The sequence below is a fragment of the Chryseobacterium culicis genome (genome assembly GCF_900108365.1).
Lineage (GTDB): Bacteria > Bacteroidota > Bacteroidia > Flavobacteriales > Weeksellaceae > Chryseobacterium > Chryseobacterium culicis.
Genome location: NZ_FNWQ01000003.1, coordinates 690,833 through 747,560, shown reverse-complemented (window position 1 = coordinate 747,560; position 56,728 = coordinate 690,833). Strand labels below are relative to the sequence as shown.

46 protein-coding genes (1 of these 46 only partly in view) are annotated in these 56,728 nt (G+C 37.9%); 31 read left to right on the top strand and 15 right to left on the bottom strand.

Annotated features, from left to right (window positions below):
* Window positions 1–710: 710 nt before the first annotated feature.
* Window positions 711–1,757 carry a PA0069 family radical SAM protein gene (locus BLW74_RS15100; RefSeq protein ID WP_089693544.1) on the bottom strand — a complete coding sequence of 349 codons (1,047 nt, stop codon included), beginning with the start codon at window positions 1,755–1,757 and terminating at the stop codon, window positions 711–713.
* Between the two features lie 123 nt (window positions 1,758–1,880).
* Window positions 1,881–2,075: a hypothetical protein gene (locus BLW74_RS15095; RefSeq protein WP_089693543.1), complete on the bottom strand. Its 195-nt coding sequence runs from the start codon at window positions 2,073–2,075 to the stop codon at window positions 1,881–1,883.
* A gap of 175 nt (window positions 2,076–2,250) precedes the next feature.
* On the opposite strand from BLW74_RS15095, the gene BLW74_RS15090 reads away from it, so the two are divergent.
* Window positions 2,251–2,601, top strand: a complete 351-nt coding sequence (locus BLW74_RS15090; RefSeq protein WP_089693541.1) for a hypothetical protein — start codon at window positions 2,251–2,253, stop codon at window positions 2,599–2,601.
* 106 nt (window positions 2,602–2,707) lie between these two features.
* On the opposite strand, the gene BLW74_RS15085 is transcribed toward BLW74_RS15090, so the two are convergent.
* Both BLW74_RS15085 and BLW74_RS15080 read right to left on the bottom strand, forming a co-directional pair.
* Complete coding sequence (locus BLW74_RS15085; RefSeq protein WP_089693539.1) at window positions 2,708–5,353, bottom strand: AsmA family protein; 2,646 nt, start codon at window positions 5,351–5,353, stop codon at window positions 2,708–2,710.
* Window positions 5,354–5,385: 32 nt separating this feature from the next.
* A complete protein-coding gene (locus tag BLW74_RS15080; RefSeq protein WP_089693536.1) occupies window positions 5,386–6,183 on the bottom strand; it encodes a DUF2797 domain-containing protein in 798 nt (265 codons plus the stop codon).
* 88 nt (window positions 6,184–6,271) lie between these two features.
* Here BLW74_RS15080 and BLW74_RS15075 point away from each other — a divergent pair, with 88 nt between their 5' ends.
* From BLW74_RS15075 to msrA, 9 genes are all read left to right on the top strand, one after another.
* Window positions 6,272–7,300, top strand: a complete 1,029-nt coding sequence (locus BLW74_RS15075) for a GDP-mannose 4,6-dehydratase (RefSeq protein WP_089693534.1) — start codon at window positions 6,272–6,274, stop codon at window positions 7,298–7,300.
* 136 nt (window positions 7,301–7,436) lie between these two features.
* Entirely contained in the window at window positions 7,437–7,658 is a 222-nt protein-coding gene (locus BLW74_RS15070) for a DUF2795 domain-containing protein (RefSeq protein ID WP_002662059.1), read from the top strand.
* A gap of 123 nt (window positions 7,659–7,781) precedes the next feature.
* A complete protein-coding gene (gene secA, locus BLW74_RS15065) occupies window positions 7,782–10,856 on the top strand; it encodes a preprotein translocase subunit SecA (RefSeq protein ID WP_089693533.1) in 3,075 nt (1,024 codons plus the stop codon).
* Between the two features lie 150 nt (window positions 10,857–11,006).
* A complete protein-coding gene (locus BLW74_RS15060) occupies window positions 11,007–13,163 on the top strand; it encodes a TonB-dependent siderophore receptor (RefSeq protein ID WP_089693531.1) in 2,157 nt (718 codons plus the stop codon).
* 39 nt (window positions 13,164–13,202) lie between these two features.
* Window positions 13,203–14,402 carry a PepSY-associated TM helix domain-containing protein gene (locus BLW74_RS15055; RefSeq protein ID WP_089693529.1) on the top strand — a complete coding sequence of 400 codons (1,200 nt, stop codon included), beginning with the start codon at window positions 13,203–13,205 and terminating at the stop codon, window positions 14,400–14,402.
* Window positions 14,402–16,516 (top strand): TonB-dependent receptor, encoded by a 2,115-nt coding sequence (locus BLW74_RS15050; protein ID WP_089693616.1) that lies wholly within the window; start codon window positions 14,402–14,404, stop codon window positions 16,514–16,516. The genes BLW74_RS15055 and BLW74_RS15050 overlap by 1 nt, the downstream gene beginning before the upstream one ends.
* A gap of 50 nt (window positions 16,517–16,566) precedes the next feature.
* A complete protein-coding gene (locus tag BLW74_RS15045) occupies window positions 16,567–17,778 on the top strand; it encodes a PepSY-associated TM helix domain-containing protein (RefSeq protein WP_089693527.1) in 1,212 nt (403 codons plus the stop codon).
* 79 nt (window positions 17,779–17,857) lie between these two features.
* On the top strand, window positions 17,858–18,826 hold the full coding sequence (locus BLW74_RS15040; protein WP_089693525.1) for an ROK family protein: 969 nt from the start codon (window positions 17,858–17,860) through the stop codon (window positions 18,824–18,826).
* Between the two features lie 427 nt (window positions 18,827–19,253).
* On the top strand, window positions 19,254–19,808 hold the full coding sequence (gene msrA / locus BLW74_RS15035; RefSeq protein WP_089693524.1) for a peptide-methionine (S)-S-oxide reductase MsrA: 555 nt from the start codon (window positions 19,254–19,256) through the stop codon (window positions 19,806–19,808).
* A gap of 118 nt (window positions 19,809–19,926) precedes the next feature.
* On the opposite strand, the gene BLW74_RS15030 is transcribed toward msrA, so the two are convergent.
* A complete protein-coding gene (locus BLW74_RS15030; RefSeq protein ID WP_089693522.1) occupies window positions 19,927–21,687 on the bottom strand; it encodes a RagB/SusD family nutrient uptake outer membrane protein in 1,761 nt (586 codons plus the stop codon).
* Between the two features lie 11 nt (window positions 21,688–21,698).
* Entirely contained in the window at window positions 21,699–24,743 is a 3,045-nt protein-coding gene (locus BLW74_RS15025; protein WP_089693520.1) for a SusC/RagA family TonB-linked outer membrane protein, read from the bottom strand.
* A 331-nt stretch (window positions 24,744–25,074) separates the two neighbouring features.
* On the opposite strand from BLW74_RS15025, the gene BLW74_RS15020 reads away from it, so the two are divergent.
* Window positions 25,075–26,151 carry a phosphatidylinositol-specific phospholipase C1-like protein gene (locus BLW74_RS15020; protein ID WP_089693519.1) on the top strand — a complete coding sequence of 359 codons (1,077 nt, stop codon included), beginning with the start codon at window positions 25,075–25,077 and terminating at the stop codon, window positions 26,149–26,151.
* A gap of 141 nt (window positions 26,152–26,292) precedes the next feature.
* Here the strand turns inward: BLW74_RS15020 and BLW74_RS15015 are convergent, their stop codons facing one another.
* Together BLW74_RS15015 and BLW74_RS15010 are read right to left on the bottom strand one after the other, a co-directional pair.
* On the bottom strand, window positions 26,293–28,080 hold the full coding sequence (locus BLW74_RS15015; protein ID WP_089693517.1) for a metallophosphoesterase family protein: 1,788 nt from the start codon (window positions 28,078–28,080) through the stop codon (window positions 26,293–26,295).
* A 74-nt stretch (window positions 28,081–28,154) separates the two neighbouring features.
* Window positions 28,155–29,006: a hypothetical protein gene (locus BLW74_RS15010; protein ID WP_089693515.1), complete on the bottom strand. Its 852-nt coding sequence runs from the start codon at window positions 29,004–29,006 to the stop codon at window positions 28,155–28,157.
* 383 nt (window positions 29,007–29,389) lie between these two features.
* Between BLW74_RS15010 and BLW74_RS22470 the strand changes: the two genes are divergently transcribed.
* From BLW74_RS22470 to BLW74_RS14990, 4 genes are all read left to right on the top strand, one after another.
* Window positions 29,390–29,548 carry a hypothetical protein gene (locus tag BLW74_RS22470; protein ID WP_167358432.1) on the top strand — a complete coding sequence of 53 codons (159 nt, stop codon included), beginning with the start codon at window positions 29,390–29,392 and terminating at the stop codon, window positions 29,546–29,548.
* A gap of 47 nt (window positions 29,549–29,595) precedes the next feature.
* A complete protein-coding gene (locus BLW74_RS15000) occupies window positions 29,596–31,242 on the top strand; it encodes a tetratricopeptide repeat-containing sensor histidine kinase (protein WP_089693511.1) in 1,647 nt (548 codons plus the stop codon).
* 12 nt (window positions 31,243–31,254) lie between these two features.
* The gene (locus BLW74_RS14995; protein WP_089693509.1) at window positions 31,255–31,920 is read left to right on the top strand and encodes a response regulator; all 666 of its coding nucleotides are present in this window, start codon (window positions 31,255–31,257) and stop codon (window positions 31,918–31,920) included.
* Between the two features lie 192 nt (window positions 31,921–32,112).
* Complete coding sequence (locus BLW74_RS14990) at window positions 32,113–32,412, top strand: hypothetical protein (RefSeq protein WP_089693507.1); 300 nt, start codon at window positions 32,113–32,115, stop codon at window positions 32,410–32,412.
* A 172-nt stretch (window positions 32,413–32,584) separates the two neighbouring features.
* Here BLW74_RS14990 and BLW74_RS14985 read toward each other — a convergent pair whose 3' ends face one another.
* The 3 genes from BLW74_RS14985 to BLW74_RS14975 all read right to left on the bottom strand — a co-directional run bounded on the left by BLW74_RS14985 (window position 32,585) and on the right by BLW74_RS14975 (window position 34,475).
* Window positions 32,585–33,034: a GNAT family N-acetyltransferase gene (locus BLW74_RS14985; RefSeq protein WP_089693505.1), complete on the bottom strand. Its 450-nt coding sequence runs from the start codon at window positions 33,032–33,034 to the stop codon at window positions 32,585–32,587.
* Entirely contained in the window at window positions 33,027–33,650 is a 624-nt protein-coding gene (gene yihA, locus BLW74_RS14980) for a ribosome biogenesis GTP-binding protein YihA/YsxC (RefSeq protein WP_089693614.1), read from the bottom strand. Before yihA ends, BLW74_RS14985 begins: the two co-directional genes overlap by 8 nt.
* 63 nt (window positions 33,651–33,713) lie before the next feature.
* On the bottom strand, window positions 33,714–34,475 hold the full coding sequence (locus BLW74_RS14975; protein WP_089693503.1) for an alpha/beta fold hydrolase: 762 nt from the start codon (window positions 34,473–34,475) through the stop codon (window positions 33,714–33,716).
* A gap of 272 nt (window positions 34,476–34,747) precedes the next feature.
* Between BLW74_RS14975 and mraZ the strand changes: the two genes are divergently transcribed.
* From mraZ to BLW74_RS14895, 16 genes are all read left to right on the top strand, one after another.
* Window positions 34,748–35,206: a division/cell wall cluster transcriptional repressor MraZ gene (gene mraZ / locus BLW74_RS14970; protein WP_089693501.1), complete on the top strand. Its 459-nt coding sequence runs from the start codon at window positions 34,748–34,750 to the stop codon at window positions 35,204–35,206.
* 48 nt (window positions 35,207–35,254) lie between these two features.
* On the top strand, window positions 35,255–36,148 hold the full coding sequence (gene rsmH / locus BLW74_RS14965) for a 16S rRNA (cytosine(1402)-N(4))-methyltransferase RsmH (protein ID WP_089693500.1): 894 nt from the start codon (window positions 35,255–35,257) through the stop codon (window positions 36,146–36,148).
* Window positions 36,149–36,246: 98 nt separating this feature from the next.
* The gene (locus BLW74_RS14960; RefSeq protein ID WP_002981890.1) at window positions 36,247–36,612 is read left to right on the top strand and encodes an FtsL-like putative cell division protein; all 366 of its coding nucleotides are present in this window, start codon (window positions 36,247–36,249) and stop codon (window positions 36,610–36,612) included.
* Entirely contained in the window at window positions 36,596–38,587 is a 1,992-nt protein-coding gene (locus BLW74_RS14955; RefSeq protein WP_089693498.1) for a penicillin-binding transpeptidase domain-containing protein, read from the top strand. Before BLW74_RS14960 ends, BLW74_RS14955 begins: the two co-directional genes overlap by 17 nt.
* A 56-nt stretch (window positions 38,588–38,643) precedes the next feature.
* Complete coding sequence (locus BLW74_RS14950; RefSeq protein ID WP_089693496.1) at window positions 38,644–40,104, top strand: UDP-N-acetylmuramoyl-L-alanyl-D-glutamate--2,6-diaminopimelate ligase; 1,461 nt, start codon at window positions 38,644–38,646, stop codon at window positions 40,102–40,104.
* Between the two features lie 79 nt (window positions 40,105–40,183).
* A complete protein-coding gene (gene mraY, locus BLW74_RS14945) occupies window positions 40,184–41,425 on the top strand; it encodes a phospho-N-acetylmuramoyl-pentapeptide-transferase (RefSeq protein ID WP_089693495.1) in 1,242 nt (413 codons plus the stop codon).
* Window positions 41,426–41,487: 62 nt separating this feature from the next.
* Window positions 41,488–42,825 carry a UDP-N-acetylmuramoyl-L-alanine--D-glutamate ligase gene (gene murD, locus BLW74_RS14940; RefSeq protein WP_089693493.1) on the top strand — a complete coding sequence of 446 codons (1,338 nt, stop codon included), beginning with the start codon at window positions 41,488–41,490 and terminating at the stop codon, window positions 42,823–42,825.
* A gap of 22 nt (window positions 42,826–42,847) precedes the next feature.
* Window positions 42,848–44,086, top strand: coding sequence for an FtsW/RodA/SpoVE family cell cycle protein (locus BLW74_RS14935; RefSeq protein WP_089693612.1), 1,239 nt, complete (start codon window positions 42,848–42,850; stop codon window positions 44,084–44,086).
* A 1-nt stretch (window position 44,087) separates the two neighbouring features.
* Entirely contained in the window at window positions 44,088–45,182 is a 1,095-nt protein-coding gene (gene murG / locus BLW74_RS14930; protein ID WP_089693490.1) for an undecaprenyldiphospho-muramoylpentapeptide beta-N-acetylglucosaminyltransferase, read from the top strand.
* 144 nt (window positions 45,183–45,326) lie between these two features.
* Entirely contained in the window at window positions 45,327–46,685 is a 1,359-nt protein-coding gene (gene murC / locus BLW74_RS14925; RefSeq protein ID WP_089693488.1) for a UDP-N-acetylmuramate--L-alanine ligase, read from the top strand.
* Window positions 46,686–46,771: 86 nt separating this feature from the next.
* On the top strand, window positions 46,772–47,737 hold the full coding sequence (locus BLW74_RS14920; RefSeq protein ID WP_089693486.1) for a cell division protein FtsQ/DivIB: 966 nt from the start codon (window positions 46,772–46,774) through the stop codon (window positions 47,735–47,737).
* A gap of 85 nt (window positions 47,738–47,822) precedes the next feature.
* Window positions 47,823–49,208, top strand: coding sequence for a cell division protein FtsA (gene ftsA, locus BLW74_RS14915; protein WP_089693484.1), 1,386 nt, complete (start codon window positions 47,823–47,825; stop codon window positions 49,206–49,208).
* 91 nt (window positions 49,209–49,299) lie between these two features.
* Window positions 49,300–51,195, top strand: coding sequence for a cell division protein FtsZ (ftsZ, locus tag BLW74_RS14910; protein WP_089693482.1), 1,896 nt, complete (start codon window positions 49,300–49,302; stop codon window positions 51,193–51,195).
* 164 nt (window positions 51,196–51,359) lie between these two features.
* Complete coding sequence (locus tag BLW74_RS14905) at window positions 51,360–51,806, top strand: GatB/YqeY domain-containing protein (RefSeq protein WP_089693480.1); 447 nt, start codon at window positions 51,360–51,362, stop codon at window positions 51,804–51,806.
* Window positions 51,807–52,262: 456 nt separating this feature from the next.
* On the top strand, window positions 52,263–52,673 hold the full coding sequence (locus BLW74_RS14900; protein WP_027372869.1) for a BrxA/BrxB family bacilliredoxin: 411 nt from the start codon (window positions 52,263–52,265) through the stop codon (window positions 52,671–52,673).
* Window positions 52,674–52,778: 105 nt separating this feature from the next.
* The gene (locus BLW74_RS14895) at window positions 52,779–54,293 is read left to right on the top strand and encodes a GH3 auxin-responsive promoter family protein (RefSeq protein ID WP_089693478.1); all 1,515 of its coding nucleotides are present in this window, start codon (window positions 52,779–52,781) and stop codon (window positions 54,291–54,293) included.
* Between the two features lie 96 nt (window positions 54,294–54,389).
* Here the strand turns inward: BLW74_RS14895 and BLW74_RS14890 are convergent, their stop codons facing one another.
* From BLW74_RS14890 to BLW74_RS14875, 4 genes are all read right to left on the bottom strand, one after another.
* Window positions 54,390–54,833, bottom strand: a complete 444-nt coding sequence (locus tag BLW74_RS14890; protein ID WP_089693476.1) for a hypothetical protein — start codon at window positions 54,831–54,833, stop codon at window positions 54,390–54,392.
* A 28-nt stretch (window positions 54,834–54,861) separates the two neighbouring features.
* Window positions 54,862–55,224, bottom strand: coding sequence for a hypothetical protein (locus BLW74_RS14885; RefSeq protein ID WP_089693474.1), 363 nt, complete (start codon window positions 55,222–55,224; stop codon window positions 54,862–54,864).
* A gap of 4 nt (window positions 55,225–55,228) precedes the next feature.
* Window positions 55,229–56,200 (bottom strand): endonuclease/exonuclease/phosphatase family protein, encoded by a 972-nt coding sequence (locus BLW74_RS14880; protein WP_089693471.1) that lies wholly within the window; start codon window positions 56,198–56,200, stop codon window positions 55,229–55,231.
* A 73-nt stretch (window positions 56,201–56,273) separates the two neighbouring features.
* Window positions 56,274–56,728 carry the 3' portion of an endonuclease/exonuclease/phosphatase family protein gene (locus BLW74_RS14875; RefSeq protein ID WP_089693469.1) on the bottom strand. The gene runs 538 nt beyond the window's last position, so the window shows 455 of its 993 coding nt (coding positions 539–993); its start codon lies beyond the right edge, outside the window; the stop codon is at window positions 56,274–56,276.

Genomic DNA, 56,728 nt, shown 5'->3' with positions numbered 1-56,728 from the left:
TTGAAATGACCAAATGTTTCTGAAAGAAATTTTAAAGTTTTTTAAGTAACCTTAACCCTTTCCTAAACCTTCAATCCTATACTCCTGCGCTCCCTCTAATTGGGACTGCAAAGATAATAACTATTTTTAAAACCACAACTCTTTTCTCAAAAAATTTAAAAGTTTTTTTTAGCCCTCTCTTATGAAGTATCATCATGTTTATGCTTATCTAAAAGCTCTCCTGCGCTTACTGATCAACTCTCGTTTTCAGTGGGGCAAAGATAACAACTTATTAACACGCAAAACAAGTTTATTGAACATAAATATTACCTTTTGTTCATATTCAACCCTAAGAACCTGATTCAAAGGAAGAAAAATTTTAACATTTGTTTGGAATATTGAACACAGCGGAAGTTTGACCCTTTTTATGAGTAATAAGTATCAGTAATAAGTAATGAAAGGTATCCTTATATTATACAGTAGATATCTTTCTATGTGATTTGACTGAAGCCAACAAGGAGAGTCTCTTTGATTAACAGGGTTAAAAGAGTTTCTATTGAAATAGCCCGGTACAATCAATCGCAGGCAGCACGGATTTGTACAATAAGGTATGTGTATTTATATAAGAGTAAAAGGAAAAAGAAACCGAAAAATAATCTGCCCCAGCACAACAGAAGCTTTTTCACTTTATACTATATATTATAAAAAGGAGTACTTGATCAATCGTAAGGCTAATCAAATAACTTTAGTTGTTGATCCCGGGTTCCGGTGAAGTTGTCAGTTGAAAGCTTTGGAAATTCTTTACCTTCAAAAAACTTCTTTCTACCAATTTTAAAAGTAGTATGGATCATTTCCGCAATGTTACCCTCCCCTTTTTGTCTTTCAAAATATCTCTTGTCCCCCAATTTTCCTCCCCGCATGGATCTGATTAGGTTTAAGACTTTCTGTGCTCTGTCCGGAAAATGGGTTTCAATCCAATTTACAAAAACAGGCTCTACTGTGTCATTCAATCTGACTAAGGTATATCCGAATCCCAATGCTCCCGCATCAGAAATGGACTTTACTATATTCAATGGTTCATCGCTATTGAGTCCGGGAATAACAGGAGCAACCATTACATGGACCGGAATATTGTTTTCAGACAGAATTTCAACGGCTTTTAACTTGTTTTTTGCCGAACTTGTTCTTGGCTCCATCTTTCGTCTAAGTTCTTCATTGATTGTTGGGATGCTTAAAGAAACGGAGACAAGGTTCTGTTCTGCCATCGGCTTTAAAATATCCAGATCTCTCAAGACCATTGCATTTTTCGTCAGAATATTGACAGGATGCCTGTAATCCAGACAAACCTGCAGTAATTTTCTGGTAATTTCAAATTGTCTTTCTGCGGGCTGATAGCAGTCTGTATTTCCAGATAACAGAATCGGGGCTGGTTTATAGCCTCTCTTTTGAAAAAATTTTTCCAGAAGTTCGGGTGCGTTTTTCTTTACCATGATTTTTCTTTCAAAATCAATCCCGGCGCTATATCCCCAATATTCGTGGGTAGGTCTTGCAAAGCAATACGAGCAGCCATGTTCACACCCCTGATAAGGGTTCATGGAATATTCCATCGGGAGGTCTTCGCTTTTGACCTGATTGACAATGGTTTTGGGAAAAACCTCCGTGAAAGAAGTTTTTACGGTTTCGAAATCTTCATCTTCAGGCTCATAGGTATACCTGTCGAAACGATTGACAACGTTCCGCTGAGCTCCCTGACCTTTGATGAAATTTTCGTTCTGCATGATAATGTAAAATTAAAGTGGAATTTTTATAAAATAATGAGTTTTAACATTAAAGTTTTCCACAAAAAAAATCCAACACCTTCAAAAGTGTTGGATTTAAACATAATTAAATATATTTTTTTACTACTTCAGCGCATAAAATTCCACTCCGTGTGTCTCATCGTCATGGTTCTTTTCATCAAAGTGTCTGTGATAATCCGAATAGGAATCACTATATTTTTTATCTTTTTTCGTCAAAATTTTTTTTATACTGATTAAGCCTAATACTGCCAAAAGACCAACTCCTCCTGCCAGTAAAACTCCAACTTCTTTTTTCATATTTTCTCTGATTTATTATTGATACCATTGCAAAAAGCATACCTCTTTTATTTTTTCAAATTATAAATTTTGTTAACATTAAACTTTATTATTAGGAAAATTACAATCTCCTATTTTTCTTATGTTTAGAAATTGCAATGGTTTAATTATTGTACTTAATATCAAAAATAATATTATGGAAAATCCAGAAAACATTGACAGAATGACGACCCTAAGCCAAGTGATGAAAACGCTTTCTGAAAGAGGAATACACAGAGAATTCAGAATGAATGAAAATTGCGAAATGAAGTTTGAAAATTCTGATATCGTTTATCAGCCGACTGATTTGGTGATTTTAAAAACTTACCGTTTTGAAGGAGACAGCAATCCAGATGACAGCGCAGTGCTTTATGTGGTAAAAGATAATGCCGGAAACCGCGGAATGATTATAGATTCCTACGGTGCAGACAGCAATTATCCCGGAGAAGAGTTTGACAAGTTTCTAAGGGATATTCCTATTCTGGAAAGTGATGAATTCAATTTTTAATCAAATGTACCTTATGTTGATTTTTTAAACCATTAAGATCATTTTAGTTGAAATCATTTATTTTTAAACAAGTACAATGATGACTCTCTCTTAATGGTTTAAAAAATTATTCTTCAGATTTTTCTTTTTTCTTGAATATATTGTTCAGAAAACCTTTCTTTTCTTTTTTCTCTTCTGAGGGTTGAGATGTTTTATTCCTGATCTCCTGTTTTATTTCGTTTACAGATTGTTTCATCTCCTTCACAGATGACACGGCATTTTTCACTTTCTTTTCTGTTTTTTCTACATTGGCTCCAATCAGTGTTTTCTTCAGCCCCTGCTCAATTCCTTTCCAGAAAAGGTTAAAAAAAGATTTTGTGGGATCACGCTCTACGTTTTCTACAGCAACGGATTCAGGATAGCTTCCTGAATCTGACTTTATGAAAATATTGGCTACTGCCGTCAGAAAGCCTTTTTTCTCATGATTATTTTTATTTAAAACTGCAATTTTAAGATCTTTATGCTTGAGATTAAATGTTCCGTGTAATCCTGCCGGATTTCCTTTAAAGTTAAAACGCATTTCCTGGATAGTCCCGGCAGTAGCCGTTACATGAAGGTAAGGTCTTATAAAGGGATTGATTCCGCTGGCGGGAAGACCGGTTGTCTTACCTGAAATTGCAAATCCGTCATTCTGATCTGCTACATCAAAGTTCCAGTTTACGGAAAGCGGTGATAGGTTCATGAATGAACAGTTGATTTTAATATCCACCTTGGTTGGTCTACCTTTTACTTTGGCAGAATTCAGGTTTTTGACATTCATATTAAAGTTGCTGAATGTCAATTTTCCGGGACCCATGCTTTCTGGTGTATCTTCTTCATATACCAGCACGGAGTTTTTCAGATCGAGATTATTAATCGTCATCGGAATTTTAACAGAACGCAGCATTTTTGAATACAAAGCCTTGATTTTTGGATCATCTTTCGGGATTTTACTTCTGAAAATATTAGCGTTTGCAGACTCAATGCCTACATGGGAAGCGCTTACTGTTTTATTGTGGGAAAACAGTTCCCACTCTCCTTCTGCAGTTATTTGCGTGGCCTTCAGATCATATAAATCTCTCTCAACAGGTATCATTTTGATAAACTGTGCTCTTGAAACGAGAGGCTTCATGGCAAAATTATTGATCTGGATCTTATTTTTATTCAGTTTCAGAAGCCCAAGGCTCATGTTGTAGAATTGCGTTTTGTAAGCAAGATTTCTGGTGGTTATATAATAGTCTTTTACTTTAAAAGAAAGTCCTGGCTGGTTAGATTTTGGTGATAATTCAATATTATTTGCTGTGGCATTCAGATCATGAAAAGCCAATGGCTCTTTTCCATTGTCATAAGTGATATTAGAGTTTTTTAGGGAAACCTTCCTTACAATAATGGATTGAATAATCCCAGGACCGGAAATTGTATTCTGCTTTTTCTGTTCTGCTTTAAAGGTTCCGTTTACTTTATCTACGAGAACATCTTTGATATCGAGATTGAGTTTTTTATCTGTGAATTCCAGCTTATTGATGTTAAACGCAATATGATCTGTTTTCAAACTCACTGCCGTTTTTTCTTCTGCCGAAGAACCAGACGTAAGAACCATATCCAGAATTTCACCATTTGTAGGTTTAAGCGCAACACTTCTAATGGCAATATTCCGGTGATCAGAATATACGATATCTCTTCCTGAAAGTAAAAAATCCTTATACCCGACCGGAATCACCTGTTCTGAGCTTTCTTTATCAAACTTAAGCTGATTAATATTTAAATTAAGCTTTCCGACCGACAAGAGTTTATTGCCATCAGGCTTATTGATCTGCACTACAGCATTATTCAGCTGAATATTTTGTAGATCAACCTCAAAATTTGTTTTTTTCTCCTTGTTTTTAGCTTTTACTCCTGTTTGATACACCGTAAAAATAGGGTTTCGGAAATCAGCATTAGCTAGTGAAACCTTATTTTTATTCAAAATCACATCTTTGAATTCCATTTTCGGAACAGCAAATTCGAATAGCTGAGTTTTTTTGGGATAAAACTTTTTAAACTGGGCAAAGGAAAGGAGGGGAGTCAGCCTGAAATTTTCCACGGACATCTGCCCGTCACTTGTATTGATCTTATTGATTGTAATAGCATATGTTTGGTCCGGGCGGAAAAAAAACTTTTGTCCTTTTATGCTGTATCTGTCAAATACAACAGGAAGCTTGTTTTCAACAGATTCTTCGGTCATCTGTAGGTTTTCCACAAAAAGATCAAGCTGCTGTACAGACAAAAATTTCTGTTTTGTATGTCGGAAAACTGCAATTTTACCATTATTAATCCTGATATTTTCGAATAAGACCGGGTTTCTTTTCTTTCCCGTTTTTTGGTCAACGGGCTTTGCAAGGATAACATTTAAGTTGGGGTTTGCCAGCAGCAGATCCGAAGAGCTGATTCTTTTGTTAAAAATGGCATCGTAAATCCCGAAACGGCTTATTTTCAAGGTATCTACAGTTCCCTGTAGCCCGATAACGTCTGTATTTTGCGGATCTTTACTGTTTACCGAAATGCCTGTTGCCAAGATATTCCCTGTTCCCAGATCTACATCCAGTGTTTTATAAGAAACTTTATAAGCCGTATTTTTCTTTATATAGCCAGGCAGCTGGGTTTTCAGCCATATATTCAGTCCGAAATTCGCAGCCAGAAGAATTCCTGCCAGAATCCCGAAACTTATCAATAGTCTTTTCACCCATTTTTTCATATTTGTGATTTGGTTTTTATTTATTAGATCAATCAGTTCTTTATCTCAAGCTCGATCATATACCCTTCGTGTCCCCTGACATTAATGAAATTTCCTCCTTCGAATCCGAGATACTGTCCTTTGATACCTGTAAGCCTTCCTGTAAATTCAGGTTTTTTGTCCAAAGTAAAAGAAGTGACTTTCTCAGGTTTTGCAAAAGGATAATCGAACATCCACAGATCTTCACCATCACTGTAGAATTTCTGAAAATCTTCAGGGAAATATTCTTTTATCTTCTGTCTGAAATCGGCAAGGTCTACTTCTCCTTCAAAATCATCCTGCAGCATTTTCCGCCAATTGGTCTTATCCGGCAGATGATCTTTTAACGCAACTTCTATCATTCCTGCTTCGTAACGGTTTTCTGTTCTTGCAATGGGCAATGCAAAAGTCGCACCCTGATCTATCCATCTTGTAGGAATCTGGGTATTTCTGGTAACCCCTACTTTCACATCTCCCGTATAAGCAAGGTAAACGGTATGTGGCTGCAGCTGGATTTGTTTTTCAATCTCCAGATCACGTTCTGCAATGTCAAGATGTGCTGTAGAAAGCTCAGGACGTATAATGGTATCACTTGCATAAGGACTCTCAAAAAAGCAGTTTTTGCAGAATCCCATTCTGTAAATAGGTTTGTTTTCCCCGCAGTTTACACATTGGAATCCGGTATGTTTTATGCTTAATTCCTTTCCAAACAGCTCATTCATGTGGATCAGATCTCCTGAAAGACTGAGATAGTACTGGATTGGCTTTGCATCGTAGCTTGTCATTTTTAAAATTTGCCCTTGAAACTGCATATTATATTTATATTACTTTTTTAAGTAAATTTAATGATTATATTTTTCAAAAGTAAAATTTATATTTTTGCACTCATAAAAAATACAAATGGTTTATCTTATAACAGGCGGCAGTGGGTTCATTGGTTCCCATTTAATTGAACGATTGTTGAGAAATGGACATTCTGTCATAAACATTGACAATTTTGATGATTTCTACAGCTATCAGGTAAAAATTAAAAATACTTTAGAGTCTATTGGCAAAATTTCGGATTTTGAATTTTCGGAAAAAGAGACTGATATCCAACATTTGGCCTCTCTTTCCCATTCTGATCAATACTCCCTCTATTGGCAGGATATCCGGGATAAAAACGGCCTGGAAAACATTTTTAAAAATCATCATATTGATATGGTGATTCACCTGGCAGCCCTTGCAGGTGTTCGGCCTTCTATTGAGCGCCCACTGGAATACGAAGAAGTGAATGTACGCGGCACAATGAATCTTTGGGAGCTGTGTAAGGAGTTTAATATTAAGAAGTTTATTTGTGCCTCCTCTTCAAGCGTCTATGGAAACAATGAAAAAATTCCTTTCTCAGAGACCGACAATGTAGACAATCCTATTTCTCCTTATGCGGCTACTAAGAAAAGCGGAGAAGTCATTGGACACGTTTACCATAGTTTATATCATATAGATATGATTCAGCTTAGGTTCTTTACAGTTTACGGACCAAGACAAAGACCGGATCTTGCAATACACAAATTTGCAAAGCTCATTTCAGAAGATCAGGCAATCCCTTTTTATGGGGACGGGAGTACAGCCAGAGATTATACTTATATAGACGATATTATTGACGGAATTACCAAGTCTATCTTATATCTGGAAACTCATTCCGGAGTATATGAAATTCTGAATCTGGGAGAAAACCAGGTAATCACTTTATCAGAAATGGTAAATACGATAGAAAAAGCACTCGGAAAAACTGCCAATAAAAAAATTCTGCCAATGCAGCCGGGAGATGTCACAAAAACGAATGCCGATATTACAAAAGCAATGGCTTTAATAGGGTATAAACCGGCCACAGACTTCCAAAATGGCATAAAAAAATTTGTGGAATGGTTTTTGAGAAAACGACATTAAGTAAATTGCTGACACAGCTGCCAGCCAGTTTGTGACAGCCATTTATAAGAAAAAATTATAAAAAGAATTGAAAATCAAGTATAAAAAAGTTTATTATACAACCTATTTTTATACTTTTGCAAAAAATTAGAAAATTATGTACTGGACATTAGAATTAGCTTCATATTTAAGTGACGCACCTTGGCCAATGACAAAAGCAGAGCTTATCGACTACGCAATCAGAACTGGTGCACCTATGGAAGTAGTAGAAAACCTTCAGGCCATTGAAGACGAGGGAGAAATTTACGAATCTATCGAAGAAGTATGGAGTGACTATCCTACTGACGAAGATTTCCTTTGGAACGAGGACGAATATTAATAAAGCGATAAGCTTTAGGCTGCGTGCTTAGAGCTTTTTTGCCCTTTTTATATATTAATTTACACGATAAGTGTTATTTAAAACGCTTAAAGCATTTTGCATTAAGCATAAAGCAAAAAATTTATGAGTTTTTTAAACAAAGTTCTTAAAGGGTTTTTGGGAGACAAAAAAGCGCAGGACCTAAAAGAAGTAAAAAAAGTTGTAACAAAAATCAAAGCTGTAGAACCTAACATTCAACAATTGTCGGATGATGGGCTGAGACAAAAAACTGCTGAGTTTAAAGAGAATATAAAATCTGCTACCAGCAAGATTACAGCTCAGATAGAACAGATAAAAGAGCAGATAAAAAATTCAACCAACGTTGACGAAAAAGAAGCGCTTTTTACAAAAATTGAGTCTCTTAAAAAAGAATCATACGAAATTGAAGAGAAAGTTCTGGTTCAGATTCTTCCTGAAGCTTTTGCATTGATCAAAGAAACGGCAAGAAGATGGGCTCAGAATGGAGAAATCCGTGTAACGGCTAGTGACTGGGACAGAGAACTTGCTGAGGCAGGAAAAGATTTCGTTAGCATTCAGGGAGACACAGCTGTTTGGAAAAACTCATGGGACGCTGCCGGAACTCCTGTAGTTTGGGATATGGTCCACTATGATGTTCAGTTTATCGGAGGGATTATTCTTCACAGCGGTAAAATTGCCGAGATGGCAACCGGTGAAGGTAAAACTTTGGTAGGAACATTACCTATTTATTTAAATTCACTTCCTGAAAGAGGAGTACACGTTGTAACCGTGAACGACTACCTGGCGAAGAGAGACTCCGCATGGATGGGACCTCTTTATCAGTTCCACGGAATGTCTATTGATTGTATCGATAACCACCAGCCGAACTCAGATGGAAGAAGAAAGGCATACAACTCTGATATTACATACGGAACGAATAACGAATTCGGGTTCGATTATCTTAGAGATAACATGGTGACCTCACCTTCAGAACTTGTACAAAGAGAACTGAACTTTGCCATTGTGGATGAAGTTGACTCTGTATTGGTAGATGATGCAAGAACACCATTAATCATCTCTGGTCCGGTTCCTCAGGGAGACAGACAGGAGTTTGATGTATTAAAGCCTTCTATCGACAGAATTGTTGAAGTACAAAAGAAAACCGTTTCTGCTATTTTTAATGAAGCAAAAAAATTAATCGCTGCAGGAAATACAAAAGAAGGAGGTTTTAAATTGCTTCAGGCATACAGAGGTCTTCCAAAAAACAGACAATTAATCAAATTCTTATCGGAAAGCGGTAACAGAGCATTGCTTCAGAAAGTTGAGGCACAGTACATGCAGGACAACAACCGTGATATGCCGATCGTAGATAAAGATCTTTACTTCGTAATCGAGGAGAAAAACAATCAGGTAGACCTTACAGACAAAGGTGTTGAATACATGTCTCAGGGTAACTCTGATCCTAACTTCTTTGTCCTTCCTGATATCGGAACTGAGATTGCAGAAGTAGAAGCTAAAAACTTATCTAAAGAAGAGGAGTTTGAAGCAAAAGAAAGACTTTTCTCAGATTTTGCTGAAAAATCTGAACGTGTTCACACGATGAGCCAGCTATTGAAAGCGTACACATTATTTGAAAAAGATGATGAGTATGTAGTCATTGATGGTGAAGTAAAAATCGTTGATGAGCAGACAGGTCGTATCATGGAGGGACGTCGTTATTCAGACGGCCTTCACCAGGCAATCGAAGCGAAAGAGAATGTAAAAATAGAGGCAGCTACTCAAACTTTTGCAACCATCACGCTTCAGAACTATTTCCGTATGTATAACAAGCTTGCGGGGATGACGGGTACTGCTGAAACTGAAGCCGGAGAGCTTTGGGAGATCTATAAACTGGATGTAGTGGTAATTCCTACTAACCGTCCTATTTTAAGACATGACAAACAAGACTTGGTTTTCAAAACCAACAGAGAAAAATATAATGCCGTAATTGAAGAAATTGAAAAATTAACAGCACAGAAAAGACCTGTACTTGTGGGTACTACTTCTGTGGAAATTTCTCAGTTGCTTTCCAAGGCACTTCAATTAAGAAAAATTCCGCACCAGGTATTGAACGCGAAGCTTCATAAAAAAGAAGCAGAAATTGTAGCGGGAGCAGGACAGCCGGGTGTTGTAACCATTGCAACGAACATGGCAGGCCGTGGTACGGATATCAAGCTATCCAAAGAAGTGAAAGAAGCAGGAGGATTAGCGATCATCGGTACAGAAAGACACGATTCAAGACGTGTTGACAGACAGCTGAGAGGTAGAGCAGGACGTCAGGGAGACCCGGGAAGTTCTCAGTTCTATGTATCTCTTGAAGATAACTTAATGCGTTTGTTCGGTTCTGAAAGAATTGCTAAAATGATGGACAGAATGGGTCATAAAGAAGGCGAAGTAATTCAGCACTCCATGATCAGCAAGTCTATTGAAAGAGCTCAGAAGAAAGTAGAAGAAAACAACTTCGGAACAAGAAAGAGACTTCTTGAGTACGACGATGTAATGAACAAGCAGCGTGACGTTATTTATAAGAGAAGAAAAAATGCGCTTTTCGGAGACCACTTGAAGTATGACATTACGAATATGATTTTCGATGTTGCCAATTCTATCGTTGCGAAAGGAAAAGCTTCAGGAAATTATAAAGATTTTGAATACGAGATCATTAAAACATTCACCATGGAATCTCCGGTTTCTCAAAGTGATTTTAATAATAAAAACGTTCAGGATCTGACGAATATCTTATTCAAAGCAGCTCAGGAAGATTACAGAATGAAGCTGAACCTATTGAAAGAAAAATCATTCCCAATTATTGAGAATGTTTATCAAAATCAGGGTTCAATGTTCAAAATGATCCAGGTTCCTTTTACCGACGGGCACAAAACAATGACTATTGTAGCTGATCTTAAAGAAGCTTATGATACTCACTGTGAAAGCTTGGTAAATGACTTTGAAAAGAACATTACTTTATCAATCATTGATGAAAACTGGAAGCTTCACCTACGTGAGATGGACGACTTAAGAAGATCTTCACAAGGAGCTGTTTATGAGCAGAAAGATCCACTTGTGATTTATAAGCAGGAATCTTTCCACTTATTCAGTGAAATGATCGACAAACTGAACAAAGAAATTATTTCTTTCTTATACAAAGGAGAAATCCCGGCTTAAGAAAATTTTAATAAAATTCTATAAAAACCGCTCTGGCAGTGCCAGAGCGGTTTTTTATTATTCACCCTATACTATTTTTATGATAAATATCAATCTTATTATTTATTTAGAATACTTAAAAATAATATATTTGCAAAAAATTTGAGTTTCATGAAAAATGTACTGATCTGTGCTTCCGCCTTGGGAACAATGCTGGTTTCTGCCCAAAAGAAAGACACCATCAAATCCAAAGATATTGAAGAGGTAGTTGTTAACGGAAGATATTATCAGAAATATAAACTGAATGAAGTTTCAGGTTCACTAAGGATCCAGACTCCTATCCTTGAGCTTCCTCAGAATGTACAGTCTGTAAGCGCTCAGGTTCTTGCCGACCAGATAACCCTGAATATGTCTGAAGGCATTGTTCGTAACGTAAGTGGGGCAAGAAAGGTGGAGCATTGGGATAATGTATATTCCAATGTATTTATGAGAGGGGCAAGCATTGCCACTTTTATGAACGGGATGAATGTTTCCTCTACATGGGGGCCTATCAATCCTGATGCTTCTATCATCGACAGAATAGAGTTTGTTAAAGGGCCTGCAGGGTTCATGGGTTCTATGGGAGATCCGGCAGGATTTTATAACGTAGTCACCAAAAAGCCTACCGGAAAGTTTGCCAACACTGTACGCTTCACAACGGGAAGTTATAATCTTTTCAGAGGTGAGGCAGATCTGGATGGAGTTCTAGCAAAAGACGGTGTTTTAGACTACCGTATCAATCTGATGGGAAGCTCCAACAATTCATGGGTGGAAAATGATAAAACAAGCAAAATCATTGTTGCTCCTTCCATTACATTCAGACCTACGAAGACCACTACATTTACAGCGCAGTACAACTATCAGTATTTAAAATTCAGCCAGCCGGGAGCTTACCTGATGTCTAACGACGGATATGCTTCACTGAACGTACATACCAACTTTAATGATCCAAACTTCAAGAAAACTGAAGTAAAAGACCAGAGTTTATTCTTAAGTTTAGACCAGAAGCTTTTCAAAGACTGGGTCTGGAGCACACAATACGCTTATATGGACCTGAATTATGACGGAGGATCATGGTGGGGAACGTTTGATCCGGCCAACAAAAATGTTTTAAACAGAACATTAAGCAACTGGCAGGCAAAAGGAAAAAACCACATTTTCCAGACTTATGTAAGAGGAACCCTTAATACAGGGAATATTGTTCATAAAATAATCGCAGGATTTGATTACGGAGACAGAAAATACAAAGCAGACTTTTCATCTTTTGCAGGAGGGCCATTCCCAATCAACATTTATAATGTAAACTACGGTGTAGATCCTTCCCAACTTCCTTCTTCTGATTTTTATACATTAAACACTTCTGCTCCATTTTATAATGATCAGGGCGTAAAATATACTTCATATTATGCTCAGGATCAGATTGAAATGTTTAATAATAAATTGAGATTAACATTAGCAGGAAGATATACAAGCGGTAAAACTTATTCCGCATATCCTAATCTGAGCCCGGGAACTCCTGTTGTACCTGATACAGCGGGTGAGTTTACCCCAAGAGTTGGAGTGAGTTATTCTATCAATGAAAACTTCTCGGCTTACGGAATCTATGATAAAACTTTCGTACCACAATCCGGAACAGGAATTAATCAAACCAAGATTACAGATCCTTTCAGAGGACAGAATATTGAATTCGGATTGAAGAAAGACTGGTTCGGAGGAAAATGGAATTCCACTTTTGCCGTATATGAAATCAGAAGACAGAATATTCTTGTTGCCGGCAATTCAAATGAAAATGGCGGAGTTGCTTTTCAGGTTCCTACCGGAGAACAGAGAGCAAGAGGTTTTGAAACCGATATCAAAGGAGAGATCATCAAAGGGCTGAACATTATTATCAACTATGCCTATACCGATGCAAAGACCGTTAAAGACACAGATCCTGCGAGAATCGGAATCCAGTCACCGGGAAATGCCAAAAATGTACAAAATACATGGGTAAACTACAGGTTTGACAATGGTCTTATGAAAGGGTTTGGTATTTCAGCCGGATATCAGTATCAGGGAGGAAGACAATCCTGGTATGGAGTAAGTGCGACGAAAGATCAAAGTCTTCCGGATTATTTTGATACCAACTTCGGGGTTTCCTATGTTGCTAAGAAATTTGATGTCAATTTAATGTTGAATAATGTCCTGAACAAAAAACTATACAGCGGATACAGAGGTGATGGAGGCGAATATGCCTGGATCTACAATGCTCCGCGTAACTGGAGATTATCAATAGGATATAAATTTTAAAAAACAAAGGTTAGCCCCTCAGGGGGTTAACTTTTTGCTATGAGAAAAAAGCATCACCATAAAAAGAAAGCTCCTTCTAAAAAGTGGTACGCCAAACTCCATCTGTGGTTTGGCTTATCTGTTGGTCTCATTATATTTATAGTCTCTCTTTCAGGGACTTTGTATATTTTTAAGGATGAAATACAGAACAGCCTTCGGAAAGAAGCTATTTATCTGAAAAAAGAAGATATCGGCACAAAACCTCTGCCAATTACTCTGCTTCGTGAAAAGGTAACGCTGGAACTTAATGAAAAATATCCTGTAAGCGCTGTGGAAATCCCTTTGGATAAAGGTAAATCTTATCAGTTTGAATTCTATGAAAAAAGCAAAAAGGGATGGAACTATTTTCAGCAGGTTCGCATCAATAAACTAGCCTACGTAAACCCTTATACCGGAGAAATTCTTGCCGTTTATAATGAAAAGTATGATGTATTCAATATTCTGAAATACATTCACTGGGGACTGCTGCTCAACTCAGAATGGGGGCCTTACACAGTAGGCATTCCAACGGTTCTGTTCATCATCATGCTGATCACCGGAATTATTTTATGGTGGCCTAAAAATAAAAATGCAAGAAAAGGACGCTTTTGGTTCAATTGGGAACATGTAAAGAACTGGAAACGTAAAAATTATGACCTTCATAATATCCTGGGATTTTATGCATCATTCATTGCTTTGCTTTTGAGTGTCACAGGTATCTATTTTGCGTATCCTTACGTGAAAAATACATTCACATGGGCATTATCCGGCTCTTGGGAACTTCCAAAGGAAAAAGAGAGAAAATCTCCGGATTCTCTGATGACAAAAAATGAAGCTGTGTTTGATCTCGCTGCAGCACAGACCGAAAAACTGTACGCAAAATCATCGAGCTTCAGAATGACATTGAATGGGAAGAACAAAAAAGGAAAAGAGCTTAAGAACCTTCCGGTAACAGTTTATGGACTGGACGGAAGATACAGTGAAAGAAACATCCTGACATTCGACAAATATTCCGGAAAATTACTAGCCAACAAACCTCATCACAACCTCAATACCGCCGAGAAATATTCCAATGCCAATTATGATATCCATACCGGATCCTACTTCGGAATCATCGGAAAAATCATATGGTTTATAGCCGGCCTCACATGTACATCACTCCCTGTCACCGGATTTCTGGTTTGGTGGGGAAAAAGAAAGAAAAAAGGAAAAAAAATATAATGAAAAAAGTGCTTTTATCAGCTGCCTGCTTAGGTACTACTGCTGTTTTTGCCCAGGTAAAAGATACGCTACAGACTAAACATGTGGATGAGGTTGTGATGACGGCCTCCAGAAAAAAGGAAAACATCAAAGAAGTTCCGAGCTCTGTTACCATTGTAGGAGAAAAACAGATTCAATCTCAGCTGACTGTTAACTCAGATATTACAAGCATCCTGCAATATACGGTTCCCAGCTTAGGGACCAATTCAGGACAGACTTCCAACTCCGGGCAGACCTTGAGAGGGCGCCAGGTCCTGGTGCTGATTGACGGGATTCCACAGTCTACTCCGCTTCGTAACGGGGCCAGAGATTTAAGGACAATAGACCCTTCAGCCATCGAAAGAATTGAAGTGATCAAAGGTGCATCTTCTATCTATGGAAACGGTGCCGACGGAGGAATCATCAATTATATTACAAAAAGAAACAAATCTGATAAAAAGATCTCCGGAATTTCACAGATCGGTCTTACAGGACAGCCTTACGGTGGTACTTTAGGAGTAAGAGCCAGCCAGCTTTTGTCCGGAAAGATCAATAAATTCGATTATACCCTTTCATTAGCGTACGAAAGAACAGGGTATACAAAAGATGCAGACGGTGTTTTGATCAGCCCTACCTACAGCATTGCTAAGATGGACAATTATAACGGGTTATTGAAAATTGGCTACGATATCAACGAAAATCAAAGAATTGAAGCCTCTTACATTGGCTATTCTTCAAGATCAGACCTGAATGTAGGTTTAAAAACAGGAAAATACGGCATCACGCCTACCATTGGGGAAGGAATCGGAAAAGGGTTGGAAACAACCCCGCAGGGAACTCCAAAAAACCACAATATCCGAGTGAGCTATGACAATAAGAACCTGTTTGCAGGAACTTCCCTGAATATCAATCTCTATTATCAGGATTTCAAAACCGTCTACGGATATAGTGACACCTTTTTCAATGGCGGACAGTCTAATGTCATTTCAAAGAAAGCCGGCGCACGATTCAATTTTGACACGCAACTTTGGAACTCAGCCAGTTCGCAGGGAGAAATCATCTACGGAGCTGATATTCTGAATGATGAAACCGTACAAAAGCTGGAAGACGGGCGTTTCTGGACTCCCAATATGAACATGACCAATATTGCGCCTTTTGTACTGGCAAAAATTGATCTGTTTAAAAAATTAACCATCAAAGGTGGACTCCGCTACGAAAATATCAAAGTAAATGTAGATGACTTCAACACCCTTTCTACCCTTAAAAGTGACGGAACCTTCACCAAAAGCATTCCCGTCGCCGGCGGAAAGCTGAATTATAATGCACTCGTGGGAAATATTGGTATCCGTTATAATATTGAGCCTTATATCAATCTCTTTGGAAGCTTTTCTCAGGCCTACTCTATCAATGAGCTGGGAAGAATCCTAAGAACCTCAACTTCTGAAACAATCAAAAGCCTGGAAACAAAACCCATCATCGTTAACAATTACGAATTGGGGGCAGCAGGACAGCTTTCCGGCTGGCTTACCTATGAGCTGACTTCTTATGTGAGTACCTCCAAATTGGGAGCTTCATTCGTGCAAAGCCCGGACAGGGCATTGATGATTCAGAGGTCTCCGGAAATTGTGTACGGAGTGGAAGGATTTCTACACTTTAACCCGGCAAACTGGATTCAGTTTGGAGGAAGCTACAGCTGGATGGAAGGAATCACTTCTGTAAAAGATGACGGTGATTATTCTACCAAAATCAACAACAGCAGAATTTCCGCGCCTAAAGTGCTGGCTTACGTGCAGACAAGGCCGATCCCTGCTCTATCTGTAGGACTGGATATGCTTCATTCTTTTAAGCAAAACAGATTCGGGCCCAATGCTAAAACAGGATTATATGCTTACGGTGAAGGATATGTTCCTGAATATACTGTTTTCAATTTCAAATCAAGCTATGAAGTCAATAATAACTGGAGGCTGTCATTAGGTATCGAAAACCTTTTCAACAAAATGTATCAGCCTGCTATTTCCTGGTGGACAGCAAGAGACAGTGACTTTACAAATGCTATTGGAATGCGCGGAACATTCATGATAGAATATAAATTTTAATTAATCCAAATAAAAAGTAAAGTATATCTTTGCTTTACTTTTGCTGCAATATGAAGAAAAAACATCATCATAAAAAGAAACCCGGCTTTTTTAAAAAATGGTCTGCCAAGCTGCATCTCTGGTTCGGTTTGGGAATTGGCTTTCTGATCTTTATCATCTCTATTACCGGAGCATTATATGTTTTTAAAGATGAAGTGGAAAACATAACCCGTAAAGATGTTATCTATCATCATGAACAGAATATCGGACAGAAACAGGTTCTTCCTATCAGAGTAATGGAGAAAGCGGTGGCAGAACAGGTACAAGAAAAATATCCGATCCATTGGGTCAATGTTCCTATCGACAAAAAAATGTCTTACATGTTCTTCTGGTATGAGCATAATACGGATGCCTGGAATTATTTTGATGAGTTTCCTATCTATAAGCAAGCCTATGTAAACCCATACACCGGAAAAGTACTGAGAGTGTATGATGAGAAAAACGGCTTCTTCAATATTGTAAAGATGATCCACTGGAGCTACCTTCTGAAGCAGGACTGGGGAACGTATGTAGTGGGAATTCCTGTTATTATTTTTATCATTATGCTGATTTCAGGAATTATTCTGTGGTGGCCAAAGAACAAAGCAGCCAGAAAGCAGCGTTTTGCCTTTAAATGGAAAAATATTAAAAGCTGGAAACGAAAAAACTATGATCTTCATAACGTACTGGGGTTTTATGCCTCAATTTTTGCTTTAATCTTCTCTATTACAGGACTTTTCTATGCATTTTTCGTGGTTCAGGCCATGATCTATGTAGTATTTTCCGGCGGAGAAACAAAGTATCCTGACTTCTCACATATTAAAACAAAAGCTCCCATTGAGCTGAGAACAGAAGGTACACTGGACAAGATCATCAATACAGTTCAGGCCAAATATCCTGATTCTTACGGTTTTGCTATAGATTTGGGACATCCGCATATGGATGATCATGAGCACCCCAATTTTGAGGTATATGTAAAACACCTTTCTTATTCTTATCATAAAAGCAGCAGCTTAATCTTTGATGAAAACTCAGGAGAACTTCTTCACACCCATGATCCGAAGGATAAAAACTTTGGAGAAAAGGTGGTGAGCGCCAATTATGACATTCATGTAGGCGCTATTTTAGGACTTCCTACCAAAATCATTGCATTTGTTGTAAGTATCATCTGTGCCTCTCTTCCGGTAACCGGATTTATGATCTGGTGGGGAAGAAAAAAGAAAAAAACGGTAAAAACTGTTTAACATATTAAATAAAACGGAGTTATTCGTCTATTAATACAATCTTTTTTATAATTTTAGCCCCTAGAATTTAATAATAGAAATGTCATTAATAGATTTATCAAAACAAGTTGCCCTTGGAGTTGACATCGGCGGAACCAATACTAAATTCGGAATCGTGAACCACCGTGGTGAAGTTCTGGATAAAGGAAATCTGAGAACGGATGCCTATGACAAAGTGGAAGATTTCATCGATGCTTTATATGAACATGTTCATCCTATGATGGAAAAGTACGGTACTGAAGCACATTTCGATGGAATCGGAGTAGGCGCACCGAACGCCAATTATTACAAAGGAACCATAGAGCTCGCTCCTAACCTTCCCTGGAAAGGTGTTATTCCTTTCGCCGAACTGATGAGGGCAAAATTCGGCCTGCCTTGTACGGTGACCAATGACGCGAATGCTGCAGCATTGGGAGAAATGCTTTTCGGAGCCGCAAGAGGAATGAAAGATTTCATCATGATCACTCTGGGAACAGGAGTAGGCAGCGGAATTATTGCTAACGGAAGTTTAATCTATGGACATGACGGATTTGCCGGAGAATTGGGACATACGATTGTAAAACCAGGTGGCAGAAAACACTGGAGTACAGGCTCTGAAGGAAGTCTGGAAGCCTATGCCTCTGCTACGGGAATTACTATTACAGCAAAGAAAATGAGAGCTGAATTTCCGGAATCTATGCTGAACCAATATCCCGAAGATGCCATCAATTCTAAGACAGTCTATGAATGTGCTGTAAAAGATGACCCTATTGCTATTGAGGTTTTCAGGTACACCGGTCAGAAGCTGGGTGAGGCGTTGGCTAATTTTGTTATGTTTTCTTCACCTGAAGCTATTCTTCTGTTTGGAGGAGTAATTAAAGCAGGAGATTTTATATTGAAACCTGCAAAGCTTCATATGGAAAGAAACCTTCTCCCGATTTTCAGAAATAAAGTAAAATTGGTTTTCAGTGAGCTGGACGAGGCAGATGCTGCTATTCTTGGCGCAAGTGCTTTGGTTTGGGAAAAATAACTGAAGTCTTTTTAAATAATTGAGAGCACCCTTGGAGGGTGCTTTTATTTTTCGCACAGATTGTACAAATTTTCGCAGATGATATTGTGTATTCCCTTTTGTTTATTCGTGAAAGTATTCCTATTATTGGTGTTTAAAATTAAAATGGGAGAATATTATTCATCCTAATTGAGATGCTTCGACTCCGCTCAGCATGACACCTCTAATACTATATGCTTTGAAAGACTGTTGATATTATCTCTTTCATCTTAAGCTCTTATATTCATCTATAAAAAGCTTCATAATCGAGCTGAAAATCATTTGTAACATCTATCACTGTAATTTAAGTTTAAGAAGCAAAAATGATGTGCAAATGAAAAAGTTTTTCTTACTTTTGATCATCTTTTTCCGGGTCTGGAAAAAACAATAAAACAATATAATTACCAAAATGGATAACAATAACTTAGAACAGATTACTTTCGGGGGAGGATGCTTCTGGTGTGTAGAAAGCTGTTTCAATATGCTGAAAGGAGTACAGTCTGCCATTTCCGGATATTCGGGAGGGCATAAGGATAATCCTACGTATCAGGAAGTTTGTACAGGAGAAACAGGGCATGCAGAGGTGGTGCAGATTACGTATGATCCTTCCATTATTTCTTACGAACAACTGATGGATGTATTTTTCTTTCTTCATGATCCAACCCAGCTAAACAGACAGGGAAATGATATCGGCACCCAATATCGTTCTGTAATTTATTATAAAGATGATGCTGAGAAAGCTAAAGCTGAACAAGCCATCAAAGTATCTCAGGAGTCAGGAAGATGGGCTGGAACTTATGTAACAGAATTAACAGAGTTTGACAAATTCTGGCCTGCCGAGCAATATCATCAGGGATATTACAATGAGAATCCGACACAGCCTTACTGCAGCGCTGTAGTAGGTCCTAAAATCCAGAAGTTCAAAAAGCATTTCGGAGCACTGGGAATGCTGAACGCGGAGTAAAATCTTATATCCTGTGTTTCGGCCAAAGCCGGATAGAAACCCGTATAAAAATAACAGAAGCGAAGAGAAATCTCTTCGCTTCTTGTTTGCGCAAAAAATAATTGTTTATATGAAAAAACTAATATCCCGGATTCTGTGTAAAATCTTTTGAGGCATCAATGGTTGCCTGCGGTATAGGGAAAATTCTTCGGTAAGGCTGAGAAGCAGGCTTAGCTGTTCCCGGTAAATCAAATTTCCCGAATCTGATCATCGCCTTTCTTCTGTACATTTCCCAATAGAGCTCATATCCTGATTCCCTAAACAGAGTATTGGCATCCAGCGAAGCAATAGCAACGCCTGGCGCATTATTCTTTAGGGCATCATTCGTTCTGCTGGTTCTCAGTTTATTGACATCTGCCAGGGCAGCAGATACATTACCGCTTCTTAAATAAGCTTCTGCTCTCATCATGTAGATGGTTCCCAGTCTGTACAATGGCACATCCATCCCGCTTGTTCCGTTGTTTCCATATCCCGGATCAAATTCAAACTTGAAATTTCTTACCCCTCTGTTGATCTGAGCCTGTGTAAATACAGATTCAGAAGGATTATCAAAATTCAGTTCAGGAGTAAAGTCTGCAGCAAGTGTTGTATTTTTTTCGGTGAATAATTTATACACTTTAATTCTTCCGTCTGCAGTCATGTCAAAGTTACCGTCTGCAAGAATTTTAGGACCATATTGCTGCCCTACCTGAAGACCTCTGTTAAAATGAAACCATGGTTTTCCTGTTCCCTCTACTTTACTGGAAGAGGGTACGCTTATGTCTGTTCCGTCATTTCTGAACCATGTTCCGTCTGCATATTGGTAAGATCTCTGAAAACGCGGATCATCATGATTCCCGTTCCACGAATAATAGAATTCCGGGGTGATGCATGATGCATTGGTTCCTCTGTTATCTGGTGACGGTTTCTGGATTCTTTCCATAGACATGTATGCCAGGTCATTATCTGAAGTTTTATCAGTATTTTTCTTCTGAACAACAGAGAAGATCATTTCCTTACTTGTGTCGTTATTGATATCAAAATTGTGGAAATAGTTAGATTCCAGGCTGAAGTTCGGATTATTGATCAACAAATTGGAATATTCAATTACTTTATCCATATCCGTTCCTGAACCATTCACTGCCGTTTCCAAAAAGTTAAATGATCCTGCAGTTTTATTTTTTAAAACGGCTCTGTTCAGGTACATGTCTGCAAGGAACGCATAGGCTGCCTGTTTGGTAAATCTTCCGGCATGCGTATTCTGGGTCTTAATATATGCCAGATTGGGTATAAGTCCTTCCACTTCCGTAATTAAAGCATCAATGGTAGTTTCTGCTTTTCTGATCTGGATAGGAGCATTAATATTACCCGGGTCCCTGTAAGGAGCCTGTCCGAAAAGATCAATCGTTGTATACGTATAATAGGCCAGTAATCCTTTCGCTTCTGCTAAAAATAAGGCTCTGTTTGTACTATTGCTTTTTTCAATGCTTGAGATGGCGGTTAAAGACTTTGTAATTCCGAAATTAAGGGAATTCCAGGTTGTTTTCACTACGTCACTGCCTGCATCCCAAGAGAACTCATGCATGGCTCTCCATTTTCCTCCGTCGCCCCAGTCGCTTCCCCTTGTGGGCAATAAGGCTTCATCAGTAGAATATTCCTGCAGTGCAAAAACATTTCCATGGTCTACAAAAGTTCCGTCTCCCAGCTGCCCGTAGGCTGCAGCAAGAGCCGCTTCAGGATCTGCCGTTTCAGAGCCCAAGACCTCATCGATCACTTTTTCATCCAGATTGGTACATCCCATTAAAGAAAATACAGCCATGGATAGTATAATTATGTTGATATTTAAGAATTTAGATTTCATGATTTTTTCAATTAAAATTTAACAGTAGCTCCGAAAATAAAAGTCTTTGCGGACGGATACGTGGTATAGTCAATTCCCAGGGACTGGTTTCCGCTCACCTGTTTATTGGTATCCACCAGCGGATCGTAACCTGAATAGCTTGTAAGGGTCACCAGGTTCTGTGCGCTCACATAAAGATTGATACTTCTCAGAAATTTCAACTGACTGGTATCGAAGGTATACCCTAATCTAACATTATTCAATCTGATAAAATCTGACTTTTCAAGATAAAGCGAAGACAGCTGAGGCTGGTTGGTGAAGTTTGCTCCGGACTCATAAAAGTTTTTCAAAACATTTCTGTCTGAAGCTAAGTTATTGATATTTAAATCCAATGCGGTATTGTTTACAAGGTAACCGCCCGTTTGTCCTATCAAGGAGAATGAGAAGTCAAACTTCTTGTATTTCATATAAGAATTAATCCCAAACGTGAAATTCGGAATAGCTCCTTCAAAGATCTTTCTGTCATTCTGATCTATTCTCCCGTCACCATTTACATCTTCATAAATATATTTTCCGTTAGCATCCACTCCCAGATAATTCAGCATGTAAAAAGATCCTGCCTCGTAGCCGTTTTTGTAAATATTGGCCGTTACTCCGGAAAGCCCAGGCCCTGACACTTCCCCTGAATAAATAGCTGAAACCGGAAGATTTTTTACCACATTATTCACTGTAGCACCGTTGACATCAAAGTTCCAGGTGAAATTTTCTGTTTTGATAATCTCTGAACCTAAAGAGAATTCAAACCCTTTATTAACAATCTCTGCGTCAACATTTTTCCAGACTGTGCTTGTAGGGCTTAATGGCCGCGAAGGGATATTCAGAATCGGGTCCTTGGTCACTTTATTGTAATATTCCAGTGATCCGTACAATTTGTTTCTCCAAAGGCTAAAATCTGCTCCAATATTCGTCTGCTCCACTACTTCCCATTTCAGATCCGGATTAGGGGTTCTGTTGATCACAACTCCATTAATAAGGTTTAGATTATCATACAGATAATATCCTCCGGATGGAGACAGTGAAGAACTGGCCTGGGTAATTTTGTTCGGAACTTCCTGGTTACCGGTTTGTCCCCAGCTTCCTCTTACTTTTAATTCATTGATGATTTGAGAGTCTTTCAGGAAATTTTCATTTGAGACCGTCCAGCCTACTGCAACGGAAGGGAAATATCCGTATTTATTGTTTTTCCCGAAACGCGTAGAACCATCAGCTCTCAATGAAGCTGTTAATAAATACTTTTTATCAAAATTATAGTTTACTCTTCCGAAATAGGATTGCAGCTCGTTTTCCTGAGCATATCCTGCTGCCGGAATAAATGCTTCTCCTGAATATCCGGGGTTAATTTCCGGAGAAATTCCCGCTCCCTGGCTGGCAATATTTTTTACTCCGAAATACGTTCCTGTAGTTTTAAATTTCTGGTAAGAGAAGCCTCCCAATAAGCTGAAATTATGCTTATTTAAACTGAGATCATAAGTTAAATAATGTTCCAGTAATACATTGTAAGAATCAAGATTGGCCTGAACATACATCCCTTTCGGGGTTCTGTCTGTAATATTCGGATACATGGTGGTGTTTCTTTCAGACATTGTTTTATCAATTCCCAGGTTAAACTTATAATTCAGTCCCGGCAAGATCCTCAATGTGGCTTCTGTATTCCCCAACACTCTGAAGGTATTGGTTTTGTCGTTGTAAACGCTCAGTAAATATAATGGATTGTAATGAGCATTCATATTGAAGTTGGTAAAATTTCCATTCTGATCATATACGGAACGTGTAGGATTTGCCATTAAAGCATGAATGATCACCTGGCCGTCCGAACCTGCATTGGCTCCGTTCGGTATCCCCGTTTCTTTGATGTCACTTGCTGTAAGGTTGAGCTTGATCTTTAATCTTTTATTATCAAAGAAAGACTCTTCTGCATTCAAACGGGCGGTTGTTCTTTTAAAGCCGCTGTTCAGAATAATCCCATCCTGATCCATATGAGAAATGGAGGCAAAATAATTTCCGGTTTCCGTAGATTTTGAAAAGGAAACTGAGTGGTTGGAAGATACTGCATTTCTGAAAATCTCGTCCTGCCAGTCTGTATTTCCGCCGTGGTCGTATAATTTATTGATTCCTGCTGACCGGTATTCATCCGCGCTCATCAGGTCTAACTTTTTAATAACTGAAGAAAATCCTAAATACGTATCATAGGTAAACAAGGGTTCTCCTTTCTTCCCCCTTTTTGTGGTTACCAAAACGACACCGTTTGATCCTCTTGCTCCATAGATTGCAGCTGCAGAAGCATCTTTCAAAACTGTGATGGATTCGATATCGCTGGTATTCAGGAAATTCAACGGATTCTTGGCCTGAGCATTTCCTAAACCGATATTCGGTGCTGTAGCGCTTACGGCATCATTACTCAAAGGCACCCCATCTACAACGAATAAAGGAGTACTTCCGCTTCGGATGGAACCAATACCTCTGATGGAGACATTCACTCCTGCTCCTGGTTCTCCACTCGACTGAACGATACGCACACCCGCTATTTTTCCCTGCATCAGGTTATCAACAGAAATGTTCATACCTTCTTTGAAGTTTTCAGCTTTTAACTGGCTCACTGCTCCTGTTAAATCTGATTTTTTCTGAGAGCCGTATCCTACGAGGGTCACTTCTTCAATAGATGTAGATCCTTTGTGGGGTTCCAGCTGTACAGAAACCGCAGTACTGGAAATCTTAATCATCTGATTGGCATATCCTTCATAGGAAACAGATAAAGTCTGCCCAATGCTGGCGGAAACTGTAAATTTTCCGGAGGCATCGGTAGAAGCAGTGTCTCCGGTTTCTACAACGGTAACTTTGGCGCCCTCAATGGCGTTCCCTTTCTGATCCGTTATGGTTCCGGAAATGGTTTCGCTGATCTGCGAAAACACAGGGTAGTTTAAAGTAAATTCTTTAGCATCTGCCTGGCTTGTCACCAAAAAAATTAATGCAATAGGAATTAGCTTTTTAAACTTAAAAAAATTAATTTTGTGGTACATATCAATAAGTAAAGTAATTGCAAGACGTTACATTGCTTATGAAAAAGCCGCTGTTGTTCCCGCAACAGTGGTTTTCTTTTCAGGCAACGGTTAGTTTTTATTTCGGCATACAAAGTAAAAGGATCTACCACAAATCTGTTTTAACATAATATTATCTTAAAGTCAACAAAATATAAATATCTCAATTTGAGAGAATATAAAAAGACTAGATATCAAATATTTATGAGCCATTCTTTTTTTAACATTCACAGAATTTTAAAAATTACTTAACATAATATATAAATCAATACTTGTAAAGAGTGACTAATTTCGTCTTTAAAATGTATTGAAAATGAAAAAGGGTATTTTTCTTAGTATCTGTTTATGTTGTTTCCATATGTTCTCTGGACAGTCACTTTTTCCCGATGACGTCAAGATGAATGAAATTCAGGTCATCGGGTCGCACAATTCTTATAAAAAAGCGATTCTCCCAGAAGTATACCGTTTTCTGGCCCAAAAAGATACTCTTAATGCTCTGCCGAAGATTCAGTACGAGCACATCCCTATTCCTGAGCAGCTGGATCTCGGATTGAGAAATCTGGAAATTGACGTATATGCAGACCAAAAAGGAGGAAAATATGCCCATCCTAAAATTCTTGATCTGGTAAAGACCGCTGAATCTTTTGATCCGGAAGGAAAAATGAAAAGACCGGGCTACAAAATAATTCATATTACAGATATTGATTATCAGACATGGTATTACACGTTAGAAGACTGTCTGAAGGATCTAAAAAAGTGGTCAGACCAACATCCTGATCATGATCCTGTTTTTATAACGCTGGAACCTAAAGACGGAAAAGCCAATCAATTTGGAACAGAGCCTGAGCATTATACTTCAAAGCTTTTTGATGACCTTGATGATGAGTTAAAAAAATATCTTGGAAAAGACAAAATAATTACACCGGATGACATCCGCGGTTCTTACAAAACACTGAATGAAGCGGTGGTACATAAAAACTGGCCCAAAGTAAAAGATGTAAAAGGGAAATTCCTTTTTGTAATGGATAACAATGGAGAAAACAGGGATTTGTATGTTAAAGAGCATCCTTCATTAAAAGGGAGGATGATCTTCACAAATTCCGCTCCGGGAACTCCTGAATCTGCAGTTTTATTCATGAATGAACCCAAGAAAGATGCTGTCGCGATTAAAGATCTGGTAAGAAAAGGATACCTTATCCGTACAAGAGCAGATGCAGATACGATGGAAGCACGCAGCGAAGACTATGCAAGGTTTGATAAAGCCAAAGAAAGCGGTGCGCAGATCATTACAACAGATTATTATTATCCAAGCAAATTATTCAAATCCAATTATAAGGTAAGTTTTGAAAACAATACTTATGAAAGAATGAACCCTATAGCAGGAAAATAGTCCTGTTTGCTATTAGATTTATAATTGAGGAGGCTGTCCTATGGGCAGCCTTTCTGTTTTACATGCTGATAATGCTTATATTTCTCACAAATAAGTACACCTATTTTACGTAAACTGTGGGCTTATGAGAAACATTCTCACTTACAATCTTTTAATTTCTTTGCTTTTCAAATCAATTTCAAAATGATCCGCCGGATCTCCGTGGGAAAGCACTGAGAGGATTGTAAAAACAGATTTTATCTGTTGAATCCATGAATCCTGGGTCTGATTTTTTCGGTACAAATTCTCTAATACCTTATACTGATTCAGCCTTTCTTCCGGAATATCTTTTCTGGCAAGCTCATCTGCAGACTGAAATTTATAGAGATCCAGTAACAGATCATTAAAAGACCACTTTCTGAAATCTTCTGACCGGATTCCCTGCGCTTTTAACTGATTTTTATTCTGAGTGAGTAACAGGAGATCTTCCCCATTTAAATTGTTGGTTTTTTTAATAAATTCGGCCGGCCAGTCATCCGGAATCATTCTAAGCCGAACCAGTTCTTTTAAATGAAAGAGCATGAAATCATGATAGGATTGGGTCTTTAGTATATCTTTATTCCAAAGTATTTTGCCAGCACTGCTTTGTAAAGCTTCATATTCCTTTTGGTATAAGGGAAACAATTCATCGAAATGGGGAACTTCATTTAAGACTTCCGTTTGCACTTCCATCTTATCAGGAGATTGTATGGTCAGAATTTTATACGCAGGAAGATAGGCTGCCAGTGACGGAACCTGAATGTTCACTAAAATATGATCTCCTGTCCTTCTGATTCCTGTATCATTAATGTGCATATGGCCTGCAAAATGAATTTGGAGCCCCGCTTCTGCAAATACTTCTGCTACTTCTTCCTGAGGGACACGCTCCATCTGCCATTTTTTCTCCCCTAATAATTTTTTAATATCACGGGTGGCTCCATCATTGAAATCAATCATTGGATAGTGCGTAAAAGCAATCAGGGTTTTATTACTTTTCTTTGCTTCAGCTGCTAATTTTTTTACCCACTGGATTAAATGCTGCTTGTTTGTGAGTACATTATTATAACCAATGCCTGCGCCTTTATAATTGGAAGAATTTTCGGGACTTTCATTACTGTTTTTGGGAATGTAGGTATTTCCGTCTATCGCTATCATCCACACATCTTTCACGGGTTCAACAACATAACTTAAATCGGGAACAAAAAAACCTTTACTGACTTCATACATCCTTTCAGAATAAGCTGCAGCCTGCAATCCTTTTTGGTAGGTATAATTTTCGCAAGAACCCGGATCAAAAGGTGTACTCCAGTACAAATCTTCTTTTTTAGGAGAGAATCCAAAGTCTTTTAATTCATTCAGGATCTCAAGATATCCCGATTCTGCAATATCTTTCGTAATAATCTTATCCATAGGTTTCCCGATATTTTCTTTGCTGTAGATTCCCAGAGGATTTCCATTCTGTCCAAGAAAATCACTTTTTCCGCCATCATTTCTGAATGGGCCTACCGGATCGTGATTTCCTGTTGTCAGATAAAAATTAATTCCATATTTCCGATGGTAATGCTCTAAAATCTTATGCAATCCGCGAAGATTATAGGCCTGCCCGTCATCCGAAAAGTCGCCGGGCATGGCAACAATTTTAATTCCCTTTGCCGCAATATCATCCAGCGCTTTGAGAAAAGCAAAATAGTTTTCGTTAAAAATTCTTGTAGAATGCAATTGAGAATCCATGGTTCTCAGAATAGTAGGCCTGCCCGTTTTAGGATTTATAATTCCTTTAAAATGATGATCTGAAAAACTTCCGTAAAGATCCTGAAAATGAACATCGGAAAGAAATGCAATTTGTACCGGTTTCTGTGCGAAGAAAAATGAAGATACAGAAAAGAAACAGCAGAATAGAGTTGTATTCATCTTAAAATAAGACGAAAATACAGGAATAGAGAAAGAATTGCTTTAATTCAATTTTAAATAATTGTGAAGAAAATTCAATCCTCTTTGTTGAGCTCCGGCCTTTCACCGGAATATTTCCTGATGATATATTCCGTTGCCCTCTTCAATTCTTTTTTATTATCGGGATCTGTTCCGTCCATGGTAAAGAATTCAACCTTCCCATTCACTTTTGAATACCAGGTTTTTCCTATGGAATTTTCAACATTCATGGTATCTTTTCTTGTTATTCTTTTAAAATGCCGTATCTTATGCTCATTCCTGGCCACAACTTCAAATTCAGGTCCTATATAGCTGCTGTCGGTTTCAACAAACTTGTCTCCGTTCCAATACATATAATTCTTAGCCGGACTAATGAAGGACGCTATTCCGAATGTATTTTCCTTCCCCTTTTTATCATCAATTTTATTTGAAAAAACAAGACCTCCTGTAACCAGCAGTACTACGAAAACAAACTCTATGACACCTAATCCGTTTTTTTTTACAAAATCCGGAACATTAAAATTGGAGTTATTCGATATTTTTATAATAATCTGAAAAATTTTCTCCGGTACAGAAATCTCCTCTCCATCTAAAAGAAACCTTACCGATGTGGTACTATCTCCTTCCTTTTCTATTTTTTTCTCAAACGTGTAATTGAAATCCTTAAAACTATTGTAGCCAACATATTGGCTTAGTTTATCAAGACGATCCGGGTTAATATTCACTTCTTTATCATTCTCTAAAAAAGCTTCATAATATCTGATGAAAGTCTTATCTGAAATAATATAATTCAGATGTTCTTCGAAATAAGTCCACAAATAGGATGCAATTCCACTCTTTGTATCTCTCCCGGATTCTTTTTTAGCTTGTTCGAATACTGCCTGAATAAGTAGTTTTCTTTTGGACATAATTAGTTATTAAAAAGCAACTACAAAATAGGTGATTTTCTGCCGTGTCGCATTACGGTTTTCCGTAATCCGTTTCTGTCTATATCTTGTCTATCGATGTCCATGTTTTGTCTACCACTTACCTTTATTTCTTACTCATCTTTGCCTCAACAAAATCAGTGATAAACAAAACATTAGAAAACACATTTACAAAACTGATTTTACAATCGCCAGATAAAACGGAGGAAAACTCCGGGTTGGGAAGCAGATGTTTCTCTTCCGTTTTTGATGGTTCACTTCCCAAAAAAATTAAGAAGCGCTTCGAAATTTTAATCGTGTACAGCCCGGGATAAAATACCCCGGGAGGAGGAAAAACAGTTTCAAACTTCAAAAATTTTAAGGAAATGATTCAAATTATATTGATGCTATTAGGTTTAGCATTCCCAAACGACAATACCAATACGGCAAATGATAACAACTCCACACCTGCCACAACACTTTCTGCAGAAAGTGGTAGTGATACCGGAGGTGAAACAGGAACCACACTTCCACCTAAAAAATAAAAATTTTAACCACTCTTTTTAGAGTGGTTTTTTTTTACTTTAGTAAAATGATACGAAATTTATTATTTTCTCTTTTTTCTTTCTTTCTTATTGTTGCGTGCAAGGAAAGCCCTCAAACCAATCCTAATATAAAAAAAGCAGATAAGTTATATAATGAAGGCGTTAATCTTCTTGAAAAAAATGATGTTGAAGCCTATTTAAAACTTCAGGAAGCTATTAGTTACTATAGCAAAGAAAATGATTTTTCTGATATTTCTAAAAGTTTGATTGTACAGGCAAACGCTCAAAAAAATAGAGGTGATTTTCTAGGCGCAGAATCAACATTAGTTGAAGCCTTAAAAATGATGAAAGAAAATGATGAAAGCCTTTATGCATTATATGATACTATGGGTAATCTGAAATTAAATCAAAATGAATATTCTCAGGCTATTGAATGGTATGATAAAGCTCTTTCTGCTAAAATTGAAGATGGAGAAAAAAGATTAAGTATATTAAATAATAAATCTGTAGCAGAATGTAAATTAGGAAAATATAAACACGCGTTGAACATTTTACAAAAACTTGATTTATCAAAACTTTCAGATATAAATTTAAAAAATAGAATTAAAGACAATATTGAGTACACAAAATGGCTTGATAATAATAATCCAGAAGCAGAAATAAATATAGAAAATATACTAAAACTTAAATTAGAAAATAATGATTTTTGGGGTGCTAATTCAAGCTATTCTCATTTAGCAGAAATTAATAAGAAATTAAATCCTGATAAATCATTGTATTATGCAAAAAAAATGCTTCAAATAGCTGAATTAAACAAAAGCCCTGAGGACAGATTGGAAGCTATTGAAAAAATAATTTATGTTGATCAACCATCAAATACAAATGATCATTTTCAAATATATAAAAGTCTGTCGGACAGCATACAGGCTAGCCGTAATGATTACACCAATAAATTTGCTTTTATAAAGTATGAAAACACAAAAGTAAAGGCAGAAAAGGCAGAAAAAGAAGTTCAATTATTATGGCAGTATTTCCTCTCTGGATTACTTGTTGCCGTATTAATTATTATTATCATTTTATATAAGAAAAGGCAGAAAAAACTTCAACAAGAAAAAGAAATCGAAATAAAGAACACAGAGCTCAAAATATCCAAAAAAGTTCATGACGTAGTAGCCAACGGCATTTATCAGGTAATGACAAAAATAGAAAATCAGGAAAATTTTGATAAAGAAAAAGCGTTGGATGAGCTTGAATTTGTTTACGAAAAATCAAGAGATATTTCTTACGAAAAACCAGAGACAAAAGCGATTATAGAATTTGATGAGAAAATATCCAGTCTCATTGGTTCATTCAAAAACGGTGATGTGAATACTTTTCTCGCCGGAAATGAAAAAAATATATGGCGCGGAATTAATGAATCTGTTAAAGATAATATCTATCAAATCATTCGCGAGCTGCTGGTCAATATGAAGAAACACAGCCGTGCAAGCCTTGTTGCATTTAAATTTGAACGAAATAATAACATGGTAAAAATCCAGTACACAGACAACGGAATTGGTGTTCCTGGAAACTTTTCGTATAAAAATGGTTTGAGAAATACGGTTTCCCGTATTGAAACCATCGCAGGAGAAATTATTTTTGACAACACAATAGAAAAAGGGTTCAGGATTTATATCTCATTCCCAACATCGTAAAAACAAAAAAGAATGTTCAAAAAAATTTTAATAGCTGAAGATCACGAAAGCATCAGTATTTCAGTACAGAAAACATTAGACGACCTTAGCATTTCCAATATGGATTATGCATATTACTGTGATGACGCACTAGCAAAAGTACAAAAGTCTATTCGTGAAAAAGATCTTTACGATTTGTTAATTACCGATCTTTCTTTTGAAGAAGATCACAATATACAAAATCTTAAGGACGGAAAGGAACTGATAAAAGCCATTAAAGAGCTGCAGCCTTCTTTGAAAATAATTGTCTTTTCGGCAGAGCACCGGTCCGGAGTAATTGACAGTCTTTTTAACGAATACGGAATTAATGGTTTTGTCCGGAAAGCCCGTAATGATTCGAAAGAACTGAAAAAAGCCATTGCATCCATTTATGTGGACGAAAATTATCTGTCTCTCGATCTTCAACAGGAAGTAAAGCAACTCAACAATTATGAGTTTTCTAATTATGATATCACTTTAGTTTCTCTTTTATCTCAGGGAGTTTTACAGAAAAACATTCCTATTTATCTGCAAAATAATGATATTAAACCTAACAGCTTAAGCAGTGTGGAAAAAAAACTGAACATCATGAAAGAAAATCTCCGGATCACAAACAACGAGCAGCTTGTTTCTTTTTGTAAGGATTTGGGGATTATTTAAATCCTGCCAGATAGATTTTACAAACCTTTCATTTTTTGAAAGGTTTTTTGTTACGGTTTTCCGTAAGGATTCTATTTTATTGGAGTTTAAATTTGGATCATAAATAAAAAGACGTGTACACAAACAATAATGCACTTTATTACAATCCAGATTAGAGTCAAGTGCAATTAAAATAATTAGAAAACAAATACCATGAAAAAACTACTATTTACCGGGCTATTAGGCTTAGGAATATTATTTCCCTACAATCTTTCAGCTTACAGCACAACAACCATCTACGCAAAAGAGCTTTCCGGCAAAAAGCCCAGAAAAAGTAAAGCCAATAAAAAAAGAAGGTCAAAAAGTTCGTCTTATTCAAGAGCATTTACATCAAGTAAAGGATGTTCTTATAACGGTCATCCATTATATGTCGGGTCCAGGGGAGGATGCTATTATTATTCCGGAAGCAGCAAGCAATATGTAGACAGGTCTTACTGTGCCGGCTGTAATTAATAGGATATTTATAAAAACTTTTGAAATTATTAAGCCAATTACGGGTTTCCGTAAGGTTGTACCCGTTAATAATAGTAATTTTGAATTCAGAAAAGAAGAAACACTAACAACAACCCAATATAATTTTATACAACAGTTCGAAAATAAGGTATCTCAAACGAGATACCTTATTTTATTTTCTTATCATTTCCGTATGCGGAATATCGTCCTCAAGATATTTTTTACCCGTATCTACAAATCCGAATGCGCTGTAAAATCTTAACAGATAATCCTGTGCTGATATTTTTATTTCAGAAGTATGAAAACGGTTTTCAATAGTTTCTATAGCATATTGTATCAGCTGTTTCCCGAGGCTTTTCCCTCTCGCCTGCTCTGTAGTGAGAACTCTTCCGAAAGAAGTTTCATCATACTTTATTCCTTTATCAAATACACGGCAGTAGGCCAGCACCTGACCGGCTTCTTCAGCCCAGATATGAATCGCTTTCTGATCGTAATTATCCAGATCGGGATAAGGACAGTTCTGCTCAATAACGAAAACATCAATACGTGCCTTCAGTACGGCATACAGTTCAGGAACAGTGAACTCATCAAATGTCTTGATTTTCCATACCATATTACTCATCGAAGCTTATATTATTATGCGTTAAAAAATCATTCGTCTTCTGTATAAAATTAAGAATGTGTTCTCCTCCCTCCTTTTTTTCTGCAGAAGTGATATATAATTCAGGAAGATCTTCCCACGTTTTATGAAGCTCAGCTTTATAATCTTCTACGTTTTTCACAACCGCATTAGGCTTCAGTTTATCTGCCTTGGTAAAGACAATGGAAAACGGTATTCCACTTTCCCCGCACCATTGGATAAATTCCAGATCAATTTTCTGCGGAGTATGCCTTACATCTACCAAAACAAAAAGATTAACAAGATTTCTTCTGTTCAGAATATAATTGGTGATCAGCTTTTCAAAATCTTTTCGCTGAACTTTTGAAACTTTTGCATATCCATATCCGGGCAAATCGGTCAGATACCAGTTTTCATTCACCAGAAAATGATTGATCAGCTGTGTTTTTCCAGGAGTTTGGGAGGTCTTTGCCAAATCTTTATGATTCATCATCGCATTAATCAGTGATGACTTTCCTACGTTCGACCTTCCGATAAAAGCATATTCCGGAATATTTGGTTCAGGGCATTCCTGCCACTTTCCGCTACTCTTTACAAACTCTGCTGTTTTGATAATCATTTTTGAATGTATTTTAGAAAAATAAACCATTAAGAAAAGCTCTTAATGGTCATTTGTATGTTTTTAAACTTTATCTTTTATCCAGTTATACAGGATTTCGTTGAATTCATCCGGCTTTTCCATCATTGCTGCATGCCCGCAGTGATCTATCCAGAAAAGATCCGAATTAGGAATAAACTTGTGCATATCTTCTGCCACTTCAGGAGGCGTTACATTATCCTGCTTACCCCAGATCAGGCAGGTAGGTGTCACAATCTTCGGAAGATCGTTCAGCATATTGTGTTTGATGGCGCTTCTGGCCAGCATTACCGTCTTGATTCCTTTCATTCTGTCATTCACTACCGCAAAAACTTCATCTACAAGAGCTTCTGTTGCTACCTTGGGATCATAAAAAACCTCTTCCGTTTTCTTTCTGATATAAGAACGGTCATTCTTTCTCGGAAAGCTGTCTCCGAAAGTTCTTTCATACAATCCGGAGCTTCCTGTAAGAACAAGGTTCTTCACAAGATCCGGTCTTGCCAAAGTTAAAATAAGCCCTACATGACCTCCCATTGAGTTCCCTACAATGCTTACGGGCCCTGAAATATGACTTTCTATAAACTTGATAATATATTTTGCGATAGTGGTAAGATTGGTATTGAGTACCGGCAGATCATAGATCGGCAGCTGAGGAACATATACTTTAAAGCCTCTATCCGAAAAAAAATCTACCATTTTATCGAAATTACTCAAACCACCCATTAACCCGTGCAACAGCACTAATGGATGTCCTTCTCCCGCTTCTACATAGGAATATTTCTTTTCTTTTTTTGTACTAAATATCATAAAACGCCTTAATAAAGCCCTGCAAAAATACAAATTAAACCTCAAAAAAATTTTGATTATCCTAATTTAAGATAAAAATAATATAATCTTACCCTTTTTAACCTTTTTTTTCAAAACCGCTTTATTATGGCCTAAATAACACTTTTAGCAAGTGTCTTCATATCAATATTTTACATTATTGAAATTCAATCTTTAATAAAACTTATTAACATTGAGTCAAAAAGTGGGAAAAAGTGGGAAATTTTGGAAATTATTATATAAATTTGTCCCAAATGAAAAATTTCATTGGGACATATCAGTGTAAAATTGACGACAAAGGCCGCCTGAAAGTTCCTTCATCTTTAATCAAACAGATGGAAAACTTCGACGACAAGGCATTTGTAGTCAAAAGATCTGTGTTCCAACCCTGTCTGGAAGTTTATCCTATGAATGCATGGGACAAACTGATGGGTAAAATTAATAAACTGAACAGGTTCATAAAAAAGAATGCTGATTTCATAAGAATGTTTACGGCAGGAGTAAAAACAGTGGAACTTGATAATGCAGGAAGATTACAGATCTCAAAAGATCTGACGATTTTTGCACATCTTCAAAAAGACATTGTGATTACCAGCGCAGGAGAGCTCTTCGAAATTTGGGATAAAGATGCCTATGAAAAGGTGATCGCTACCAACGAAGCGGATTTTGCCAGCCTTGCCGAAGATGTGATGGGCTCTTTCGATGAAGAATAACTGCAGGTTATTAATAGATTATATAGTAAATAAAAAACACAATTAAGCATGTATCATAACCCCGTTTTGTTGAAGCAGAGTGTTGATGATTTGGTGACGAATCCTGACGGAATATATGTGGACTGCACCTTTGGAGGCGGAGGCCATTCAAGAGAAATCTTGAGCAGACTTTCCGACAAAGGGAGATTGTTCAGTTTTGATCAGGACCTGGATGCACTTAAAAATACAATTGATGATTCCAGATTTACCTTAGTAAATCAGAATTTCAGGTTTCTGGAAAACTCGTTGCTCATGTACGGTGTTGCTCAGGTGGACGGTGTTTTGGCAGATCTTGGTGTTTCTTCGCATCAGTTTGATGAAGCAGACAGAGGTTTTTCTACAAGAAGCAACGCTCCTTTGGATATGAGAATGAATGTAATGCAGAATCTGGATGCCAAAAGAGTGATTAACGAATATGAAGAAAGTGAGCTTGCAGACCTCTTCTACCATTACGGAGAATTAAGAGAAGCAAGAAAGCTGGCAAGAGAAATTGTGCATCACCGAAAAACAAAAAGTATAGACACTACGGAAGATCTGAAAAAATTGTTCAGCTACATTCCGCCCCACAAGGTGAATAAGTTCTATGCTCAGCTTTTTCAGGCCATAAGAATAGAAGTAAACCAGGAACTTGAAGTGTTGAAAGAAATGCTGGTTCAGGCTTATAATGTTTTAAAACCGGAAGGAAGACTAGTCGTTATTTCTTACCACTCTCTGGAAGACCGTTTGGTAAAAAGATTCCTGAAAAACGGAATGTTCGAAGGAGAACCGGAAAGAGATATCTACGGAAATTATAAAAAGGCATTCGAATTGATAAAGAGTAAAGCCATCATTCCTGATGACCAGGAAATAGAAGAAAACTCAAGAGCAAGAAGTGCCAAAATGAGAACAGGAATTAAAGTATAAAATGTGAATGAGTGAATTGTCTATAGTGAATCATTTAACAAAATAAAATTGACCATTGACACGAAGTAAATTCACTGCAAGCAAATTGACATAATAAATTGGCAAAAAGAACAACAAATCGTCCCCAGAAAAGACTCACTTTTATAGACATTATAAAAGGAAACTTTCTGAACCGTGATGAGATCAAAATACATTACAAGTATTTTCTCTTGCTGTTTGTTCTGATGATGGCCATGATTTATACCAACCATCTCGTCAATAAGAAAATAAAAATTGTAAACGCCTTAAAGGAAGAAACAGAAGAATACAAATCACGAAACGCTTACGCCCAGAGTAAGCTGATCAAAGTAAAAATGGAATCAGAGCTGGGGAAAGAGGTTGCCCGGGATTCATTAATGACCTTGGAAAACCACCCTCACAAATTGCTAATAAAACTGGACAGTACAGATGCAAAAGCAAAATGAATACGACAATAAACGTAAGAAAACGTTACGATGGGGCTACCTCTTTGCAGTGGTAGCTTTGTGCGTGTTTGTCATGTTTTTGGCAAGAATTGTCATCCTTCAGAACACCAATGTCCAGGAAATAAAAGATGATTACATTAATAAAAACTACCGCGAAGCTACTTTGAAAGCTGCCCGTGGCAATCTTTTTGCCTCCGACGGTTCTATTCTCGCAACCACGGTAATGAGATATGACATCTATCTTGACTTCAAAACCATGAAAGATACAGTATACTCCAACAACATCGGAGCGCTGACAGATTCTTTAAGTAAAATGTTCGGAAAGTCGAGAGGAGAATTCAGACAAAAGTTTGATGAGCAGAAGAAAAAGAAAAACCAGTATTATACTCTGGTAAAAGGGCTGGATTTCGATCAGTACGACAGAATCCGAAAATTCCCGATCTTCAGAAGGGGAAAAAATAAAGGAGGATTCATTGTTGACCGAAACTACAAAAGAGAATTGGCCACCTCAGAAATCGGAGCCGGAACCATTGGAATGGATAATGGCGAGCTTAGATCCGGTCTGGAAGGGGCTTTCTCAAAATATTTAACCGGAACTGACGGCAAAAGACTGGAACAAAGAATCAATTCTTCCCAATGGAAGCCTATCGACTTCTGGAAAGTTCAGGAACCGGTAGACGGAGAAGATGTATATACCACCTTAGACCTTAGAATTCAGGATATTGCCCACTCCGCACTGGAGAAGCAGCTGATTAATTTCGAAGCTAAGCATGGTACCGTTATTGTCATGGAAGTTGAAACCGGAAAAGTGCGGGCCCTTGTTAATTTAAGAAGAACAGAATCAGGAGATTATGAAGATTCTTACAACTATGCCCTGAAAGATAATATCGAACCGGGATCCACTTTTAAAACCATTTCGCTTCTTGCAGCAATGGATGACGGTTTCATCGATGAAAATACAACGGTAAACGTAGGAAACGGAGTTTGGGTATATGCAAAACAGAGAATCTCAGACGGCCACGGAGGAGGAACCTATGACATCAGTGATGTATTAGCGAAGTCAAGCAATGTGGGTACAGCCAAGCTGATTACCAAATACTACGCAGAAAAACCGCAGATTTTCCTTGACCATCTAAGACGTTGGAAACTGTTCGACAAAATGGATATCGAGCTTCCGGGAATCACAAAACCAAAGATTGTAACCCCTCAAAACAAAAGATGGAATGCTGCAACGCTGGCTTCCATTTCCTATGGATATTCTTCCAACATCAACCTTCTGCAGCTCACAACTTTCTACAATGGGGTTGCCAATGGCGGGAAAATGCTTAAGCCTCTATTCATTGATAAAATCATGAAGGACGGAAAAGTAATGTACAGCGCCAAACCCGAGGTAATGGTAAATAAAATGGCTTCGGAAAAAGCAATTAAAATGATGACCAGCGCGCTTACCAAGGCTGTAGAAAAGGGAACCGGACGAAGCATCTTTACTCCCAACCTGAAAATGGCAGGAAAAACAGGTACGGCAAGGTTTGAATACTGGCTGCCAGGCCCAATGAAATACCGTGCATCTTTCGCAGGATTTTATCCGGCAGACGCTCCGAAATACACGTGTTATGTAATGATCAGTGAGCCCAATACCGCAAAAGGATTTTATGGAGGTTCTGTTTCAGCCCCGGTATTTAAAGAAATTGCAGGAAAAACATTCCTGAAAACGCCTCAGAATATTGAAAAAGAAATGCTCGTAGACAAAAAGGTAAACCTAAGCAAAATGGTGGAACCCAATGTTAAAATAGCAGTAAATGATAAGCAGATGCCTAATGTAGTGGGATTAATAGGCAAAAACGTAATCCCGCAGCTGGAAAACTTAGGCTATCGTGTCGATTATAAAGGAGTCGGAAGAATTAAAGAACAATTCCCTCTGGAAGGCACAACAATCAGTAAGAACCAGAGAATTTATTTGTCTCTGCAAAATTAGAAACAAAGTCCGTAAGGAAATTTAAAACAAAATAGGGCAAGGCCTTATTGATAAAGATGATTATAACAGAATTAGTAAACAGAATCCCAGTACTGGAAATTCACGGTGAAAGTAGCCGCGAGGTTACTGCATTGGTGATTGACAGCAGAAAGGTTACAGAAAATGCGCTGTATATTGCCATGAGAGGAACGGTAGTGGATGGTCACTCATTCATTACATCTGCTATTGAAAAAGGAGCTTCAGCAGTTGTTTGCGAAGAACTTCCCGAAACATTGGCAGAAAATGTGACCTATATTCAGGTAAAAGATTCGTCTAAAGCGTTAGGTTATCTTGCCTCCAATTTCTACGGAAATCCTTCCAAAAAACTGAAACTGATAGGCGTTACGGGAACCAATGGAAAAACATCGGTTTCTACCCTTCTATTTGACGTTTTTAAAAACCTGGGTTATCCGGCAGCTTTGCTTTCCACTGTTGAAATCAGAATTGGCGAAGAAATTATTCCGGCTACCCATACCACTCCTGACGTGATTACCATCAACAGGATTTTGGCGGAAGCCGTGGAAAAAGGATGTGAATTTGCTTTCATGGAAGTAAGTTCCCACGGAATTGCCCAAAACAGAATTGAAGGCCTGCATTTCAAAATAGCGGGCTTCACCAATCTTACTCATGATCATTTAGATTATCATAAAACATTCGAAGAATATTTAAAAACAAAGAAAAGATTCTTCGATCAGTTAGAAGATACTGCCATTGCCATCACCAATACAGATGACAAAAACGGGAATGTGATGCTTCAGAATACGAAGGCTACAAAGAAGTCTTATGCTTTGAAAACGATGGCAGATTATCACGGAAAATTACTGGAAGTGGATTTCAACGGGATGCTGCTGAACTTCAACGGAAAAGAATTCTGGACAACGTTGACCGGAAAATTCAATGTTTACAATCTGCTGCTTGTTTTTGGGATTGCTGAAGAGCTGGGTTTTGAGCAGGACGAAATTCTTCAGGCTATCAGCCAGTTAAAAAGAGTTTCCGGAAGATTTGAAACCTTCAGATCTGATGGCGGAATTTTCTTTATCGTAGACTATGCACATACTCCGGATGCTTTGGAAAACATTCTGGACAGCATCAACGATATCAGAACCAAAAACGAAAGATTAATCACGGTATTCGGCTGCGGAGGAGACAGAGACCACTCCAAAAGACCTGAAATGGGAAATATTGCCACTAAAAAATCAACACTGGCCATCATCACTTCAGATAATCCGAGAACAGAAGATCCGGCTCAGATCATCAAAGAAATTGAAGCAGGCGTTGAACCTCAGAATTTCAGCAAATACACTTCAATTCCGGACAGAAAAGAAGCCATAAAGATGGCGATAAAATTTGCAGAACCTAAAGATATTGTTTTAGTAGCCGGAAAAGGCCACGAAACCTATCAGGAGATCAATGGTGTGAAACATCATTTTGATGACAAAGAAGTAATTAATGAGCTTTGGAAATTAATGAGCAAATAAATTATAAACGATAATTGATCAATAATAACCGATTTATCATTCATCAATTATCAATGATCATTTATTAACAATTGAAACTATGCTATACTATCTATACGAATATCTAACCAACCATGGAATTCACGTTCCGGGACTGGGACTGTTGAAATACATTTCCTTCCGTGCCGGAATGGCTGTACTATTCTCTCTGATTATTGCTCTTGTCTACGGGAAAAGAGTAATCAATTACCTGAGAACAAAACAAATGGGTGAATTGGTGCGTGATCTGGGATTGGATGGTCAAAAACAAAAAGAAGGAACTCCTACCATGGGAGGGCTTATCATCATTCTGGCAACCATTATTCCGGTATTGCTTTTTACAAGAATTACCAATGTCTATATTGTTCTGCTGCTGGTTTCAATGTTCTGGATGGGTGCTATTGGCTTTCTTGATGATTATTTAAAGAAAATCAAAAAAAATAAAGACGGTTTAAGTGGAAAATTCAAAATTGTAGGACAGGTTGGCTTAGGGCTAATTGTCGGAATTACAATGTATTTCCACCCGGATATCACTGTTAAAAGAAAATATGCAGATGCCAAAGTAGTGAACAGAAACAACGTAGAGCAAAACTTTATGCCTACGGAAAAAATTACGGTTTCCACAGTTCCGTTTGCCAAAAATAATGAGTTCGATTATAGCGGAATTTTATTCTGGATGAATGATAAAGATGCTCATGAATGGGCATGGATTGTCTTTATTCCCATTGTGATCTTCATTGTAACAGCCGTTTCAAACGGAGCCAATATCACAGACGGAATTGATGGTCTGGCAGCGGGAACGAGTGCCATTATACTCCTCACGCTGGCTCTTTTCGCATATCTTTCAGGGAACATCATCTTTGCAGATTATCTCAACATCATGTTCCTTCCCAACATGGGAGAAACCACCATTTTTGCCGTAGCCATGGTAGGTGCCGTGATCGGATTCTTCTGGTACAACACTTACCCCGCACAGGTTTTCATGGGAGATACCGGAAGTTTGATGCTGGGAGGAGTCATTGCCGTTTTAGCCATTATTTTAAGAAAAGAATTGCTGATTCCTGTATTATGCGGAATCTTCCTTATTGAAAACGTATCTGTAATGCTTCAGGTAGTAGTTTTCAAATACAGAAAAAGAAAATACGGGCTGGAATATGCCCAAAACAACAGACTGTTCAAAATGTCACCATTACACCACCATTATCAGAAAGAAGGATTTCACGAAAGTAAAATCGTGAACAGAATGATCATCATCGGGGTAATACTGGCCATTGTATGTCTGATTACATTAAAAATGAGATAAAAATTAAAAGCTGTAAGCAATAAGCCTAACGCTTAAAGCCTATAGCATAAAGCTTTTATAATATGAAAATAGTTGTTTTAGGAGGTGGAGAAAGCGGATGCGGAGCTGCTTATTTGGCTAAGAAAAAAGGCCTGGAAGTATTTCTTTCAGACAAAGGAGCCATTAAGGATAACTATAAGCAGTTTCTTACCGAAAATGAAATTGAATTTGAAGAAGGAAGCCACAATGAGGAAAGGATTTTAAATGCTGACTGGATCGTAAAAAGTCCCGGAATTCCGAAAAAGGCAGACATCATCACCAGGATTCATGAGAAAGGAATCAGGCTGTCCTCTGAAATTGAATTTGCTTCTGAATTTACAGACGCAAAGATCATCGCCATTACCGGAAGCAACGGAAAAACAACAACAACTTCACTGATCTATTATATCCTGAAAAATGACGGATTAAACGTAGGATTAGGAGGAAATATAGGATACAGCTTTGCCAGACAGGTGGCAGATGAAAATCATGAATATTATGTACTGGAAGTAAGCTCTTTCCAGCTGGATGATATTCAGAATTTCAGACCTTATATTTCATTATTGTTAAATCTGTCTCAGGATCACCTGGATCAGTATAACTACAATTATGAAGAATATGCTTTAGCTAAATTCCGAATTACCGAAAATCAGGAGAATGACAACTTTTTCATCTACAATAAAGATGATGAAATGAGCAAAAATCTTCTGGAAAAACTTGAAATAAAGGCTAAAATGATTCCTTTCTCCATCAAAGAGAAACTACCGGAAGGAGGTTTCATCAATGAAGATGAAATTGTGGTTAAAATGAAAGATGAATTCGCCATGAAAGTTGATGAATTGTCTTTACTCGGAAATCATAATGTAGCCAACAGTTTAGCAGCTTCTATAGCGGGTAAGATATTAAAAATCAACAATGAAAGCATCAGACATTCATTGATGACATTCCAGGCCGTAGAGCACAGATTAGAGTTTGTAACTGAAATTGATAACGTAAAATATATCAACGACAGTAAAGCAACCAATGTAAACGCCACTTACTACGCCCTTGAGAGCATGAAAACGCCAACCGTATGGATTGTTGGCGGATTAGATAAAGGAAATGACTATACTGAAATTGAAGACTTAGTCAAAAGAAAAGTAAAGGCCATTGTTTGCCTTGGAGTAGATAATAAGAAGATCATCGATTTCTTTAAAGACAAAAAAGAACTTATTTATGATACTTCCAGTATGGAAGAAGCCGTGAGAATTTCAAAATCACTGGCTAAAAAAGGTGATACCGTTTTATTGTCTCCGTGCTGCGCAAGCTTTGACTTGTTTAAAAGCTATGAAGACAGAGGACGCCAGTTTAAAGAACAGGTATTAAAAGCCAATGGCCAATAGCCAGAAGCCAATAGCATTAAATATGGACGAACAGAACACAGAAAACAGATTTGAATTTCTAAAGGGCGATAAAGTACTTTGGATGGTCATCCTTGTGATCTCCATCTTCTCTATTTTCCCGGTTTATTCAGCAAGTTCAAATCTCGAATATATTGTTAATAACGGAACCACAACAGGTCACGTTATCAAACATATGTTCTTTGTAGTCTTGGGGCTGGCCATTATGAGACTGGTAGGAACTATAAAATACGAATACATCGGAAAGCTCAGCAGCATCCTGCTCGGCCTTATGATTGTTCTTCTGATTGTGACCATGTTTACCGGACAGACCATTGACGGAGCCAGTGCTTCCAGATGGCTGAAAATCCCGGGAACCCCCATCTCCTTCCAGCCTTCATCATTTGCCTTTTTAATGCTCATCATTTATCTGTGCAGGTATTTAACCAAAAAGATCACCAGAGAACGGCTTCCGATAGAAAATATCATGTATATTTTCGGACCTATCCTGCTTGTTTTTGTACTGGTAGCAAAAGATAACGGTTCCACAGCATTAATGATTTTAATGGTTTCTGTGGTTGTTCTTGTCATAGGACAGCTTCACTGGAAATATATTGCAGGATTTATCTCTGCATCTTTTGTAGCCATTGTATTCTTCCTGTTAATTGCACTGAATACGAATCTTATTGGTGGAAACCGTGTTCATACATGGATGAGCCGTATTGAAACATTTACATCAAGCAAAGCCAAGACAGCAGATGTGGATGATGAGAGTGTAAAAGCAAAAAATTATCAGGTAATGCAGGCCAAAGCCGCTATTGTGCATGGCGGAATTACCGGAATGGGACCAGGAAAAAGTGCATTGAAGCAAATGCTTCCGCAATCGGCCTCCGACTTTATTTTCGCGGTTATCGTGGAAGAATATGGGGTGATTGGAGCCGCTTTTCTGATCAGTTTGTACCTGATTATGATGATCAGGATTGTGATGATTGCAAGTAAAATGCCGGCATTTTTCGGATCGTTGCTCGTGCTCAGTCTCGGAGTAATGATCTTCATTCAACTCTCGGTCAACATAGCCGTGGCGGTGAATCTGATCCCGGTAACAGGACAGCCGCTGCCTTTAATTAGTTATGGAGGAACATCCATGCTGGTGACCTATCTGCAGCTGGGCATTATCTTAAATATAAGCTCAAGAATCCAGATTTATGATGAAGAAGGAATGGGCAAAAAACAAAGTATAGCAGAAATAAACGATATCGCTTAAAATGAACAAAAAAATAAAAATACTATTATCAGGCGGAGGAACAGGAGGACATATCTTCCCAGCCATTGCTATTGCTGATGAAATCAGAAACAGATTTCCTGATGCAGAATTTTTGTTCATTGGTGCCAATGGAAAAATGGAAATGGAAAAAGTTCCGCAGGCAGGCTACAAAATAGAGGGGATTGATATTGCCGGCATCGACAGGGGAAATCTTTTATCCAACCTTGGACTGCCTTTTAAGATCCTGAAAAGCTTATCAAAATCTAAAAAGATTATTAAAAATTTTGCTCCCGATTTTGCAGTAGGAACAGGCGGTTTTGCCAGCGGACCAGCGCTTTACGAAGCAAGCAAAATGGGAATTCCGATTTTCATACAGGAGCAGAATGCTTATGCAGGGGTAACCAATAAAATATTAAGCAAAAAAGCCAAAGCCGTCTTTACAGCTTACCCAAAGGTAAAAGGCTTTCCGGAAGAGAAAATAAAATTTCTGGGAAATCCTATTCGTGAAAATATTGTTTCTGGAATTCTGGATACTGCTCAGGCAAAAGAAAAAATGGGATTGAATAAAGACCAACTGACGATTCTGTCGGTAGGAGGTTCTTTAGGCTCCAGAACACTGAATAATGCATGGAAAGAAAATCTTGAAAATCTGAAAGAAAAAGGATATCAATTAATTTGGCAAACAGGAAAGTTGGATTACAAAGAATTGTCTTCCAGCCTACAGCTTCCAGCTTCAGTTCATTTGAAAGAATTTATCAAAGATATGGAGCAGGCTTATTCTGCAGCTGACATCATTGTTTCAAGAGCAGGAGCTATTGCCATCTCAGAGTTAGCTGTAGCACAAAAACCCGTGCTTTTGGTTCCTTTCCCTTTTGCATCAGAAGACCACCAAACGAAAAATGCCATGAACCTGGTTGAAAAAAAGGCCGCCAGAATGGTAAAAGACGTTGAAATGCACGAAAAATTCTGGAATACTCTATCAGAGATCTGCGAAAATGAAAGGGTACGAAAAGAAATGTCGGACAATCTGAAATATTTTGCCAAACCCAATGCCGCAAAAGAGATTGTAGACGAGATTTTTAAAGTGATAAAATAATCAGAAAAGGCTTCGACAAGCTCAGCCTGACACCGTTAGAATATAATTCATTTGCGGGTCATTGAGCTTAGCGGATTAAAGTCTTATAATATATAAAAATAAAGCTCTGAACAAGGTCAGGAGCCATTAAAGATTAAAATATAAATGAACATTTTACAAACATATCAAACTTTTTACTTCGTTGGAATCGGAGGTATCGGAATGAGTGCACTGGCACGCTATTTCAATGCTTCGGGCAAAAAAGTACTGGGCTACGACAAAACCAACACAAAGCTTACCCAAAACCTGATGAATGAAGGTATTGATATTGTTTTTGAAGACCTTATTGATGAAAGGATCACTTCCCTTCAGAAAGAAGACACACTGGTTATTTATACACCGGCGATCAAGACTCTTGGAATATTGGATTATTTCCACCAACATCAGTTCGAAGTTTTAAAAAGAGCTAAGGTTTTGGGCCTGATTACTGAAAATACAGATTGTATCGCCATAGCAGGAACCCATGGAAAGACAACCACTTCTACGCTTGTTGCCCACTTATGTAAAGAAGCAGATCTTCCCTTCTCATGCTTTTTGGGAGGAATTTCTGAAAACTTTAAATCCAACTTCCTGTACAACGGTTCCACCTATTCCGTAGTTGAAGCAGATGAATATGACAGAAGTTTTCTGAACCTTTCTCCCGATTGGGCAGTCGTAACTTCTACAGATGCCGACCATCTGGATATTTATGGAGACAAAAGCCATATTGAAGAAGGATTCAGACAGTTTGCCGCTTTGGTTCCCGAAGACCAGCAGCTCTTTGTAAGAAAAGGATTAGAAATAGGAAGAGGACATAAAACCTATGCGGTGAATGAGCCTGCAGACTATTATTCGGACAACCTGCGTATGGAGCATGATAAAATTTATTTTGATTTCCATACACCAACGGAAACCATAAAAGATTTTGTCTGGGAAATTCCGGGGATTCATAATGTGGAAAATGCTACTGCAGCGCTGGCTATTCTGCATAATTTAGGCGCAGATTTTGATACGCTGAAAAAGGCAATTGCCAATTTTAAAGGAATTAAAAGAAGATACACGAAACATATTTATCAAAATGGTAAAATTTATATTGATGATTACGCCCATCACCCTACAGAAATCAATGCTGTAATGGGCTCAATCAAAACATTTTACCCTGATAAAAAACTATTGGTAGCCTTCCAGCCACACCTTTTCAGCAGAACAAGAGATTTCGCAGACGGATTTGCAGAAAGTTTAAGCAAAGCAGACGAGCTTATCCTTCTTGATATTTACCCGGCGAGAGAACTTCAGGAGAATTTTGAAGGAATCACTTCAGGCTGGCTGCTGGATAAAGTAACATTAGATAAAAAAGAAATATCGGCATTGTCCGATGCTTTTGAAAAAATAAAAGAAAAAGATTTTGATATCCTCCTTACGGTAGGCGCAGGAAATATAGACACTCTATATGACCCTATTTGTGAGTGGATAGAGAAAATATGAGTATAAATTATAGCCTTCGCTGAGTGAAACACCCTCGCGAACAGGAAAATAAAATTGTTTTGCGGCCGTAGCGGCCAAAGAAAAATATGAAAAATAAATACAGAATATTAAAAATTGCTGTCACGGTAATCATCCTTGGATTGTTACTGAGTTTCTCATTGAAGAGATTCAGCCGCCAACAGATTACAGACAATAAGATTTCTGTAAAAATGAGTGAGAAAACTCCCGTATATTTTGTGGACGAAAAAGATATCCGGGAGATTGTAAAAAAAGAAAATCCATCGGGAAATGTGGGGGATCTTAATATTCCTTCTTTAGAAAAAAAGATCAATGCTCTTCCGGCCGTTGACAGTGCCAATGTCTACCTGAATCTGAACGGAAAGCTGAATCTGGACATCAGACAGAGAGTTCCTGTCTTCAGACTGAATAAAGACGGAAAAGACTTTTATGTAGATGAAAAAGGAATTGAGTTCCCTATTTCAAGAACCTATTCACATCCCTGTATGCTGGTAACCGGAAATGTAAAGCCAGATGAATATGAAAAGCTGGCTGAGCTGGTAGAAAAAATTGACAAAGATGATTTCAGTAAGAAATATTTTATCGGAATCTCAAAAAATAAAGACAGTTATAGCCTCCTGACAAGCGAAGGGAATTACAGAGTAGAGATCGGAGACCTTGATAATATTGATTTTAAAGTGAAAGGATTTAAAACTTTTGTAGAGAAATACCTGGTTTTTCAGGATCCTCAGAAATACAGTATGGTCTCTGTGAAATACCAGAACCAGATTGTCACTACTTTAAATCCTTACTTTAAAGATAATGACAGTATTTTAAAAGCCGGCAAAATGGAACTGGCAAAAGCTCCTGCTGCAGCGACTAAAAAAACTGAGAGTAAGCCAAAAACAGCGGAAGCAAAAAAAGCAGGCTCCGCAGCGGTTAAGCCAAAAGAGACTACAAAACCGAAAACACATACAAATGAAACGAAAAAAACAGAGAAAAAAACGGCTGCTGCGGCAAAACCAAAGCCCAAAGCTAAAGTAAAGATAGAATAAGTCCCTCAGGACATTTATACACAAATAGGAGCATATCCTTATCAATAAAAAAGGAAAAAGTAGAAAAAATCAAATCGATATAAAAATGGAAAATCAAGAGTATTCAGTAGGTCTGGACATCGGGACAACGAAGATAGTCGCGATTGTCGGAAGAAGGAATGCACACGGGAAAATAGAAGTTCTCGGTGTAGGAAAAGCTAAAAGTCTTGGGGTTCATAAAGGGATTGTGAATAATATTTCGCAAACCATCAATTCAATCAAGGCTGCAGTATCCGAAGCACAATCCAGTGCTGGCGTTCCCATCCGCAAAGTTACGGTAGGTATTGCAGGAAAACACATACGTTCTCTGCAGCACTCTGATTATATTATGCGTGAACATCCGGATAAATTTATCACCGACGATGACATCGAAGCATTAAAAGATCAGGTGAAAAAACTGGTTATGCTTCCTGGAGAAGAAATTATCCACGTACTTCCTCAGGAATATAAAGTAGATTCTGAAGGGGAGATTCAAGAGCCTGTGGGAATGCACGGAAAGCGTTTAGAAGCTAATTTCCACGTTGTTGTAGGCCAAATGGGCAGCATCAGAAACATTGCAAGATGCGTTCGTGAAGCCGGGCTGGAAATGGAAGCTCTTACTTTGGAGCCGTTAGCCTCTTCAGAAGCTGTTCTTACCAAAGAAGAGAAAGAAGCTGGTGTAGCCATCGTTGATATTGGTGGAGGTACAACAGATATTGCTATATTTAAAGATAATATCATCCGTCATACCTGCGTGATCCCGTACGGAGGCGGAATTATTACGGAAGATATCAAAGAAGGCTGCTCTATTATCGAAAAACATGCAGAACAACTGAAAGTAAAGTTCGGTTCGGCTGTTCCCGAATTAGAAAAAGATAGTACTTTTGTAACCATTCCCGGGCTTCATGGAAGACCAGACAAAGAAATTTCTTTAAAAACGTTAGCACAGATCATCAATGCAAGAGTAGAAGAAGTTTTGGAAATGGTAAATACAGAACTGAAAGCATACGGTGCTTTTGAGCAGAAGAAAAAACTGATTGCAGGAATCGTTCTTACAGGAGGTGGATCAAACCTAAAACACCTTCGTCAGCTTGCGAATTATACGACAGGTTTTGACAGCAGAATCGGTTTTGCCAATGAATATATTGCCAATGATAAGAATCAGTACCTGAAAGGCCCTGAATTTGCTACCTCTATCGGGTTACTGATGGAAAGTTTAAAGATCAGAGACAAAAAACAGAATGCTGATGAAGTGATTGAAGTTGCAGCCGAGCAGCCAAAGCAGGAAACTGCTGCAGTACAGCCGGAAACAGCTCAACCCGTTCCGCAGGCAGCACCAGTTCAGGAGCAGCAGTCTTTTGAAAACGAGAGACAGGAGAGCAGAAAAGCAAAGCTGACCTTCGGGCAATCGTTAATGGAAAAAGTAAAAAAATTCTTTGAAGAAGTAGAGTAAATTATAAATGATGAATGATAAGCGATAAACGGTCTTTTCCTTATCAATTATCAGGAATCAATGATCAATTATAATTATTAAAAATATAGTTATGGAAAATATAGGTACACAAGGATTTTCATTTGATTTGCCAAAAGGAAATTCATCCATCATAAAAGTAATCGGTGTAGGGGGCGGTGGAAACAACGCTCTGAAGCACATGTACGAGAAAGGAATTCACGGGGTTGATTTCGTGATTTGTAATACGGATGCTCAGACTTTAGATAATAACCCTGTTGCCAATAAAGTACAGTTGGGAACTTCTATTACAGAAGGTCTTGGAGCAGGAGCAGATCCTGAAGTAGGGGAAAAATCAGCCATCGAAAGTATCGAAGATATTAAAGCTGCTATGGGCCAGAACACCAAGATGGTGTTCATCACTGCCGGAATGGGTGGTGGTACAGGTACCGGAGCCGCTCCCGTTATTGCTAAAGTAGCAAAAGACATGGGAATTCTTACCGTAGGTATTGTTACCGTTCCTTTCAGTTTTGAAGGAAAAAGAAGATTGGAACAGGCAGAAAACGGACTGGAAAAACTTAGAAATAATGTTGACTCCCTTATTGTCATCAATAATGATAAACTGAGACAGCAGTTCGGAAACCTGGGGTTCAAACAGGGATTCTCAAAGGCCGATGAAGTGTTAACCAATGCCGCAAAAGGGATGGCAGAAGTTATTACAGGTTATTTTGATGTAAACATTGACTTTAGAGATGCCAAATCTGTTCTTCAGAATTCTGGTACAGCATTGATGTCTACAGGAACAGCTTCAGGTGAAAACAAAGCTGAAGAAGCCGTAAGAAAAGCCCTTGATTCTCCATTATTGAACGACAATAAGATTACAGGTGCTAAAAACGTACTTCTATTGATCAGAAGTGGTGCTGAAGAAGTGACCATGGACGAGATTGGTATCATTATGGACCACATCCAGAAAGAAGCCGGAAACACTGCAGATATTATTTTCGGGGTGGGTGCAGATGAAGAATTAGGAGACGCAGTAAGTGTTCTTGTTATTGCTACAGGATTCTCTAATGACAATAAGAAATTTGCAGGCCCTACAGAGAAAATCAGAATCAGTCTTAATGATAGCTTTGAAGCTCAGAAAAGCTCTCCTTTCAAAACAAGAGAGGAAAGAGAATCTGCCGCGGAAACAACCCACGATTTTGGAGGTAAAAACCTTTTCAGATTAGACGACGAAGACCACGATGCTCCGTTCAATTCTACGCATACTGAAAAAAAAATGATCATTGAAGAGCAGACAAGAACTGAGATAAAATTCTTTGATAAAGAGGAAAATACCGTACATACACCAGAACAGAACTGGAGAAATGATGAAGAGGAACAGGAATACAGCCTGCTGTCTATTGATGAGGAGAATGAAGATCCTAATGATCTTGAAATTCAGTCTTTTTCCTTTGATTTTGATAATAAAAAAGAGGAACCACAGTCTGGAACTACCTTCAACAGCTCTTTTTCTGAAGAAAAACCTGTTGAGTTCAGTTTCTTTGTGAACGAGCCCGTGAAAAAAGATCCCAATACAGACTTTGGACAGCCAAAAGCAGAATTCACGGCACCAACAAATGCCGCGGTAGCAGAACCTGCTCAAAAAATTGAAACATTCTACCAGAAACAGGAAGAAGCAAAACCTGTATTTGAAAGCAAAAAAGAAATTGAAACTCCAAAGACTGAGGAATCAGAATTCACTTTTGTGAATAAAACGATGGATCAGGAAAGAGTTATTGAAAGAAGAAATAAATTAAAAGAATTCAACTCACGTTACCAAAGCTTTGACAGCACAAGTGAATTTGAATCTATTCCAGCTTTCAAAAGAAAAAATATCTCGATTGACGGAAACAATGCTTCAGATCAGAACATCAACACCTACCTGTCTGACAACAACGGATCTATGCAAATCAGAGAAAACAGATTTTTAAATAAAGACGTAGACTAAAATTAATTTGAAAATGGAATAATTTGAAAATTATCCAACTGGTAGAAGTTATGAATTCGGTGTATTAGTTAATTATTTTAATTAATAATATAAAGTCCAATCAGTTACCATTGTTTTTATTATTTTCAAATTATTTCATTCTCAAATTGTCAAATTATAAACTTATGAGTTTAGAAAATACAATAAGCGAAGCTATAAAAACAGCTATGAGAGAAAAAGACAGAGTAGCTCTGGACTCTCTTCGTGCTGTAAAATCTCAGATCCTTCTTTTAAAAACAGAAGCCAGAGGCGCTGAAGTTTCTGCTGAGCAGGAAATTGCCATTCTGCAGAGAATGATCAAGCAGCGTAAGGATTCTTTCGAGCAGTTTACCGCTCAGGGAAGACAGGATCTTGCTGAAGTAGAAGAAGCTCAAAGTAAAGTTATTGAGCAGTTTTTACCAAAACAGCTTTCTGCTGAAGAATTAGAAACAGAAATTAAGAATATTATTTCTGAAACCGGAGCTGAATCTATTAAAGATTTAGGAAAGGTTATGGGAGCAGCATCCAAAGCATTAGCCGGAAAATCTGATGGAAAAAGCATTTCCGAGATGGCTAAAAAACTCCTTTCATAATGATGGGATCACGGTTCGGGGCTGGGGTGTATCTTAAACTCCGCAAAACCTATCTCATTCCATAACTTAGGATATACAACCTTTGCATATCGATTTGATTAGAAGCCCGGAACTTTTCAGTTCCGGGCTTCACTTTGTTGGATATTAAAGTTTGTTAATCAGTTTGATTCTAAACTGAAAAAAAAAATTAAGATACTACCATATTTCAGAAAGTATTTAAGTGATTGATTGCTTGAGGGAAAGCTTTAAATGTTTTTTCACGGTCGTTTGTTTTTCAGAATCATTTCAAATTTAATAATAAAATTTTATTATTCCTAGTGTTATTTCACGTTTTTTAGAATATTATTGCAATATTAATATTTGATTAATTTTTTATGACTAATGGATTGATAGTTTTTATATATTGAAGAAGAGCAAAGAATTGCTTAACTTTGTACAGATAAAAAACAATTATATATGTATCCAACAGATTTGGTAATGCCTATGAAGGCAGAGCTTACAGATAAAGGTTTCCAGGATTTAACAACTCCGGCTCAGGTAGAAGATGCTTTGAAGCAGTCCGGTACTACCTTATTGGTTATTAATTCTGTTTGCGGTTGTGCTGCAGGCGCTGCAAGACCGGGAGTAGTGTACTCTTTAACAGGAGATAAAAAACCTGACCATTTAACAACTGTATTTGCAGGATTTGATACGGAGGCAGTAGTAGAAGCAAGAAAACACCTTGCTCCATTCCCTCCAAGCTCGCCATGTGTAGCGCTTTTCAAAGATGGTGAATTGGTTCACATGCTGGAAAGACACCACATTGAAGGAAATCCTGCAGGAGCTATTGCGGCAAACCTTCAGGCTGCATACGATGAGTATTGCTAGTAAACAATAAACTAAATATCAAACCGTTACCTATTTTGTAACGGTTTTTTTATTTAATCACTTAAAAAATTTTCTGAAAATTCAAATATCATTATATTTGTTGGAATGGCAACCAAAGCACTTTTCAACACCGTAGTTAACTGGTTTATCCGTCAAAGGATAGATCAGATACAGAATTTCATGGACCATCCCATTGAAACTCAAAAGGGTATACTCTTTTCTCAGCTGTTTCATGCGGAGGACACAGAATATGGTAAGCTATACGGATTCAATTCTATATCAAGTTATCAGGATTTTAAAAACAAGGTTCCTGTTGTTACGTACGAAGAAATGGAGCCTTATATTGAAAAAGCGAGACAGGGGCATAAGGATGTAAGCTGGCCCGGTCTTATTAAGCATTTTGCCAAATCTTCGGGAACCACCAATGCCAAGAGTAAATTTATCCCGATCTCTGCAGAAAGCCTTGAGTACTGCCATATGAAAGCTGGAAAAGATATGGTTTCCATCTATGCCAATAATCACCCGGAAAACCAGCTTTTTAATTATAAAAATTTACGGTTGGGGGGAAGCTCAGAATTGTATGCGGATTTCAACACCAAATTTGGGGACTTATCCGCTATTTTGATTGATAACCTGCCTTTTTGGGTAGAAATAACCACCACTCCGAGCAAGAAGGTATCTTTGATGGGAGAATGGGAAAGCAAGCTGAAAGCAATAACCTCAGAAGTTAAAAATGAGGATGTGGGAAGTATCCTTGGAGTACCAAGCTGGATGATGGTTCTTTTGCAAAGAGTACTGAAAGAAACTAATATCGGAAGTATTTCGGAGCTATGGCCTAATCTGGAGGTGTTTTTTCACGGTGGAATCAGTTTCAAGCCCTACCGGGAGCAATTCCGGCAGATCATCGGAAAAAACATCAATTACTACGAAATTTACAATGCTTCCGAAGGCTTCTTTGGTATCCAGGACAGATCAGATAGTGATGAAATGCTTCTGATGCTGGATTACGGTATTTTTTACGAATTCATTCCTATGGATCAGTTCTATTTTTCAAATCCAAAAGTGGTAAGCCTGGAAGATGTGGAAATCGGGAAGAACTATGCAATGGTGATTACTACCAACGGTGGTCTTTGGAGATATCTGATTGGAGATACTGTTGTCTTCACATCCACCAATCCTTTCAGAATAAAAATAACAGGAAGAACGAAACATTATATTAATGCTTTTGGGGAGGAACTGATGATTACCAATGTAGAGTCGGCCCTCTCCAAGGCGTGCGAATTAACAGGGGCACAGATCACAGATTTCACGGGAGCACCTGTCTTTATGAAAGGAAACGAAGGGGGTGCCCATGAATGGATCTTTGAATTCAGCAGGCATCCGGACAATCTGGACAGCTTTATTGATGCTTTTGACAAGCATTTAAAGACCATAAATTCGGACTATGAAGCGAAGAGGTATAACAATATAACTCTTAAAAGACCGATTGTCCATATTGCTAAAAGCAATCTGTTCTATAACTGGCTGGAAGCCAAAGGAAAGCTTGGCGGGCAAAATAAGGTTCCCAGACTAAGCAATGACAGGGAATATATTGATCCATTGCTGGAGATGAATAAATAAGACTTCTTGTAAGGCAAATACTTTCTATGTATACCTTATATTTTTGAACAGGATAATAAAAAAGCCGCAATTCTGATTGAATTACGGCTTCTTACTTTATTTACTTAAGTCTTCTTTTACTTTTCTGGCAGCTTCTTCTACTTTAGAAGCTCCTTTCTTAGCGGCCTCTTTAGCATCTTTTCCTGCTTCCTGAGCTCCGGATTTAATATCCTGCCCTACTTTATTGGCTTCAGTCTTGATGTCTTGTCCAGCCTTGTGAAGATCCTGTTTCGTCTTATCTGCTGTTGCATCTATTTTATCTTTAGCTTTCTGAGCAGCATTGTCTATCTTGTTTCCGGCGGCATCTACTTTAGCTTTCACATCTTCTTTTGCATCGTTGATCTTTGCGGTATCAACGGTGTTTGGAGTTTCTGTAACGGTAGTGGTAGTAGTGGTAACGGAACCATCAGGATTTTCTACCTGCTCTGTCTTAGTTGTTGATTTTGTGCATGCTACAGTGAATACTGAGATCACTAACGCTGCCATGATTTGTTTTTTCATATTGTATATTTTTTTAATGATATTGTCTTTATTGTGTTTTGGTCTCTGAATTTGCAGCCCCTTCAGACGCTTTCTGTTTTTTTTCTGCTTCAGCTTTTTTCTTTTCCTCTTCCAGTTTTGCTTTATTTTCCTTTTCCAGCTCTGCCTTTATTTTACTTTCTTCTTCCTGAAGCTTCTTAGCCTGTTTTACAGAATCAAGATACTGAGGAGAGGACATTCTTATCTTTCTGGCAATATCTACCGAAACAGCTCCCGTAGAAAAGGAATCAACAGCAGTAGTGTCATACTTTATACTTACCTCCTGCTCAGCAGCAAATCCTGGAGACTCTTTCTTGGAACAGGCGGTACAAAGAATTGTAAAGATAAAAAGTGCAGACAGTATATTTTTCATGGAACTAATTTAGCAGAAATTCTGCAATTACGGGATAATGATCCGATAATTTCACAGTCTGATCTACTTTATAGCTTAAAGGAATAATGGATTTTGAGCTGAAGATATAATCTATTCTCAAGGGAACTTTATAATCATGAAAACTGCTGGCACTACCCTTTCCTGCTACCAGAAAGGCATCCTGAAGATCTTTTCCGAGATTATAGTACTCATAAGAGTTAGGAACAGAATTAAAATCTCCTGCCAAAATAACCGGGTAAGGTGATAAATCTACCATCTTTCTAATTCGTTTCACCTGATCTTCATGGGCCTGAAACGTAGGCGTCATATGGGACAGCAGTGTGGAAACATTGCCCAGCCCAAGTCCTTCAAGCTTTGTAAACATTGATTTGTGAAGTCTGAAGGGTTCCAGATAAACATTGATAATACGAATTACCTTACCATTGATATCAATATCAGCATAGAAAGAATTTCCACGCGCTTTTTCATCAATCAGCTCTGCCTGTCTAACAATTTTATGTTTGGTTTTGAGAATAACAGACGGATATTTAATGAGATCACGCTTTATAGCGCGGTTGGTATCTTTTTCCTGCACAAGAATAATATCAGCATCCTGCTCTTTGATATAGTCCTTTACTTTATCCCAGCCATACTCTCCATATTTCACATTGAATGTCAATACTTTAATATCACGTATTGTTTTTACATTTTCTGTTTTGGGTGAAAAGTTGATCCACCGTCTGATGGGATTATAGAAAATAAGTGTACCTAACGCAAATGCAATCGCTATTTTTTGTTTCTTGAAAATCCATATCAGGGTAAGAACGATGTGAGCGGTTATCAGATAGGGGAAACCAAGCGAAAGCAAATTAAGAGTACCCAAAAGATTGGGTGGAATCCATGCATTCCCCAGCGTGCATAGCAGCAACACAGCAACAGCTATATGTATAAATAATAATATCTGATTCGACTTCATGAAAAAACGGCCTTGGTACGTTTTTCTCTCAACAAAAATCCTACCAAGCCCACGATTTTAACTTTTTTTATGATTATTTATTCTCTGTAGAAAATTTTACAATGACAGGATAATGATCTGAGATACTTATAGAACGGTCAACTTTGTAAGATATTGCCTTTAATGATTTTGAAGAGAAAACATAGTCGATTCTAATAGGAAATTTGTAATCATGGAAACTGGTCGCACTACCCTTTCCTGCCGTTAAAAACGCATCTTCAAGGTCTTCCGATAAATGATAATATTCATAAGAATTAGGAACAGAATTGAAATCTCCTGTTAGGATAACGGGATACGGAGAGCTTTCAACGATCTGCCTGATCAGAGATACCTGCTCCTGATGTTTTTTAAAAGTCGGGATCAGCCTTTTCACAACATTTTTTGCCTTTTCTTCATTGGCATCAGTATTTCCGTTAAGCCGTAACATCTTTTTTTCGAACTGGAACGGATTAAGGTAGACATCAATAAACCGATATATCTTTCCATTAA

Bases quoted from the DNA above. Each gene is read 5' to 3' on its own strand.
- BLW74_RS15100 (WP_089693544.1), bottom strand. From the start codon at position 1,757: ATGCAGAACGAAAATTTCATCAAAGGTCAGGGAGCTCAGCGGAACGTT.
- BLW74_RS15095 (WP_089693543.1), bottom strand. From the start codon at position 2,075: ATGAAAAAAGAAGTTGGAGTTTTACTGGCAGGAGGAGTTGGTCTTTTG.
- BLW74_RS15090 (WP_089693541.1), top strand. From the start codon at position 2,251: ATGGAAAATCCAGAAAACATTGACAGAATGACGACCCTAAGCCAAGTG.
- BLW74_RS15085 (WP_089693539.1), bottom strand. From the start codon at position 5,353: ATGAAAAAATGGGTGAAAAGACTATTGATAAGTTTCGGGATTCTGGCA.
- BLW74_RS15080 (WP_089693536.1), bottom strand. From the start codon at position 6,183: ATGCAGTTTCAAGGGCAAATTTTAAAAATGACAAGCTACGATGCAAAG.
- BLW74_RS15075 (WP_089693534.1), top strand. From the start codon at position 6,272: ATGGTTTATCTTATAACAGGCGGCAGTGGGTTCATTGGTTCCCATTTA.
- BLW74_RS15070 (WP_002662059.1), top strand. From the start codon at position 7,437: ATGTACTGGACATTAGAATTAGCTTCATATTTAAGTGACGCACCTTGG.
- secA (WP_089693533.1), top strand. From the start codon at position 7,782: ATGAGTTTTTTAAACAAAGTTCTTAAAGGGTTTTTGGGAGACAAAAAA.
- BLW74_RS15060 (WP_089693531.1), top strand. From the start codon at position 11,007: ATGAAAAATGTACTGATCTGTGCTTCCGCCTTGGGAACAATGCTGGTT.
- BLW74_RS15055 (WP_089693529.1), top strand. From the start codon at position 13,203: ATGAGAAAAAAGCATCACCATAAAAAGAAAGCTCCTTCTAAAAAGTGG.
- BLW74_RS15050 (WP_089693616.1), top strand. From the start codon at position 14,402: ATGAAAAAAGTGCTTTTATCAGCTGCCTGCTTAGGTACTACTGCTGTT.
- BLW74_RS15045 (WP_089693527.1), top strand. From the start codon at position 16,567: ATGAAGAAAAAACATCATCATAAAAAGAAACCCGGCTTTTTTAAAAAA.
- BLW74_RS15040 (WP_089693525.1), top strand. From the start codon at position 17,858: ATGTCATTAATAGATTTATCAAAACAAGTTGCCCTTGGAGTTGACATC.
- msrA (WP_089693524.1), top strand. From the start codon at position 19,254: ATGGATAACAATAACTTAGAACAGATTACTTTCGGGGGAGGATGCTTC.
- BLW74_RS15030 (WP_089693522.1), bottom strand. From the start codon at position 21,687: ATGAAATCTAAATTCTTAAATATCAACATAATTATACTATCCATGGCT.
- BLW74_RS15025 (WP_089693520.1), bottom strand. From the start codon at position 24,743: ATGTACCACAAAATTAATTTTTTTAAGTTTAAAAAGCTAATTCCTATT.
- BLW74_RS15020 (WP_089693519.1), top strand. From the start codon at position 25,075: ATGAAAAAGGGTATTTTTCTTAGTATCTGTTTATGTTGTTTCCATATG.
- BLW74_RS15015 (WP_089693517.1), bottom strand. From the start codon at position 28,080: ATGAATACAACTCTATTCTGCTGTTTCTTTTCTGTATCTTCATTTTTC.
- BLW74_RS15010 (WP_089693515.1), bottom strand. From the start codon at position 29,006: ATGTCCAAAAGAAAACTACTTATTCAGGCAGTATTCGAACAAGCTAAA.
- BLW74_RS22470 (WP_167358432.1), top strand. From the start codon at position 29,390: ATGATTCAAATTATATTGATGCTATTAGGTTTAGCATTCCCAAACGAC.
- BLW74_RS15000 (WP_089693511.1), top strand. From the start codon at position 29,596: ATGATACGAAATTTATTATTTTCTCTTTTTTCTTTCTTTCTTATTGTT.
- BLW74_RS14995 (WP_089693509.1), top strand. From the start codon at position 31,255: ATGTTCAAAAAAATTTTAATAGCTGAAGATCACGAAAGCATCAGTATT.
- BLW74_RS14990 (WP_089693507.1), top strand. From the start codon at position 32,113: ATGAAAAAACTACTATTTACCGGGCTATTAGGCTTAGGAATATTATTT.
- BLW74_RS14985 (WP_089693505.1), bottom strand. From the start codon at position 33,034: ATGAGTAATATGGTATGGAAAATCAAGACATTTGATGAGTTCACTGTT.
- yihA (WP_089693614.1), bottom strand. From the start codon at position 33,650: ATGATTATCAAAACAGCAGAGTTTGTAAAGAGTAGCGGAAAGTGGCAG.
- BLW74_RS14975 (WP_089693503.1), bottom strand. From the start codon at position 34,475: ATGATATTTAGTACAAAAAAAGAAAAGAAATATTCCTATGTAGAAGCG.
- mraZ (WP_089693501.1), top strand. From the start codon at position 34,748: ATGAAAAATTTCATTGGGACATATCAGTGTAAAATTGACGACAAAGGC.
- rsmH (WP_089693500.1), top strand. From the start codon at position 35,255: ATGTATCATAACCCCGTTTTGTTGAAGCAGAGTGTTGATGATTTGGTG.
- BLW74_RS14955 (WP_089693498.1), top strand. From the start codon at position 36,596: ATGCAAAAGCAAAATGAATACGACAATAAACGTAAGAAAACGTTACGA.
- BLW74_RS14950 (WP_089693496.1), top strand. From the start codon at position 38,644: ATGATTATAACAGAATTAGTAAACAGAATCCCAGTACTGGAAATTCAC.
- mraY (WP_089693495.1), top strand. From the start codon at position 40,184: ATGCTATACTATCTATACGAATATCTAACCAACCATGGAATTCACGTT.
- murD (WP_089693493.1), top strand. From the start codon at position 41,488: ATGAAAATAGTTGTTTTAGGAGGTGGAGAAAGCGGATGCGGAGCTGCT.
- BLW74_RS14935 (WP_089693612.1), top strand. From the start codon at position 42,848: ATGGACGAACAGAACACAGAAAACAGATTTGAATTTCTAAAGGGCGAT.
- murG (WP_089693490.1), top strand. From the start codon at position 44,088: ATGAACAAAAAAATAAAAATACTATTATCAGGCGGAGGAACAGGAGGA.
- murC (WP_089693488.1), top strand. From the start codon at position 45,327: ATGAACATTTTACAAACATATCAAACTTTTTACTTCGTTGGAATCGGA.
- BLW74_RS14920 (WP_089693486.1), top strand. From the start codon at position 46,772: ATGAAAAATAAATACAGAATATTAAAAATTGCTGTCACGGTAATCATC.
- ftsA (WP_089693484.1), top strand. From the start codon at position 47,823: ATGGAAAATCAAGAGTATTCAGTAGGTCTGGACATCGGGACAACGAAG.
- ftsZ (WP_089693482.1), top strand. From the start codon at position 49,300: ATGGAAAATATAGGTACACAAGGATTTTCATTTGATTTGCCAAAAGGA.
- BLW74_RS14905 (WP_089693480.1), top strand. From the start codon at position 51,360: ATGAGTTTAGAAAATACAATAAGCGAAGCTATAAAAACAGCTATGAGA.
- BLW74_RS14900 (WP_027372869.1), top strand. From the start codon at position 52,263: ATGTATCCAACAGATTTGGTAATGCCTATGAAGGCAGAGCTTACAGAT.
- BLW74_RS14895 (WP_089693478.1), top strand. From the start codon at position 52,779: ATGGCAACCAAAGCACTTTTCAACACCGTAGTTAACTGGTTTATCCGT.
- BLW74_RS14890 (WP_089693476.1), bottom strand. From the start codon at position 54,833: ATGAAAAAACAAATCATGGCAGCGTTAGTGATCTCAGTATTCACTGTA.
- BLW74_RS14885 (WP_089693474.1), bottom strand. From the start codon at position 55,224: ATGAAAAATATACTGTCTGCACTTTTTATCTTTACAATTCTTTGTACC.
- BLW74_RS14880 (WP_089693471.1), bottom strand. From the start codon at position 56,200: ATGAAGTCGAATCAGATATTATTATTTATACATATAGCTGTTGCTGTG.